Raw genomic sequence first — 55,977 nt, 5'->3', positions numbered from 1 at the left:
GGTGACCTCCGCGATGAGGGCCGCCAGCGCGGACATGACGTCCGCACGCGGCGTGGGCCGGGTAGCGGAGCGCAACACGGAACCTTCCTCGTCCACCAGTGCGGCGGCGATCTTGGTCCCACCGATGTCGATGGCAAGTACGCAGGTCATCGGGCCTTCTTCGGGGATGCTCCGGCCTTCAGGCCAGACAGGAAACGAACTCCGCCGTGGCGGGACGGGGAAGGACGGGTGACGCGCAGCACCTGGTGCGGCTCGTCTCGGGGGCCCACGAACAGGTCGGTCGACTCGGCGGACAGCAGGCGGGAAAGCAAGGGGACCTCCGTGAACAGCATGTTGCCGGCGCCCGTAACACTAAGCCCTTCCAAGATCAATGACAACGATGTCAGCGATCGTCTGTGGATAACTCGGGCTTGCTGCCTGCGTTCTGTGGATAACTCGTGAGCCCTGCTCGCATAAGGCGGCCCCGCCGACCCTCAAGTGACCGCCAGTCAGTGGTGACCGTCCTTCGGAGGAGAGGGGAGGGGAGGTGGGTGTGCGAGGGGTGGGAGGAGGCATGGAAGGATTGCCGGCATGAGCGCAGTGAAACTCGATGGCAAGGCGACCGCCGCCAAGATCAAGGCAGACCTCACGATCCGAGTGGCCGCGCTCAAGGAACGCGGCATCACTCCCGGCCTGGGCACCGTGCTCGTGGGCGACGACCCGGGCAGCCAGATCTACGTGGCCGGCAAGCACCGCGACTGCGCCGAGGTGGGCATCGCCTCCATTCGCGTCGACCTGCCGGCCACCGCCACGCAGGCCGAGGTCGAGGCGGCCATCGACGAGCTCAATGCTTCCCCCGAGTGCACCGGCTACATCGTCCAGCTCCCCCTGCCCAAGCACCTGGACACGATGGCGCTGCTCGAGAGCATGGACCCGGCCAAGGACGCCGACGGCCTCCACCCGGTGAACCTCGGCCGCCTCGTCCACATGGTCGACGCGCCGCTCCCGTGCACCCCGCACGGCATCGTGCTGCTCCTGCAGGAGTACGGCGTCCCGATCAAGGGCGCGGAGGTGGCCGTGGTCGGCCGCGGCATCACGGTGGGCCGCTCGCTGGGCCTCCTGCTGACCCGCCGCAGCGAGAACGCCACCGTGACCCTCTGCCACACCGGCACCCACGACCTGGCCGCGCACGTGCGCAGGGCGGACATCGTGGTGGCGGCGGCCGGGGTGCCCGGCCTCATCAGGCGCGACATGGTCAAGCCGGGTGCGGCCGTGCTCGACGTGGGGGTCTCCCGGGTGGACGGCAAGATCGCCGGTGACGTGGCGCTGGACGTGGGGGAGGTCGCCGGGTTCCTCACGCCCAACCCGGGCGGTGTCGGGCCCATGACCCGTGCCCTGCTGCTGTCCAACGTGGTGGAGGCCGCCGAACGCCAGGCCCTCGCGCGCTGAGCCGCGCGAGCCGATTCCACGGTTCGGACAACCCGGTGGACCCTGGACGGCCACAGCGGAGATCGTCCGGCCGTCCAGACACCGAGCTCAGCACGCCGGAACACGGCCGACCGGGGTGTGAGACGCCGCGGACGACGGCGCCTCACCCGGGCCGTCAGAACGGGTACGCGGCCACGTCACCCTGCATCGTCACCCACTGCGTCTCGGTGAACGCGTCGATGTTCGCGCCGGTCCCGCCGAACCTCGTCCCGGTCCCCGACGCCCCCCGCCCGCCGAACGGCGCCACGGCCTCGTCGTCCACCGTCTGGTCGTTGATGTGCACGATCCCCGTCGGCACCAGGTCGGCCAGCGCCAGCCCCTTCATGACGTCGCGGGTGATGATGCCCAGCGACAGGCCGTACTCGGAGTCCGCGGCCAGCGCCGCCGCCTGCTCCAGCGAGGAGAACGTCATCACCGGCGCGACAGGCCCGAACACCTCCTCCGCGTACGCGGGAGCGGTGATCGGCACCCCGGCCAGCACGGTCGGCCGGTAGAACAGCCGGTCATAGGTGCCGCCGGCGGCGAGCCTGGCCCCGGCCGACACGCTCTCGGTGACCAGCCGGTGCACCCGGTCGCGCTGCCCGGCGTCGATGAGCGGGCCGAGCGCGACCTGGCCGGTGGCCGGGTCGCCGACCGGCAGGCCGTCGGCCTTGGCGGCGAGGCGCTCCACGTACTCCTCCGCCACCGCCTCGTGAACGAGGTGCCGGCCCGACGTCATGCAGATCTGCCCCTGGTGGAAGAACGACGCCCACGCGCCCGCCGACACGGCCGGCTCGAGGTCGGCGTCGTCGAGGACGACCAGCGCCGAGTTGCCGCCCAGCTCCAGGTGCACCCGCTTGAGCAGGCGCGCCCCCGCCTCCCCGACCTTGCGTCCGGCCGCCGTGGAACCGGTGAAGGAGATCACGGGGATGTTCGGGTCGGTCACCAGCGCCTGACCGGCCTCGGGGCCGCCGGGCAGCACGTGCAGCAGGCCACTGGGCAGCCCGGCCTCCTCGAAGACGCGCGCGATCGAGAACCCGCCGCAGACGGCGGTACGCTGATCCGGCTTGAACACGACCGCGTTCCCGAGCGCGAGCGCCGGAGCCACCGACCTGATGCCGAGGATCAGCGGGAAGTTGAACGGCGCGATCACCCCGACCACGCCCGCCGGCACCCGCCGCGCGAAGCTGAGCCGCTTGCGCGCCGTCGGCAGCACCTCGCCGAGCGGCTGCGAGGCCAGCGCCGCCGCCTCATAGCACTCCTGCGCCGCCACGTGCGTCTCGAACCCGGCCTTGCCCGGCACGCCGCCGGACTCGCGGACGACCCAGTCCTGGATCTCCTGCGCGTGCTCCTCGAAGAGCTGCCCGGCGCGGCGCAGCACGGCCGCCCGCTCCTCGTACGGAGTGGCCGCCCAGGCCCGCTGCTCCTGCCGGGCGCGTACGGCGGCCGCGGCCACGTCGTCGGCGCCGGCCGTGCCCGCGCGGCCGAGCTCGTTGCCCGTCGCCGGCTCGATGACCGGCGCGTCCCCGGCGCGCGACGCCGTCCAGCCGCCGTCGAAGATCGAACCGGTCCAGATCTTGGGGTCAAGGAATGTCATGGTGAGCCTCCTCAGGGCTGGAAATCTGGGTCCACGGCGACGGTCACGTCGAGGAGCAGGGGTTCCTCGCGGGCGGAGAGCGCGGGCAGCACCTCATCGAGGACGGCCGTCAGCTCGTCGTACGCCTCCACCCGCCTGGCGGGGCAGCCGAGCGACCTGGCCAGGCCGCCCATGTCCACCTCCGTGAACGGCGGCCACGGGGCCTTGCCTCCCTGCTGGTCGGCCAGCCGGTCCATGACCGCGTAGCGGCCGTTGGCGAGCACGACGAACAGCGCGCCCACCCGGTAGTGCGCGGCGCTCCAGAGCGCGTGCATGCCATAGAGCGCCGCCCCGTCGCCCACGACCGCGACCACGGGGCGGCCGGGCAGCGCCATCCGCAGCCCGACGGCGGCGGGAACGGCGAACCCGAGCCCGCCCATGGCCGCCGACAGGAAGCCCAGCGGGGTCCTGGCCGGGACGAGCCGATGAAGGTCGGGGCGGGAGGACGGCGTCTCCTCGATGAGCACGACGTCGGAGGGCAGTCGCCGGGCCAGCTCCCGCAGCACGTGTGCGGCCCGCAACGGCCGCCCTTCCGGCGGCAGCGGGGGAATGCCAGTGACGCTCGCCCCGACGGCCCGGCCGGTGGCGGCCGGGGTGGCGGGCTGGATGATGGCGGCCGGCGCGTGCTCGGCGGCGGCGGAGAGGAGGGCGGCCAGGCGGGTGCAGACGGCGGACGGTGCCGCCAGGTAGGCCAGCTCGGCCGGGCTGCGATGCGCCTCCGCCGGATCGTCCGTGATCACCGCGACCGCCGTCCCCGGTGCCACGAGCGGCCCCGGCGCGTACGGGTACTGCCGGAAGACCGGAGCCCCCACCGCCAGCACCACGTCGTGCCCCGCCAGCGTCTTCCGCAGCCGCACCCGGTCGGCGGGCAGCACCCCGGCGTACTGCGGATGGTCCTGCGGGAACCCCGCCCGCGCCCCGAACGACTCCTGGAACACCGGGCACCCCAGCCGCTCGGCCAGCGCCACCAGGGACCCCCAGTCCGCGCCCGCACCCGCGACGATCGCCGGCGACCGCGCCCCGGCCAGCAGCGACACCAGCGGCGCGAGGTCGGCGTCGGCCACGGCGACCGGCCGCACGACCTGCACAGGCGCTGCGGAGATCTCCTCGTCGAAAGAAGCACTCCAGTCGTCCATCGGCACCACCACCAGCGCCGGCCCCCGGAAGGTGACCGCCTCGTGGCAGGCCCGGGCCACCGCCCCCGGTACGTCCTGGGCCCGTACCGGCTGGTCGGCCCGCACCGGATAGTCCCCGGCCAGCCCGCCCAGCCGCCCCGCCAGGAACGGCTCCAGCGCCAGGTGCCGCCGGTCCTGCTGGCCGGCCAGGATCACCAGCGGCACCCGGTTGACCCGGGCCGTGGCGATGGCCCCGACGGCGTTCCCGAGCCCGGCGGTCGTGTGCAGCACGGCCAGCGCGGGCGCCTCGTGCCCGATCGCCCACCCCGTGGCCATCCCCACCACGGACCCTTCGTGCAGGGCGAGCACGAAACGCAGGTCGTCGGGCAGCCCGGTCAGCAGGGCGATCTCCGTGGAGCCGGGATTGCAGAAGATCGTGGTCAGCCCGTACCGCCTGAGGACCTCGAAGGTGGCGTCCCTGACCGTCCTCATCGCGCGCCCCTGGCCCGCTGGATCTGCCGGTAGACGTGCCCGCGCAGCTCGCCGAAGCGCGGCAGTGACCGCGTGGTCAGCTGGTCGCGTTCGGGCGGCAGGTCGATCTTCAGGTCCTCCAGGACCGTGGTGGGCGACGAGGACAGTACGATCACCCGCTGCCCCAGGTAGACGGCCTCGTCGATGTCGTGGGTGACGAACAGCGTGGTCACCCCGAGGTCCCGCCACAGCCGCAGGATCAGGTCCTCCAGATCGGCCCTGGTCTGCGCGTCCACGGCCGCGAATGGCTCGTCCATCAGCAGCACCTGAGGCTCGTACGCCACCGCCCTGGCGATGGCCACCCGCTGCTGCATGCCGCCGGACAACTGCCATGGATGGGCCTCGGCGGCGTCGCTCAGCCCGACCGCGTGCAGCGATTCCGCGATCAGCTCGCGGCGCCGTGCGGCCGGCAGGCGCTTCTCCTTCAGCGGTAACTCGACGTTCTGCCGCACGGTCATCCAGGGGAACAGGCTGCGCCCGTACTCCTGGAACACCACGGCCATCCGCGGCGGCGGCCCGGTGACGGGCACGTCCGCCACCCGTGCCTCGCCCCCGGTGACCGGCAGCAGCCCCGCCACGCAACGCAGCAGCGTGGTCTTGCCGCACCCCGACGGCCCCACGACGCACACCAGCTCGCCGGCGCCGACGCCGAAGGTGACCGAGCGGATCGCCTCGACCCGGCGGCCCGGACTCTCGTAGACCTTGTTCAACGAGGAGATCTCAAGCACGGGCGGCTCCACTGCCGTAGTACCAGGACAGCACCCACCGCTCCAGGCGGCGGAAGAGGACCGACAGCCCCAGGCCGAGCAGCCCGAGCAGCAGGATGCCGCTCCACATCTCGGCGATCTGGAACTGTCGCTGGAACAGCACGATCGTGAACCCCAGCCCGCTGGAGCTGGCGAACATCTCGCTGATGACCATGAGGATGATTCCGATGGACAGGGCCTGCCGCAGCCCGGTCATGATCTGCGGGGCGGCGCCGGGGAGCACGAATCGGCGCAGCCTGGAGGCGCCGTGGACGCCGTACATGCGGCAGGTGTCGGCGAGGACCTCGTCGAGCGCCCGCACACCCTCCACGGTGTTCAGCAGGATCGGCCAGAGGCAGCCGGACACGATGACCAGCACCTTCATCGGCGTGTCGATGCCGGCCAGCAGCATGATCAGCGGCACCAGCACGGGCGGCGGGATGGCTCGGAAGAACTCCAGCACCGGCTCCAGCGTGGCCCGCAGCCGCCGCGACAGCCCGATCGGCACGCCGAGGCCGACGCCGAGCAGCCCGGCCACCGCGTACCCGGCCAGGAGCCGCCCGACGCTCGGCAGCACGTCGTCGGCCAGCCGCTCGGAGAACCAGGTCTCGGCGAACGCCTGCCCCACCAGGATCGGGCTCGGCAGGTAGAACGAGCTCCCGCTGATCGCCCACCAGACCAGCACCAGCACGGCGGGCAGGGCCACCAGTCTGACGACTCTCATGCGGCGACCTCCGATCGCACGGCCGGGTGCCAGGCCAGCACTCTGCGCTCCAGCAGCCGCACGGCGGCGTTCACGCCGATGCCGACGAGCCCGGCCAGCACGATCAGCGCGTACACGGTGGGGACGGCCCCGCTGCTCTGCGCCACCTGGATCTCGGCCCCGAGCCCGGGGCTGCCGATCACCAGCTCCGCCGTCACGGCCAGGATGAACGCCACCGCCGCCGCCAGCCTGAGCCCGGTCATGACGTACGGCAGCGCGGTCGGCCACACCAGGTGCCGGACCCGCGACCAGGCCGACAGCCCGTACGACCTGGCGGTGTCGTACGCCACCGCGTCCACGGCCGCGACGCCGTAGAGGACCTGGATGAGCACCTGCCAGAACGACGCGTACACCACGAGCATGAGCGTCGAGCCGAGCGACGGCCCGAACAGCAGCGTGGCCAGCGGCACCAGCGCGACCGACGGGATCGGGCGGAGGAACTCGACAGTGGAGTTCGTCATGGCACGCAGGCCTGGGACGATCCCGATGACCACCCCGGCCACGCTCGCCGCGCAGAACGCCAGCGCCAGCCCCAGCGCCCAGCCGCGCATCGTCTCGCCGAGCGCGATCCACAGCCCCGGCGTGGCCAGCTCCGCGGCGAGCGTGCCGAGGATCCGCGAGGCGGGCGGCAGGAAGCGCTCGTCGACCAGGCCGAGCCGCGGCACCGCCTCCAGCAGCGCCACCAGTCCGCCCAGCCCGGCCAGGCCGTAGCCCAGTCTCGTCAACAAGGCGGAACGGATCACGGCACCAGCGCCGACACGTCGACCTTCTCCTTGAGCACTCCGTCGGCCAGCGCCAGGTCGGCCACGGTCTGCACGGACGCCTTGTTCACCTCGACCGGCCACTTCGGCAGGTTGATCTTCGCGATCACGTCGGGGGCGATCTTCGTGTACGTCTTGAGCACCTCTCTGACCTCGTCGGGATGCGAGTCGGCGTACTCCAGCGACTCGCGCATCGCCGCCGTGAACCGCTTGGTCAGGCCGGCGTCGGTCCGGCCCGTGGTGAAGTACATGGCCACGGTCAGATCGGGGGCCGCGTCGGCGAAGTTCCACGCCACGGCGCGCGCTCCCTGGCTGATCGCCTGGCTGACGAACGGCTCGACCACCCAGATGGCGTCCACCCGGCCGCTCTGCAGGGCGGCGGGCGCGTCGGGGAAGGCCAGCTCGACGAACTCGATGCCGGCGGGGTCGCCGCCGGCGTTGCGCACGGAGGCGCGTACCGTCGTGTCACCGATGTTCTTGAGCTGGTTGACCGAGATCTTCTTGCCCGCCAGATCCTTGGCCGTCTTGATCGGGCTGTCCGGCTTGACCAGCACCGCGCTGAAGTCCTTGCCCTGCTCGCCGGTCGAGGCGACGCCGTTGGCGACCACCTTCACGTCCAGGCCCTGCTGCTTGGCGGTGAGCAGCGACGTCGTGTTCGCGAAGGCGAACTGGAACTGCCCGCTCACCGCGCCCGAGATGCTGGCCGCGCCGCCCGCGACCGGGGTGATCGTGAGGTCGATGTTCTGCTCGGTGAAGAAGCCCTTGGCCTTGCCGAGGTGGATCGGAGCGGTGTCGACGATCGCGATCACTCCAGCGTTGACCTTGTCCATCCCGGCGGAGTTCTTCTGGGCGGGTGCCGCGGTCGTGCCGCCGCAGGCGGCGACGAGTAAGGCGGCGAGGACGATGAGAGCGCGACGCACGGCTACTCCAATTTGTTCGCGATGCGCACATGTATTCTCTTACCGAACACCCCCGTACGCGGAACCTACGCCTCTGGTGGCTCCTGTCAAGGGGATCATGATGGTCGATCATGTGCAGTCGCTGGCCAGGGGGCTCGCGGTGATCCGGGCGTTCAGCGCCGCAGAGCCCGAGCTCACGCTCAGCCAGGTGGCCCGGACGACCGGGCTCAGCCGGGCGGCGGCCCGGCGGTTCCTCATCACCCTCGCCGACCTCGGCTACGTGCGCAGCGACGGGCGGCTGTTCTCGCTCACGCCGCGGGTGCTCGAGCTCGGGTACGCCTACCTGTCCAGCCTGTCACTGCCCGAGGTGGCCGACCCGCACCTCGAACGCCTGGCCGCCGAGGTGCACGAGTCCGCCTCGGTGGCGGTGCTCGACGGGGAGGACGTCGTGTACGTGGCGCGGGTGGCCACGGCCCGGATCATGCGTGTGACCATCAACATCGGCACCAGGTTCCCGGCCTACTGCACGTCGATGGGGCGGGTGCTGCTCTCGGCGCTCCCGCCTGACGAGCTGGACGCCTATCTGGCGCGGACCGAGCTGCGGCGGCTCACGTCCCACACGATCGTGCTGCCCGCCGCGCTCCGGGCCGAGCTGGACCAGGTGCGCGGCCGCGGGTGGGCGATGGTGGACCAGGAGCTGGAGGAGGGGCTGCGGTCCATCGCCGCGCCGATCCGCGACCGCTCGGGCCGGACGGTGGCCGCGGTGAACGTCTCCACGCACGCCAGCCGCACGACCCTGCAACAGGCCGGCCGCGAGCTCCTCCCGCCGCTGCTGGCCACGGCCGCCAAGATCGAAGCCGACCTGGCGTCGCTGTCGGTCGCCCGCGCCTGATCCGCCCCCACCGCCCGGCCCTGTTGCGTGGCGACCTTCTCCTTTCCCCAAAGGCCTTTCTCCAAAGGACAGCAACCACTGACTGCGGTCACTCCGGGGTCGGCGGGTCACCGGTTTCGGTATCGGTCCGTCGCGTCACGAGTAGCCCGGATGGCCGCGTCCGCCGTGTCGTACGTCCGCTGCGCCAGCCCGACGAAAATGCAGTCCACGATCAGCAACTGGCTGATCCGGCTGGCCAGCGCCCCAGGCCGGAACGCCGTCTCCCGCCCGGCGGAAACCAGCGTATGGTCCGCCAGCCCGGCCAGCGACGACCGCGGGTTGTTCGTGATCCCCACGATCAACGCCCCCGCCTCGGCCGCCGTCCTGGCGGGCACCAGCACGTCGGGTGTCTCCCCGCTGCAGCTGATCGCCACCGCGACGTCGCCTTCCCGCAGTAATGCCGCACTGGTCAAGGCCAGATGGGCATCGCTGAACGGATGGCTGGACAGCCCGATGCGCAGCAGCTTCTGCGACATGTCCGCCGCGACCAGCCCCGAGGCCGCCACCCCGTACACGTCCACCCGCCGCGCCGCCGAGATCACCTGCACGACCTCACCGAGCTGATCGGGATCGAGCTGGGCAGCGGTGTCCGCCAGCGCCTCCGACTCGGCCCGCGCCACCTTGGCGATCACGTCCGTGAGCGGGTCGTCGGGCGCGAGGTCGCCGGGCACCAGGCGTTCGGGCTTCTGGGCCACGGCCGCCGCCAGCGCGAAGCGCATCTGCGAGTAGCCCGCGAACCCGAGCGCCCGCGCCGTCCGCACGATCGTGGCCTCGCTGGTGCCGGATACCCCGCTGAACTCGGTGATCGTGCTGCGGACCACCAGCCCGGGGTCGGCCAGGATGATGCGGGCGATGGACTGCGCCGCCGGGGTGAGGGAGGGCAGGACCGCGCGTACGGTGGCGACGGGATTGGCCTGCTCGGCGGTCACCTGGCCAGCCATTCCGCCGCGGCCTGCGCGGACACTCGGGAGATCCCGTGGGTGGCGACGTGGGCGGCCCCGGCGGGCGGGCCGGGGATGCCGGTGTCCACCACGATCACGTCGGGACGGGCCGCCACGGACTTGGCCACGACGTCGCGTACCCACGCGTGCCGGGCGGCGTCGTGGACGACCAGCACGACCGGCCGCTCGTCGAAGGGTGGCAGCTCGCCGCCGGGCTCCATCCGCACCATGGCCGTGCCCGGCAGCAGCGTGGCGAGCGCCGCCGTGATGCCGGTCGGCGTGCCCGGGTCCACCGCCTGGCTGTGACGCGTGTTGACCTCGACGACCAGCGGCCCGCGGTCGAGTGCGGCGGCTCCGGTCGTGGTCAGCGCCGCCCTGGCCGCCTCCAGGCCGACGCCCGCGTCGGCCTCGCCGCGGGCCTTCTCACGCAGCGCGGACTGGGCGGCGTACCACTCGGAGAGGGCGAGCACCCGTCCGGCGGCCTCGGCGAGCCGCTCCTCGGGCAGGACTCCGGCGCGGACGGCCGCGACGATCGCGTCGCGGATCTCGTGCAGGCTCTCCTCGGTCGCCAGCCCGACGCACACGGCGTCGGCGCCGGCGGTCAGCGCCCGCACCGCGATCTCGCCGGGGGCGAACATCGCGGCCACCGCCCGCATCTCGATCGCGTCGGTGACGAGCATCCCGTCGAAACCGAGCTCGCCCCTCAGGAGTTCGGTCAGGACGGTACGGCTCAGCGTCGCCGGCGCCGCTGGATCGAGGGCGGGGACCAGCAGGTGGCCGGTCATGATGGCGCGCACCCCGGCGCCGATCGCGGCCCGGAACGGCGGAAGGTCGCGCTCGAAGACTCTCTCGCGCGAGGCGTGCACGGTCGGGAGCGCCAGGTGGGAGTCGGTGACGGTGTCGCCGTGGCCGGGGAAGTGCTTGGCGCAGGCGGCCACGCCCGCGCCCTGCACCCCGTTGACGAAGGCGACGGTGTGGCGGGAGACGAGGTCCGGGGCCGGGCCGAAGGAGCGGACGCCGATCACCGGGTTGGCCGGGTTCGCGTTCACGTCGGCCGAGGGCGCGTAGTTCAGTGTGATGTCCAGCTCGGCGAGCGTCCTGCCGATCTGGCGGCCCACCCGCTCGGTAAGATCCACGTCATCGACCACGCCCAGCGCCCGGTTGCCGGGAAAGGAGCTGCCGGACAGGACCTCGAGCCGGGTGACCGTGCCGCCCTCCTCGTCGATCGAGACGACGGCGGCCGGGTTCTCGGCGCGGAAATGCCGTACGAGCTGCGCGTCGATGGCGTTGCGGGCGAACAGGACCACCCCGCCGAGACCCTCGCCCAGCGCGCGGCGCAGCCAGCCCGGGGCGGAGGTCCCCTCATACCCCGGATGCAGCACCGTCATCGCCAGTCTGTACAGGTCACCGCTCATCGGCATTTTCCTTCACGATTATTGATCTGAAGGTAATTTTCTGTCATCGTCGCCCTCAACACAACCACCTCCGAGAGGCACACCCCCCATGCCCAGCCGAAGGACTCTCCTGAAGGGTCTCGCCCTCGCCGTCGCCGCTTCCGCCGTTCCGCTGCCCGCCTTCGCCGCAGCCGGCTACGTGCCGCCGTTACGCCAGATGCGCGGCATGTGGATCGCCTCCGTGGTCAACATCAACTGGCCTTCGAAGCCCGGACTGACCGCCGACCAGCAGAAGGCCGAATATCTCGCCTGGCTGGACGTGGCGGTGCAGCGCAAGCTTAATTCGGTATTTGTGCAGATCAGGCCGACGGCGGATGCGTTCTGGCCGTCATCGTACGAGCCGTGGTCGCAATACCTGACCGGCACCCAGGGGCAGGACCCCGGTTACGACCCGCTCGGGTTCGCCGTCGAGGAGACGCACAAGCGCGGCCTGGCCTTCCACGCCTGGTTCAACCCGTACCGCGTGTCGATGCAGGCCGACCCGGCCAAGCTGCACCCCGACCACCCCGGGCGCAAGCACCCCGACTGGATCGTTCCGTTCGGCGGCAAGCTCTACTACAACCCGGGCATGCCGGAGGTACGCAAGTTCTGCCAGGACGCGATGATGGACGCGGTCACTCGCTATGACATCGACGGCCTGCACTTCGACGACTACTTCTACCCGGCCAACAGCACGGCATTCGACGACAGCGCCGCCTTCGCCCAGCACGGCGCCGGCTTCCCCGACCTGGCCTCCTGGCGGCGCAACAACGTCGACCTCATGGTCCAGGAGATGCAGCAGCGCGTGCTGCAGAGCAAGCCGGACATCGCCTGGGGCATCAGCCCGTCGGGCATCTGGCGTAACAAGGCGAGCGACCCGCTCGGCTCCGACACCAACGGCGGGCAGTCGTACGACAACCTGCACGCCGACACCCGCGGCTGGGTCAAGAAGGGCTGGCTGGACTACATCGCGCCGCAGCTCTACTGGTACATCGGGCAGCCGCCGGCCGACTACTCCAAGCTCGTCCCGTGGTGGTCCGATGTGGCGAGCGGCACCGGCACCCTGCTGTGGATCGGGCAGCCCGCCTACAAGGCAGGCGACCCCGCCCAGCCCGCGCCGGAGTGGAAGAACCCCGCCGAACTGTCCAACCACCTGACGCTCAACAGGAACCACCCCGAGATCAGCGGCGACATCTGGTACAACGCCAACGACGTCAAGGTCGACAGGATCGGCTCCATCACGATCGCCGTCAACGACCACTACCAGCGCCCGGCGCTCGCGCCCGTGCTGCCAAGGCTCGCGAACGGGGAGCCGCCCCGGCGGCCGGTGCTGGCGTACGCGTTGCGCCGCGCCGGCGGCGTCGAGGTACGGGCGGTGGCCATCGGCAAGGACGAGCCGTTCCTGTTCGCGATCTTCCGCTTCGACCGGCACGCGTCGTCAGGCGCCTTCGCCGACGCCCGCAACCTGGTCGCGGTCGTGCCCGGGGACCGGCAGGTTCGCTGGACGGACCCGGACGGCAAGCGCGGTGATCACTACTACGCGGTCGCGGTGGACCGGGCCAACCGGACCAGCAGGCCCAGCAATGGATTCAGGGTCGTCTGAAATCCGCCGGCAACGCGTTCGTGAGCATGCTTGGCTCACGCGCGTCGCCGGCCGTAGTCCTGACCTGCGACGAGCCCCGGCGGGCCGCCGTACACCGGAAGGTGCGCGGCCGTCCGCCGCCGCTCTGATCCGTGCCCGCGAACACGGTGATGTTCAGGTTCCGACGCTGCCGGAACCCCTCGCCGTAGCCCCGGTCGCGATCCGGTTCCCTTAAGAAGCCCTGCGCCCAGCCGCCGAAGGCTGCTCGGCCGTGGCTCCCGATGACCGCTGTGGTGGCACCACGGGGGTCGGACGCACCAGACCGAGCGCGACGACCTCGTTGGCCAGCCGCGTGCGCCGGTTGGTGCCCTCGGGAATCCTGAACTTCTGGTAGAGCCGCAGCAGATGCTGTTTCACCGCGGCCTCGGTCACGACCAGGTCATCGGCGATCTCGCGTGCGGTCGCCGGTGCGACGAACGCCTCATCCGACAGCGCCGGCCTGCAGAGCGAGGTCAGCACATCGACCTCGCGCCTGGTCAGCTCGGGCGCCGCGGCCCTGCGCAGCTCGACCTCGGGGGTGAAGTCCTCACGGGGGACTCCACCGATGCGACCCCGCGCCGCGCCGAAGGAGACGACGTCGCCGTCGTCAAGGACCCTCCGGGCGATCGGCCTGCCGTTCACCCGCGTGCCGTTCCTGGACAGTCCCAGGTCGACGACATACAGGTAGGGTCCTCGTCTGACGAACTCGGCATGGAGTCGAGACACACTCGGATCGGTGAGCCGGATGTCAACACCCCGGCCCCTTCCGACCGTCGTGATCTCGGGGCGCAACGGGACCACGTCGCCAGTGTCCTCGATGCGTATGAACGGCCCCTCCACGGCAGTTCCTCCCCAGGTAGCCCGCCGTAACTATTACTACAGCTCCGGCTTACCCAAACGAGGGGATGGGGAATCTCCTTTGCCGAAAGGAGAATCCCGCGTGAAATTGGTCTGGACCTCTGCGGACGGTTTTGCCTGCTCACAGGTAGACTTCGGGGGAAGATAAGCGGAGGAAGCACTCATGGCGGACAAGCCCACGAAAGGTCTGGCCGATGTCGTAGCCGCGTCCACAGCGCTGAGCGACATCGACGGAAAGGCCGGTCGCCTCTTCTATCGCGGATACGACATCCACGATCTGGCCGGCCGCGCGACGTTCGAAGAGACCGCACACCTGCTCCAACGCGGCAAGCTGCCCACCCGCTCCGAGTTGGACGACTATGGCGCGGAGCTGGTCCAGGGCCGGGAGCTCGGCGCCCTCGTCTCGGCGAACATCCCCGAGATCGCCGAGAAGCAGAAACCCATGGAGGCGCTGCGCTCGCTGGTCTCGCTGTCGGGCGCGGACGATCCGGACAAGGACTCCATCGCCCCCGACGCCAACCTGCGCAAGGCCGCCCGGCTGGTCGCACAGCAACCTCTGCTGGTCGCCCGATACCACGCCGCCCGCACCGGCGGCAGCGCCCCCGGGCCGGACCCGTCGGTGGGCATCGCGGCGAACTTCCTGCTCCAGGTCACCGGGCGCACGCCGGAGCCGCGCGAGGTCGAGATCTTCGACGAGTGCCTGGTGCTGCACGCCGACCACACCATGAACGCCTCCACGTTCGCCGCCCGCGTCTGCGCCGCGACCTTGTCGGACATGCACTCCGCCATCGTCGCCGCGATCGGCACCCTCAAGGGCCCGCTGCACGGCGGCGCGAACGAGCAGGTCATGAAGACGCTGGAGTCGCTGTCGCCGGGTCGCGTGGCCCAGGCCGTACGCGACAAACTCGCGGCCCACGAGAAGATCATGGGCTTCGGCCACCGGGTCTACAAGACCGAGGACCCGCGCGCCACCCACCTGCGCAGGATGTCCGCCGAGCTGGCAGAGTCCACCGGCGACGACACGTACTACCGGATGTCGAAGGAGATGGAGGAGGTCGTCTTCGAGGAGAAGGGCCTCTATCCGAACGTCGACTTCTACGCCGCCTCGGTCTACCACTACCTTGGCATCCCGACCGATCTGTTCACGCCGGTCTTCTCGATCAGCCGCATGTCGGGCTGGACGGCCCACGTCATCGAGCAGCACGCCGACAACCGGCTGATCCGCCCGGACAGTGAGTACATCGGCGAGACCGACCAGAAGTGGAAGCCGATCGAGGAGCGATGAGCCTGGGCCGGAGAGAGCGAGGGACGATGCCAACGCAGGCCCGCAGCGAATGCGACCATAAGCAGGCGCGTTGAGCGAGGGGACCGGACGCGAGAGCTGGGGACCGTACCCGCTGATTCTGGCGGGTGCGGCCATTGGCGTGCTCGCGATCTTCTTCGCGGACCCGCGCTGGGGTGGGTTCGCGCTGGGCGCCGTCGTCATGGTCGCCGCCGCGCTGCGTTTCGCCGGCTACGGCGGTCAGCTGTCCGTGCGGAGCAAGAGGACCGACGTCACCACGCTGGGCGTGTTCGGCTTCGTGCTGGTCCTGACCTCGCTCCTGCTGGGCAACAACGCGCTCAAGGTGTTCATCCTGTCCCTTTTCGCCCGTTGACCGGGCGGTCCGATAGCCTCAACGCATCAATTCATTGAAGGGGAACCATTCGCATGCCCAAGATCAAGGTGGAGGGTCCGGTCGTCGAGCTTGACGGCGACGAGATGACCCGGATCATCTGGCAGTTCATCAAGGACCAGCTGATCCTTCCCTACCTCGACGTCGACCTGAAGTACTACGACCTCGGCATCGAGCACCGCGACGCCACGGACGACCAGGTCACCATCGACGCCGCCAACGCCATCAAGAAGTACGGCGTCGGTGTGAAATGCGCCACCATCACCCCCGACGAGGCCCGGGTCGAGGAGTTCGGTCTCAAGAAGATGTGGAAGTCCCCCAACGGGACCATCCGCAACATCCTCGGCGGCGTCATCTTCCGCGAGCCGATCATCATGTCGAACGTGCCGCGGCTCGTCCCCGGCTGGACCAAGCCGATCGTCGTCGGCCGTCACGCCTTCGGCGACCAGTACCGCGCCACCGACCTGAAGGTCCCCGGCGAGGGCACGCTGACCCTGACGTTCACGCCGAAGGACGGCTCCGAGCCGATCGAGCTGGACGTGTACGACTTTCCCGGCAGCGGCGTCGCGATGGCGATGTACAACCTGGACGAGTCGATCCGCGACTTCGCCCGCGCGTCCATGCGTTACGGCCTGGCCCGCAACTACCCCGTCTACCTCTCCACGAAGAACACGATCCTCAAGGCGTACGACGGCCGCTTCAAGGACATCTTCGCCGAGGTCTTCGAGAGCGAGTTCAAGGCCGAGTTCGAGAAGGCCGGCATCACCTACGAGCACCGCCTCATCGACGACATGGTCGCCGCGGCGATGAAGTGGGAGGGCGGCTACGTCTGGGCGTGCAAGAACTACGACGGCGACGTCCAGTCCGACACGGTCGCGCAGGGCTTCGGCTCGCTGGGCCTGATGACCTCGGTGCTGATGACCCCCGACGGCAGGACCGTCGAGGCCGAGGCCGCGCACGGCACGGTGACCCGCCACTTCCGTGAGCACGAGAAGGGCAACCCCACCTCCACCAACCCGATCGCGTCGATCTTCGCGTGGACGCGTGGCCTGGCCCACCGGGGCAAGCTCGACAACACCCCTGCGGTGACCGACTTCGCCGAGAAGCTGGAGCAGGTCTGCGTCGAGACCGTCGAGGGCGGTCAGATGACCAAGGACCTCGCGCTGCTGGTCGGCGGCGACGCCAAGTGGCTCACCACCCAGGACTTCCTGGCCGCGCTGGACGAGAACCTCAAGAAGAAGATGGCCTGACTGTCGAATACGGCCTCTACCTGCGGTTACGCCGCACGGTAGGGGCCGTTTCGCATGCCTGGGCTGTCTTCGGGCCGTCACGGCTTCGGATCGGGCGCGAACAGGGCGGCGACGGCGTTCCGCGTCCGTTCCTGGCTGCTCGGCATGAGGTGGGTGTAGGTCCGCAGGATGAACCCCGGATCGTGGTGCCCGAGATACTCGCTGAGGGCCTTGATGTTCTCTCCGGCGTCCAGGAGCACTGACGCGTAGAAGTGCCGCAAGGCGTGCATGCCATGCGCGCGGGCGGCCGCGTGCGGCTCGCCGCGCTTGCGCTCCGGAATGACACCCGCTTGCACGAGCGCCGTCTTCCAATGGACGTTGTTGAAGCTTGGGCGGCGTACCACGTCGCCGTTCTCCTGCGTGAAGATCAGGCACCTCGTTACCAGTGGCCCGTTCGCGTTGCCCCAGGGAAGAGAGATCTCGACTGGCGCGATCTTCGCGGTGGACGTGGACGCGCTCGACTTCGAATCGGACACGCTTCACGTCGTCCAACAGCTCAAGTACAGCGAATACCGTCTCGTCTTCGCTCCTCCAAAGGGCGGCAAACTCCGGGACGCTCCCCTGCCAGGCCCCACGGCGACCTGGTAGCCACCTTCACCAGCAGCCTGCAGACGTCTGCCGCCTACGACCCGTGCGGTACCGTCACCGCCCAGACAGGCGCCAAGACCCAGCTCGGCTACCAGGGGGAATACACCGACCCGGACACCGGCAAGGTCAACATGCACTCCCGCTGGTATCAGCCCGGCAGCGGCACCTTCACCAGCCGCGACACCGCCACCCTCACCCCCAACCCGTCCGTCCAGGCCAACCGCTACACCTACGCCAACGCCTCACCCCTGACCGGCACCGACCCCACCGGCCATGCCACCGCCAGCATCGGCAGTTCCTCCGACACGCCAGGCGTCGACCACCAATCGGCCGACGACGTCTACGCCCAGTACGGCATCGTGCTTGGAGGATGCGGACTGTATATCGGGAGCTGCGGCTCCAGAGAAGAGGGAGGCGGAGCCATCGGCTGCACCACCTACGGCGACTGCGGTGCCGCCATCGTCGACCCGGAGTGGGCCCGGATGATCGAGCTGGAGAACGAAAAGAAATTCTGGCTCGGTGACGACGAAATCAAGAGGCTGGGCAAGAAGGTCATGCCGAACGGGCGGCCAGTAATCGAAGGCATGGATTTCTATGGTTCACCTAAGGATATTCAGCAGCAGTTCATGCTCGCATACGATCCAGCGCGATCCAATGACGAACTGCGTGATATGTGGATGATCACACTGCGGCGCAGGCCGTCGGGCGATCATCGCGCGACCGGGTCGGGCCGCCGTGCTTGCGTCGTCAAGGGTCCTGCGGCTCGGGGCCGTTGGTGCCACGTGTTGCTGCGATCACTCGCATCAGCGCCTGGTGCAGGTCTTGCAGCTCGTCGAGGTCCATGCCGAGACGGGCCACGATGGCGGGCGGGATCTTCTCTGCTTCCGCTCTGAGCTGCCGGCCGGTGGGAGTGAGGGTCACGGCCAGGGCCCGCTCGTCCTTGCTGTTGCGCTCGCGATGGATGTAGCCAAGGGCCTGCAGCCGCTTGAGCAGGGGGGACAAGGTGCCCGGGTCGAGCTGGAGCAGCTCGCCCAACTCCTTGACCGACAAGGGCTCGTGCTGCCAGAGCGCGAGCATGGCCAGGTATTGCGGGTGGGTCAGTCCCAGGGGCTGCAGCAGCGGCCGGTAGAGGCCGATCACGCTGCGGGAGGCGATGCTGAGGGCGAAGCAGACCTGCCGGTCCAGCGCCAGGAGATCTGTTGTCTCTATCACAGGCTCCATCTGCCTGCGCCTCCCTCTACCTCTGGTAAATTACTTGGTGTACAAACTAATAGCTCACAAACAGATGCCACGCAAATCATTCGTGTGCCGGCCCTGGAGGGACGTCCCGGTGTTTTACCGCAAGCCGCTGGAAGAGCGCATCGCCGAGCGCCAGGCGAAGTTGCCGCCCTTGAAGGAGGGTCAGCACTTCGAGCATGGGCCGGCCAAGTTCGTGTTCGTCGCGCTGATCACTGTGGTGGTGCTCATGCACGTCGTCGGGCTTGCCATCGTCATGCACTTCTACTCCTGATCACGCTGCGGCACCCGAGCACACCGAGCCGGCGCTGCGGAACCTCCGAGTCGAAGCGCTCGGCTGGGTGCCGGGCCGTCTCTGGGCCGTCCTAGGTGGCTCAACGATGACAGACGTTGATCGGCAATGACGGCTCCCGACCCACGTCGGCGCCGTCTTCAGCACGTGCCTTCCAAGTCGGCGAAGCGGTCTGACAGTCCCTCAAGAAGAAGATAGCCTGACTGTCGAATACGGCCTCTATTTGCGGTTACGCCGCAAGGTAGGGGCCGTTTCGCATGTGGATGCAACCAAGCACGGGCTGGACACCTACCGTAGGTAATCACCGCAGGAACGGAGAGCCCGTGGACATTGTCACCATCCTCGCCCTCATAGCCCTCCTCGCAGGTGCCGTCCTCGCCGCGACCCAGAAGGTCTGGCCCGTATCCCTGCTGTGCCTCGGCCTGTTCCTAGCCGTCCTTGCCGAGGCCGGCATCATCGCCGGCTAGCCAGAGCGGAGCCGCGGGCCAGAGGGTGCTCCGACCGCGTTGGTGTTCGTCCGCGCCGTCTCGGAGAACCCTCGGAACCCGCTGGACACCTTCACGCTCGAGGCTCTGGCAAACTCGTACGGCTCTCCCCAGATCTGGGGCGTCTTGGCCCAGACCATGGCCACGTCGCTGGCGTGCGGGGTCCTGGCCACGGCTCTGGGTGGCGCGCTGGCCTGGGTCCTGGCACGCACCGATGTGCCGATGAGGCGGCTGCTCTTGTCGTGATCGCGCCGCTGTTCCTCTCGCCGTTCATCGGTGCCCTGGCGTTCCTCGAGCTGGGCGCACCGCGTACCGGACTGCTGAATCAACTCGCGCGTGACATCGGTTTGCCGGCCTGGGTGTCGATCAACGTGATGACGTTCGAGTGGCTGATCATCATCTAGGCGCTCCACTATGTGCCGTAGCTGGTGTCCGGAAGCGTCTGCGATTCTCTGTGTTTGCCTGAGGGTTTCCGGCATTCCGGGCGGGCGTGGCGCGTGGCGGGCCGTCTCCGTACGCTCCGAGGGGGAGTACGGGGGTGGCTGTGACACGGTGGAAGCCGGTCCGGTGGCGAGGATCGCGTGCAGGCCCTGTACGGCCCGCCGGTGGGTGGGATGCCTGGGGTGCCTGGCCCGCCGGACGCTGTCCCGTCCCAGGTGCGTCGGGGGCGGGGGCGGGCACCGTGCGCCGGTCGGGCACACGGCTGGAGGTTGTGCGTGATGTCGTGGCGGGGCGGCTGGCAGGGCGGCTGACCTGCCGTCGTTTGGGGGTCGGCCGGGTCTTGTTGCGGGCCCGGGCCGGCGGGCGCGGATGCACATCGGTCCGGGTGCGCCGGGCCCGCCGTGCCGCCCGGGTGGGCCTTGTCCTGCGGCGCGCCCGGGCCACGTTGCCCTCTGCCACCACCGTGATGCTGCGCACGCCGGTGGCCGCCTCGGTGCGGGTGTGGCTTTGGGCGAGCAGGCCGCGGGCGGCGATCCGCTCGGCCGCCGCGTGATCCCGGTCGCACGACAGCCCACACGCCGGGCAATACGCCCACTTCCAGCCGCGCTCACCCAGCCGGTCGGGCGCCGGGACATGCCGCAGCACGCTGGTGCCGTCCCCGCAGCGGGGGCAGGAGTGGGAGGTGCCCCGGGCGGGCACGGTCACCACCGCGATGCCGTCTTTGGCGGCCAGGTGCCGGATCGCCTCGATCACCGTGCCGCGTACCTGCCCCGACAGCGCGGCGTTGCCGCGGCGGACCCCGCGCGCCTCCAGCGTGGCCAGATCCTCCAGGTAGATCACCCCGGCGCCGAGCGCGAGGGCCTGATCGACCGCCCACCGCGCCGCCGACCAGGACAGCGCATGATCAAGGCGCCGGATCCGGGCGCACACCCGCTCATGCTCGACTGCCAGCACCTGGTGCCTGCGCTCCAACGCCCCACGACGGGCATCACTGCCATCACAGACATCTGGGGCATCGCAGGCGTCGGCGGTACCCAGCCCGGACAACAGCGCCGCGCAGTGGTCGCGTTTGGCGGCCAGGTGTTCGCGCTGGCCGCGCAGTCGATGCAGCTTGGCCGAGATCACCGTGGCGTCGTAGCGCAGCATCCGCCCGTCGGCGCACACCCGGCCCTCGCGAAGCCGGGCGATGGTACCGGTGAAGAGTGTGTTTACGCCCCAGTCCAGGCCCAGGGCCACGGTGTGGCCGCTGGCCGGGGCAGAAGGGATCGGCGTCTGGAACGGCAGATCGATGCGCACTTTGCCGTCGGTGATGCGCACCGTGGGGGTGCAGAGTTTGGCCTCATCCGAGACGGTGGGCGGCAGCGTGAACGTGATGGCATGCCACGCCCAATCCTCGCGGGAGGCGGGCGAGGCGTTCAGCGGCAACTGTACCCGCAACAGTGCGCCGGTGTCGCCGGTGCGGGTCAGGGTGACCAGTTGCTTGTCGGCCGCCGCCAGCACCGCCTGGGCGGCGACCCGCGGCGGCTCCTCCACCTCGGTGATGTCACCCGGCAACGCGCCCTCGCGCTCCAGCGCGGCGCGGATCTGCCGGGTGCGGTTACGGATCTCCGCGGCGGTGACCCCCTGCGGCAGCGCCGCGCGCAACGCCTTCCACTCCACCTCGCTACGCCGCCGCGGATCGGCCGGCCAGGCGGCCAGGATCGCCGCCACGACCCCCCGCCGGTGCAGCGCCGCCCGCAACATGCGGGCCGCCTGCTCCTCCGCGCACCGCCGCACCCGATCCGACACATACACCCCGCCGCCGCTCACCCCGCCACCGATTATTCCGCCACCGGGTATTCCGGCAGCACACCCCCAGCCCAGCCTGCGGATCGCCATCCACCCCTTGACCGGCAACACCCGCTCGTCCACCCCGACCCCGGCGGCCAGAAGATCCAGATCCCGCGCATTCCACCGCTCCGCAACGATCCCGGCGGTCAGGGCCTGGGCCAGCGCGGTCAGCCAGGCCACCCGCTCAGCCAGCACCGGCCCGGCCACCACCTCCCCGGTCGCCTCCACCACGGCCCGATGCCCGGTACAGGTCGCGGTCGCCAGCCATGCGCACCCGCCCCTCCCCCCGGCGCCGAACCCCGCACATCAACGTGCGCACGCGACGCTACACACCGCCACCGACAATTTCCGGGCGCCACCCACCTGAAAAGGTGATGCCCAGCTCCATCCGTTGAGCTCGTCACGTTCAACGCACGTGGGGTGAAGCTGGACGACGGTCTGCTGGCCACGGCCAAGCAATTGACGAATGTCGGCAGCACGGTGAAGGAGGGCGCTCGATCAGGTCATCGTGGCAGTGATGCAGGCTCACAAGGCGCGGCAGGCCGCAGGCGGCTGAGCGGCTGGCCTGGGGTGCGTGGGTGAATACGGGCCGCATCTTCACGAAAAAGATCGCCGCGTAGGCTCGCGGAGCCTGATCCGACTGGCATTACGGCCATCGGGCTCGGCTGGGTGCCGGGCCGCCTCTGGGCCGTCCGAGGTGACTCAACGATGACAGACGTTGATCGACAATGACGGCTGGAACCCATGTCGGCGCCGTCTTCGGCACGTGCCCTCCAAGTTGGCGAAGCGGTCAGACAGTCCCTCAAGAAGAAGATGGCTTGATCGTTCCTGCTTGGAGGGCTGCCCGCGGGCGGGCCTTTCGGCTTTTCAAGACCATGTCTTGACGGTGTGGCGGCGTGGCGTAGTTGATCAGTGGGGTAGGAGCTCTCTCGTAACAGTCGTACGCGTCTCGGGGGGTTCGGATGCGACTGCGTGTTTTGAGTGGGACGGGGGTGCTGGCGGCCGCGGCCGTCCTGGCCGGGTGCGGCTCGCAGCCCGACACCGCCAAGGTGGTGGACACCAAGGCCAACGCCGCCGCCAAGGCCAAGGCCAGCAAGGCCGCCAAGATCCAGCGCGCCGCCAAGGTCAAGGCCAACGAGCTGGGCCAGATCCCGGTGCTGATGTTTCACCGGATCATCGACAAGCCGGCCACGACCGACGACAGGACGCCCAAGCAGTTCCGCGCGGACCTGGAGCGGCTGGTCAAGGAGGACTACGTGCCGATCACGGCCGCCGAGATGGTGTCCGGCAAGATCGCCATCCCGGCCGGCAAGCATCCGGTGGTCCTGACCTTCGATGATTCCTCCCCCTCGCAGCTCACGCTGAACGAGATGGGCGTCCCGCAGAAGGACACGGCGGTCGCGATCCTGAAGGAGGTGGCCGCCAAGCACCCGGGCTTCCGCCCGGTCGCCACGCTCTACGTGACCCGCGACATGTTCGGCAAGACCGTACGCGAGGAGCAGTCCCAGGCGCTGATCTGGCTGAAAGACAACGGGTTCGACATCGGCAACCACACCCGCGACCACCTCAACCTGCGCGGCCGCTCGCAGAAGGAGGTCGAGGAGCAGATCGGCACGATCGCCCAGCAGATCAACGCCCTGTCGTACATCAAGCCGTCCACGATCGCCCTGCCGTACGGCAACCAGCCGAGCAAGAAGAACTGGGCCATGCACGGTAAGCACTACCACCACCAGGGCGCGTTCCTGGCGGGCTATACGCCTGCTCCGGCGCCGTTCAGCAAGGCGTTCGACCCGGCCGGCATCCCGCGGATCAAGGTCATGGAGAAGAAGGGCGACTGCGCCCAGTTCTGCTCGCATGCCTGGCTGGACTGGCTGAAGAGCAACCCGGACATGCGCTACACCTCTGACGGGGACATCAGCACGGTGGCGTACCCGAAGTTCAAGACCCCGTACCTGCGCAAGTCTTTCGCCACCTGGAGCCTGCCCTACTAGCGCACGTTCGCCACGACCACCCCGAGACCGGCCGGTTGCAGGGGCAGGTCCGCCACGTCCGACATGTCGGCGCCGATCGGCCGCATGCCGCCCGTGGCGAGGTCAAGGACGTGGTGCCCGGTCTCGTTGTACGGGCCACTGCTCTTGACGACGAGGGCGTCCTCGCCGTCCCAGCGCACGATCTCCCTGATCCGCCATCCGGCGGGCAGTCCCGGGACGATCGTGCGCACGGGCCTGCCCGACGACGTGTCGATCAGGGTGACGCCGAAGTCGGCGACGCCGTACGGGGTGATCTCGTGTACGGGCGAGGCCAGTGTGCGACCGGAAGGGGACGGGACGGTGGCGTACGTGAGGTTGCCCGGCAGCGTGAACGTCCTGACCGCCTTGCCCTGGGGCGAGTACACGGTGAACTTCGCCTTCGTGACGTGCCCGGGCAGGCCGGCGGTGCGCTTGCTCGTCACCACGAGGAGGCCGCCGTCGGTCCAGCCCACCACCCGGTCGGTGGCGGGCAGGCGGTGGACGGCGCCGCGGTCGATGTCGACGATCATCGGGCGCTCCAGCACCGTCTCGTCGTCCTTGTCCAGGCGGTCGAGCTGGATGAGCAGGTGTCGGCCGTCGAGGGAGAAGAGCGGGGGCTGGGCTCCGAAGATCTCGCCGACCGAGCCGCCCTTCTGCCGTACGGGGAGGGGCGTGAGTGTGCCCGTCCTCAGGTCGGCCACGACGTACCGCTCGTCCTTGCCGCGCAGGTAGGCCGCGCGGGTGCCGTCCTGGCTGAGCGCGAGGGATCCCGCGGCGTCGGCGCCGGGCAGCCAGCCGCGCTCGCCGCCCGCGGTGACCAGGTTCCAGTTCGCGCACGGGCCGGATCCGTCCTGGCAGGCCGGCACGTACGCGTAGCGGACGGGCGAGGCGTACTTGGAGAGCTTCTGAGGTTTGGGAGCACTCGCCGCCCGGGGAAGTTCGGGGCGGAGGAACTGGATGGGCCGCTCGCCGGGGAGAGCCAGGGGATCGATCACCCACACGACGGCCACGGCCACCGCCACCGCGGCGAGAGCGGACCGCCATGGGAGCCGCCTCACTGGAACCTCCCGAACACCGCGGCGTCGAGCCCGTCCGGCATGTCCGCCACCGGGCGGGCCTTGCCCGTCCGCCGATCGACCAGGTGATAGGCGTCCTTCTCCTCGTCCATCGGGATGATCCTGACCAGGAGTCGCCCGTCCTCGGCCCAGCTCAGCGCCTCCGGCGCGCCATAGTGTCCGGGGAGGCGGAGCTTCGCCCGCCCGCGGATCTTCCCGGTGCCGGGATCCATGGTCAGCACCTCGTCGCCGGTGACCACGGCCAGCTCCTGGCCGTCGGGCGTGGACAGCGCCTCCAGCGTGGGGTCGTACGGCACCCGCGTCCGCACGGTGCCTTGGAGGTCGATCGTGAGCAGCTCGGTGTCGGGGGCGCCGGGCAGCGCGCGGCGGCCGGTGGTGGCGACCACGCCGCCGGGCCCGAGGCCGAGCACGCGCCCGACGCCGGAAAGGCGAAGGCGGGCGCCAGTGGCGGTGTCGATCATCTCCGCGCCGACGCTCACATAGCGGCCGTCCCGCGACAGCGTCACTTCGGGGGCCGCGCCGGACAGTGGCCCGGTGAGCTCGCGTGGGTCGTCGCGCTTCGACAGATCGTGGAGGACCAGGTGATGGGTCTCCTCATCGAGGTAGACGATGCGCCGGCCGTCGCCGCTGATGGCGAAGGGCGCCCGCCGATCGTCGCCGGGGAGTCGCGTGGCGGCCCGGTCCACCAGGAGCCGCTCGCCCTGGCCCAGCAGCACCCACGTGCGCGACTGCGGGTCCATCCGCGCGTACCGGAAGGGCTGGGCGGTGGAACCGATGCGTTCAGGCTGGACGGCACGGTGGTCGCCGTCCGGCTCCGGCGCCTCGACGGACAAGCCGAAGCACAGCGTCGCACCGGCCAGCGCCATGCTCACGGCGGACCGGCCCCAAATCCGCCTTTTTCCTGATGTGGAGACCTGCCAGGGATCGCCGCCCTTGAACCATGCCAGGATCGGCAGGCCGAAGACGATCGGTAGGCCGACCACATTGAGGTCGCTTGTGACCTGCTCGGGCAGGGCGTTCATCGAAGTCCACAGCGCCACTGCCGCGCCCGCCGCCGTCAGCGAGCGCGCGGAGCGGGACCGCGTGGCCAGTTCCGCCCCGACCAGGTCCGCGGGTCCCGCGGGCAGCGCCCGCCGGTGTAATTCACCCACCATGGTCAGCACGACCGCCACCGCCGCGAGCGTGGCGACGGCGCCGAGGCGCTGCCCGATCCCGACCTCCTGCGAATAGGAACGCGCCACCGTGCTCAAGGCCATTCCGCACGAGATGGCGGCGCAGATCACCCAGACGGTCATGAGCGCCGGCGGAACCAGCCGCATGCCCAGCGGACGGCGTATCCGGCCTATTGCGCGGCCGAATGCGATTTCCCCGGCCACGGCCCCGAGCAGCCAGCCGGTAACCGGAAAGTAGGGGCTGACGCTAAACGAGCTCGTGGTCATGGTGAGTGGCATGGCGGTCACTCCCGCGGCCGTTCCCATCCACCGCCACCGCTGGGTGACCTGGAGATATCGCAGAATGTGACGACCGTTGAACGCCGTGACATCCAGCATTTGGCGGCGTGCGAACCGCTCGACGTTCATGCGGTGCATTGGCGAGTTGGCCGCGGCCCCGACGATAGGAATCACAACGGACGCAAGAACCACCAGTCCGATTAACACCAGAAACCGTCTTTCGCCACGCCGGAAAAAGTAGCAGAATGCCGAATCGCCAAACAGAGGGGCTGGAGTGATTTCCGACGAAATCTGGGTGCGGCTCGATCCCGGGGCGGGAATGGTGAGCGGGATCGGCTACAGGCGCTGGTTCATGGCCGGGATCGCGGCGATGCTCGTCGCGGCGGGCTGGCTGAGCGGTGCGATCAGCCCTCACCTGTCCTCCGGAGACAACGACAGTGGGCAGATATATGTGCGTAAGGACGAGATCGGCCGGCCGCAGCGCACCGAGACCACCATCCAGCAGACCTTCGTCAACGACGGCTGGCTGCCCGTCACCATCACCGGGGTCGGCGTGCCGGCCCATGACGATTACCGGCTCCTGGCGGCGGAGCCCAGGGACCACGGCGGTTTCCCCCGCACAGTCCCGTCCGGCGGGTCGATTTCGCTCACCTTGGTGATGTCCGTCGGGGACTGCGCGGCCGTCATGGAGGAGGTCGTTCCCGTCGTGTTCGAGGTGGAGCGCTGGTGGGGACGCTCGGCTGCCGACGTGGTGTCGGAGGACGGCGAGCCGCCCTGGTTCTCGTCCTTCAGCGCCGAGGAGTGCCAATGACCGGGATCAGGATTTCGCGGCGAATGTGATGCCCGCGCGCCGCAGGCGGTCGATGAGTGGGCGGCCCATGGCCGAGGCCGTAGTGAGCTGGCCCGACCGGTCCGGGACCGTGTCGAAGGCCAGGCACAGGGCCGCCTCGCCGAGCATCTTGGCGGTCTCGTCGTACCCGGGGTCGCCGCCCGCGACCTCCGTGACCACGCGCTCGCCCCCGCCCTCGCCCAGGAACGTGACCTTGAACCAGCTCCTGGAGCGCCGCTCGGGCGACGGGCCCTCGCCCGGCTTCAGCCGGCTCTGCATCCAGCCCCGGGCGGGCGGGATCATCGCGAGCGCGGCGAACGCACCCGCGCCCGCCGCCGTCGCCAGCGCCGCCGGGAGGGTCCTGACGGCGTAGTACTGGCGGTAGGTGAAGTCCGGGCCGTAGCGGTCGAGCAGGCGGGCCGAGTAGCCGACGATGTACGGATCGACGGAGGGCAACGGCAGCGCCCACCCGCCCACGTACCGCAGGACGCCGGGCGCCGAGCTCACCTTGCGTCCCTTCGGGCGGGGCTCGGCGGAGCGGCGCTGCGTGCCGGCCTCGACCATCTGACGGGCCCGGCCGAACATGGTCATCGCAGTGGCCAGGGTGCCGCCCGACGGGCGCATTCTCGTCCGCAGGAAGCCGCTGACCCTTAGCGGGACGCCCTCGGGGAGCCGGCTGACCGTGTAGAGGACGCCGAGGTCCCACGGGATGGAGTCGAAGCCGCAGGCGTGCACGATCTTGGCGCCGCTTCTGGCGGCCCGGTCGTGGTAGCGCACGTAGACGCGGTCCACGAACTCGGGCTCGCCCGTCAGGTCCAGGTAGTGGGTGCCGGCCTCGGCACACGCGGCGACGAGCGGCTCGCCGTACCGGATGTACGGGCCGACCGTGGTGGCAAGGACGCGCGTCTGGCGGGCGAGCTCCGCCACCGAGCCCGGGTCGGTGGCGTCGGCGATCAGGATCGGCACGTCGAGCCCGAGCCGCTCCAGCTTGGCCCGGTCGCGCCCGGCCAGCGCCCACCGGGTGCCGGGCGGGGCGGCCCCGGCGAGGTAGGCGGCCGTGAGCGCGCCGGTGAAACCGCTCGCGCCGAAGAGCACGATGTCGTAGGGACGATCCATGATCCAGAGCCTCCTCGTGGTAACCGGTACGTGCAAGAGGGTTTCCCCTGACTCGGCGGTTTGACCGCTTTCAATACCGGTAAAGCGAACCGTGACGTCACGAACGGTTAACGGATCCCTGAGAACATGCCGAGCGTCGTAAAGTTTGCCTCGTTGGAGTTCGGTAAAACGTGGGGAAAGACGAATGCCGCAGATCTCGCCGCTGATGGCCGGCGATCCCACTCAGCTGGGGTCATTCCGGCTGTCCGGACGGATCGGGGAGGGCGGTCAGGGCATCGTCTACCTGGGCGTCGACGAAGCGGGCGAGCGGGCGGCGATCAAGCTGCTGCACGTGAAGTTCACCGGCGACACCATCGCCAGGTCGCGCTTCGCCAGGGAGCTGAAGGCGGCGCAGCGGGTGGCGTCGTTCTGCACGGCCAGGGTGATAGAGGCCGATCTCGACGGCGACACGCCGTACATCGCCAGCGAATACATCGACGGGCGGCCGCTCAGGGAGATCATCGATACGGATGGGCCGCTCACCGGCACGGCCCTCGACCGGCTCGCGATCGGCACCGCCACCGCGCTCACTGCCATCCACCACGCCCACATCGTGCATCGGGACTTCAAACCGGACAACGTGCTGATCGCCGCCGACGGGCCGCGCGTGGTGGACTTCGGGATCGCCCGGATCATCGACTCCACCGGCACGATCACCAGCCGGGCCATCGGCACGCCCGCCTACATGGCGCCCGAGCAGATCGCCGGGGACGAGATCGGCCCCTACACCGACGTGTTCTCCTGGGGCGCGACCATCGCGTTCGCGGCGACCGGGAAGACCGCCTTCGAGGGCAAGTCCATCGCGGTGGTGCTCAACCGGATCCTCAACCACGAGGTCGACGTCGAGATGATGCCGGAGCCGTTACGTAGCGTGGTGCGCTCCGCGCTGGCCAAGGCGGCCGCCGAGCGGCCCTCCGCCGACCAGATCCTGCTGCGGCTGCTCGGGCAGTCGTCCACGGTGGGGGCGTCCACGGCCGTGCTCACCCGGGGTGTGCAGGTGGCCAGCGACGACACCACGCCGTTCACCAGAGTGTCGGCCGGGTCGATCACCGACAAGCCCGCGCACCAGGGCTCCCTGGCGCCGTCGTCCCAGGAGGGCTTAGCGGGCTCCCAGGAGCACCGGACGGGACACGGGGCCGTGACAGGGCAGGGGCAGAGGCCCGCGACAGGGCAGGGGCCTGTGACGGGGCAGGGGTCCGTGGCGGGGCCGCCCGGCGGTTCCGGGGACGTGACCCTGATGCCCGGCGGGTCAGGAGCGATGACCCGGCAGCCCGGTGGGACGGAGCGCCAGGAGCCGGTACCGCCGGAGACGGACGGGGCGCCGTACCCGATGACCGAGCCCGCCGCGCCCGCGCGGCGCGGCCGCGTGAAGCTGTGGGCGGCGTTCGGCACCGTGCTCGTCATGGTCGCCGCCGCGGCGCTCGCGCTGGCGATGAACGGCTGGCCGCCCCTGGCGTTCCAGGAGGAGCGCGATCCGGTCGAGACGCCCGGTGAGGACCCCTCGCGCTCGTTCGCCTCGGTGGTGGACAAGGTTGCCCAGACCGGGAAGATCGTGATCGGTGTGAAGGGCGACCTGCCCGGCGTGGGACTGCAGAACGGCGACGACTTCCAGGGCTTCGACATCGAGATCGCCAAGCGCATCGCCGAAGGGCTGGGGGCCAGGGAGACGACGTTCGTCAGGGTCGGCAGGGATGACCGGGGGCGCGCGCTGGCCGAGGGCAGGATGGACCTCGTCATCGCGACCTACGCCGTCGAGAAGGGCGAGACCCAGTTCGCGGGTCCCTACTACCTGGCGCACCGCGACGTCCTGGTGCGGGCGGGCAGCGGCATCGACTCGATCGACGACCTCGAGGACAAGGAGATCTGCGCCCCCAACAGTCCGTCCGTCGGCGACGTGCAGGACAAGGTGAAGGTCAAGCCCGTGCTGGCCAGCGACCTCGCCGTCTGCATGGAACTGCTCAAGAGCAACAAGGTAGACGCGATCCCCGGCGAAGACCTGATCCTGGCCGGGTTCGCCAACCGCGAAAACCTGCGCTACAAGATCCTCGGCGCCAAGCTGAGCAACGAGCGCTACGCCGTCGGCATCAAGAACGGCGACGCGAAGACCTGCAGGGCGGTGAACGGCGTCATCGCCAACCTCTACAGCACGGGCGTCCTCGCGGAGCTCATGAGCAGGCATTTCGGCAAGGTCGACTTCGAACCGGAGCTGAAACAGCCCGCGATGGAAACCTGCCGATGACGAGCGGGTAACATCCTGACGTCAAAGATTCCTGCCGCGAGTTAGGGGAAGGCCATGGCGTCGTCAGCCACTGCGCCCGTCAAGGTCACCGTCACCGGAGCCGCCGGCCAGATCGGCTACGCATTGCTGTTCCGCATCGCGTCGGGGCAGTTGCTCGGCGCCGACGTGCCGGTCAAGCTCAGCCTGCTGGAGATCCCGGCGGCACTGAAGGCCGCCGAGGGCACCGCGATGGAGCTGGACGACTGCGCGTTCCCGCTGCTGTCCGGCATCGAGATCACCGATGACCCCAACGTCGCCTTCAACGGGGCCAACGTAGCCCTGCTGGTCGGCGCCATGCCGCGTAAGGCCGGCATGGAGCGCGGCGACCTGCTCGGCGCCAACGGCGGCATCTTCGGCCCGCAGGGCAAGGCGATCAACGACCACGCCGCGGGCGACATCAGGGTCCTGGTCGTGGGCAACCCGGCCAACACCAACGCGCTCATCGCCCAGCAGCACGCACCCGACGTGCCCGCCGACCGCTTCACCGCGATGACCAGGCTCGACCACAACCGCGCGCTGTCGCAGCTCGCGGCCAAGCTGCAGGTTCCGGTCACCGAGATCAAGAAGATGACGATCTGGGGCAACCACTCCGCCACCCAATACCCCGACCTGTTCCACGCCGAGGTCGGCGGCAAGGTCGCGGCCGAGCAGGTCGACGGCGAGTGGCTGCGGGAGACGTTCATCCCGACGGTGGCCAAGCGCGGCGCCGCCATCATCGAGGCCCGCGGCGCCTCCTCGGCCGCCTCGGCCGCCAACGCCGCGATCGACCACGTCCACGACTGGGTCAACGGCACCGACTGGACCTCGGCGGCGGTCGTCTCCGACGGCTCCTACGGGGTGCCCGAGGGGCTCATCTCGTCGTTCCCGGTGCGTGCGGCGAACGGCAAGTTCGAGATCATCCAGGGCCTCGAGATCGACGCCTTCTCCCGCGAGCGGATCGACATCAGCGTCCGCGAGCTGGAGGAGGAGCGCACCGCGGTGAAGGACCTCGGCCTCATCTGATCGCACCACCCACGTGACGCGCGTCCCCTCGAACGGGGGCGCGCGTTCGTGTTCAGGCGGGTTGCGCTCCGGAAACGGCGTTCAGGCGGGTTGCGCTCCCGGAAACGGCGTTCAGGCGGGTCGCGCTTCCCGAAACGGCGTTCAGGTGGGGTGCCCTCCCAGCCCGATCTCCGCTTCCGAGAGCCCCACGGACAGCTCGCTCGGCGTGTGGCCGTGCGCCGGCTGCACGGCCGGAGCGGGCTGCGTGGTCGCGAAGATCACGCCCGCGGCGGCGATGAGGCTGCCCACCACGAGGAGGGCGCCAAAGATCAGTTTTGTAACCCTTGGTGAAAAGCTCCTCACGTTTCGGTATCACACCACATATCCACCGCCGCATCACTCATTTGGCAGAAAGCGCGTTCCAGGCATCGGAGACGATGTCGCGCAGCGCCGGCCGCTCGGCCTTCCAGCCCAGCTCACGCTGGATCTTCGCGGAGGAGGCGACCAGCACGGCGGGGTCGCCGGCGCGCCGCTCGCCCACGACGGCGGGGATCGCGTGGCCGGTGACCTCGCGGCAGACCGAGATCACCTCCTGCACGGTGAACCCGGTGCCGCTGCCCAGGTTGTAGATCTTGTGCTCGCCCGGCGTGATCGCCTCCAGCGCCAGCAGGTGCGCCCGCGACAGGTCGGACACGTGGATGTAGTCACGCACGCAGGTCCCGTCGGTCGTCGGGTAGTCGGTGCCGAACACGCTCACCGACGCGCGGTCGCCGGTCGCGACCTTCAGCACGTTCGGGATGAGATGCGTCTCGACGGTGTGCCGCTCGCGGTAGCGGCCGTAGGCGCCGGCCACGTTGAAGTACCGCAGGCTCACCGCCCCCAGTCCGCGGATGCGCGCGTACGCGCTCAGCGCGGTGTCCACGGCCAGCTTCGACGCGCCGTACGGGTTGGTCGGGCGCGTCGGGTCGCTCTCCTGGATGGGGGAGCGCTCGGGCTCCCCGTACGTGGCCGCCGTCGAGGAGAACACGATCCTGCCCACGCCCTTGTCCCGCATGGCGTCGAGCAGGGCCAGCGTGCCGCCGAGGTTGTTGGCCCAGTAGAGCCCCGGCTTCTCCACCGACTCGCCCACCAGCGACTTCGCCGCGAAGTGCAGCACCGCGTCCACGCCGTCGAGCGCGTCGCCGGCCGCGGCGATGTCCGCCCGGACAAATCGGGCACCGTCCGGCACCGCGTCCTGATGCCCGGTCGACAGGTCGTCGAGTACGGTCACGTCGTGTCCCGCCTCGATGAGCTGCGCCGCGACGACGCTGCCCACGTATCCGGCCCCCCCGGTGACCAGCAACCTCATGTTTACTCCTGTTAAAATATGTTTGATTTTGTAGGGCTTGCCCATCAGCATACGCGGGAAAGCCCACGAGTACGCTGCCAAACACCATGTTCGACACCGTCGCGGCCAACATCGCCCTGGTCCTGATCTTCATTCTGATCGGAGGCTTCTTCGCCGCTGCCGAGATGGCGCTGGTCTCCCTCAGGGACGGCCAGGTGCGGAAGCTCGCCCTGCGGGGCCGCCGGGGCGATCGCGTGGCCAAGCTCGCCCGCGACCCCAACCGCTTCCTGTCCGCCGTGCAGATCGGCGTGACCGTGGCGACCATGCTGTCGGCCGCGTTCGGCGCCGACCGGCTCGCCCAGCAGCTCGTGCCCGTGCTCGAAGGGTGGCGGGTGCCCGAGGCCGTGTCCCCTGTGCTCGCGCTGGTGCTGGTGACGCTGGCCATCTCGTACGTGTCGCTCGTGCTCGGCGAGCTCGCCCCCAAGCGCCTGGCCCGGCAGCGGGCGGAGGGGCTCTCCCTGTTCGTGGCCCCCTTCCTGGACTGGATCGCCGCCCTGTCGCGCCCGGTCATCTGGACGCTGTCGAAGTCCACCGACGGCGTGGTCAGGCTGCTCGGCGGTAATCCGGCGGCCGACCGGGAGGAGGTCACCACCGAGGAGCTGCGCGACATGGTCGTCGGCCACACCGACCTGACCGCCGACGAGCGCAAGCTGATCGTCGAGGTGTTCGCCGCCGGGAAACGGCAGCTCAGAGAGGTGATGCTGCCGCGTACGGAGGTGGAGTTCATGGACGCCGACACGCCGCTGGACGAGGCGGCGCGGCTGGCCGCGGCGCTCCCGCACTCCCGCTTCCCCGTCTACCGCGAGTCGTACGACGAGGTCGTCGGCTTCGTCCACGTACGCGACCTGCTCGACCCCGAGCTCATCGGCCGCACCGAGCCCATCAGCACCGTCGTGCCGATCCGCGCCGCGAAGTTCGTGCCCGCCTCCAAACGCCTGCTCACCACGCTGAACGAGATGCGCGATGAGGGCCAGCACCTGGCGATCGTGGTGGACGAGTACGGCGGCACGGCCGGCATCGTCACTATGGAGGACCTGGTCGAGGAGCTGATCGGGGACATCAGAGACGAGTACGACGTCGAGGAGGATGTCGTGGTCCTGCCCGCAGGCGAGATCGAGATCGACGGCCTGACGAACCTCAACGACTTCGCCACCGAGACCGGCATCAGGCTGCCGGACGGCCCTTACGAGACGCTGGGCGGGTTCGTGATGGCCATGCTGGGCCACGTGCCGGTCATCGGGGAACGGGTGGAGATCCCGGGATTCGAGCTGACCGTCACCGAGCTCGACGGACGCCGTATCGCCAGGGTGAGGGTGAAACGCCGACCGGTCGCCGAGTCGCCGCCCGACGAGGATTCCTGACACAATTGCCTGCTATGGCCAGACCTCGTGTACTCTCCGGCATCCAGCCCACCGCGGACTCCTTCCACCTGGGCAATTACCTGGGTGCGGTCCGCCAGTGGGTCACTCTGCAGGAGACCCACGACGCGTTCTACTGTGTGGTCGATCTTCACGCGATCACCGTGCCGACCGAGCCCGCCGCCCTGCGCCGCCGCAGCCGCGTGGCCGCCGCGCAGCTCTTCGCCGCCGGTCTCGACCCGGAGCGCTCCACCGTCTTCGTGCAGTCGCACGTACGCGAGCACACCGAGCTCGCCTGGGTCCTGATCTGCCTCACCGGCATGGGCGAGGCGGGCAGGATGACGCAGTTCAAGGACAAGTCGGCCAAGTTCGGGGAGAGCGCCGCCAGCGTCGGCCTGTTCACCTACCCGATCCTGCAGGCCGCCGACATCCTGCTCTACCAGGCCAACCGGGTCCCGGTCGGAGCCGACCAGAAGCAGCACCTTGAGCTGACGCGCGACCTCGGCCAGCGCTTCAACCACCGCTTCGGCGACACGTTCACGCTGCCCGAGCCGTACATCCTCAAGGAGGTCGAGAAGATCACCGACCTGCAGGACCCGACGGCGAAGATGTCGAAGTCGTCGTCGAGCCCGGCCGGGATCCTGGACGTCCTTGAGCAGCCGGGGCCGCTGCGCAAGAAGATCATGCGGGCGGTCACGGACACGGGCTCGGAGGTCCTGTTCGACGAGGAGAACAAGCCCGGCATCTCCAACCTGCTGCGCATCCAGTCCGCGCTGACCGCCACGCCCATCCCCGACCTGGTCGCCCGCTATGCGGGGCAGGGCTACGGCACGTTCAAGAAGGACGTGGCGGAGGCCGTGGTGGACGCGTTCGCGCCGATCCGCGAGCGCACGGAGAAGCTGCTGTCGGACGAGAAGGAGCTGGACCGGCTGCTGGCCATCGGCGCGGAGCGCGCGTCGGCGGTGGCCAAGCAGACCATGGCGGAGGTCCGCGACAGGATCGGCTTCCTCCCCAAGCACTGACAACGCCCCGGACTTTCCGCACGCCGCCCACCTGCCGCGGGCACCGGCACGATGGTGACGCCGCCGTTCGGGCGGAAGCTGGGTGCGTGGTCAGGAGAGGTGGCCGGGAGTGGGGCCGGCGGTCAGCGGTGCAGGTCGGCGGTCAGTTCGGTGGCGGTGGCGAGGTCGGTGGTGAGCGCCTCGCGCTCGGCCGGGGCCAGCTCCATCGCCTCGACCTCGGCCAGCAGCGCCGCCGCCCCATCACGATCACCGGTACGCAGCCGCAGCTCGGCCAGGTAGACCAGCGCGGGCAACCGCTGGGCGGGCGGCGCATCGGCGTGCCGGGCGAGCCCGTTCTCCAGCACCCGGATCCCGGCCGCCTCGTCGCCGTGGGAGTCCCCCTGGCGCGCGGCAGCGGCGACCACCCGTGCCAGCCTGCCCTCCGACGGGTCGGGCTCGTCGGCGTCGTCCTTGTACCTGCTGATCCGCAGCCAGTTCCCGCCGGGATCGACCACCATGAACCCGCCCGCGGCGCCCTGCATGCGCCGCGGCCGGGTCATCCGGGGATTCCGGACACCGGGATCTTGCCGAACGCCGCATGCAGCCCGGCGGCGAACGACTTGTGCAGCGCCTCCGTGTCCTCGACCTGCACGATCACGCTCCCCATGGAGTCGGCGGGGTCGAACTCGGGGACGCCGAAGAAGTGCAGGTCGATCCCGCCGCGGTGGACGCAGGCGTACGGGTTGGGGCGCTCCTGGCGGTAGGTCACGTCGAACCCGAGCGCCGTGTAGAAGGGCAGGACGTCGTCGAGATAGCGACACGTCGCGGATCGTCGACGCCGCCATCGCCGAGGCCGACCGCGCCGGGCCGGCCGCCCTGTCGATGCGGGCGCTGGCCCAGGCGCTCGGCATCGGGACGGCCTCGCTGTACACGTACGTGCCGGGCAAGGCCGAACTGCTCGAGTTGATGGTCGAACGGGTCGTGGGTGGCCGGCCCCTTCCCGACGCCGATGGCGGGTGGCGGGCCGGGCTGCGTGACCTGGCCGCGTCCGACCTGGCCGCCTACCGCGCCCATCCCTGGCTGCTGCAGGTGGCCACCTCGCGGACCGTGTTCGGCCCGAACGTCATCGCCCGCTACGACGCCGCACTGGGCCTGCTCGACGGGGTCGGCCTGGCGGCCATCGACGTGGCCGGATGCGTCGCGGCGGTGGAGTCGTACACGCGGGGTGCGGCGTCGGCGGTCGTCGAGGCCGAGCTGGCGCCCGTGCAGACCGGGAGCAGCGACGACGAGTGGTGGGAGCGGCGGGCTCCGCTCCTGGGCGAGCGCATGAACGGGCGCTTCCCGCGGCTTGCCGCGCTGGAGGAGGCGGGGGCGTTCGCCGTGTCGGACACCGTGCTGCCGTACACGCTGCAACGGGCGCTCGATCGCTTCCACTTCGGTCTTGATCTCGTCCTCGACTCCATCGGAGGCCGGATCGCGGCTGCTCGGGGATGACCCGTCCGATGCGGGGTTGTCGAGGCTCCTTAGCACTGCTAAATTCGACTTAGCGTCGCTAAGGAGATGAGCCATGATCACGACGACAGCGGCCGACGGGACCGAGGCGCGGGCCATCGACGAAGGACGGGGGCCGGTCATCCTCGTCCTCCATCCGGGGCTGGACGATGGCACGTCCTGGAGGCAGGTGGCCGCCCGGCTGACGCCGCGCTATCGGGTGGTGCGCCCGCACCGCCGCCGGTACCGGCTGGATCTCACCGGAAGGCCGTGCACGGTCGAGGAGGAGGTGGAGCACGTTCTCGCGGTGGCGGAGGCCGTCGGCGGCGGGCCGATGCTGATCGTCGGGCACTCGTCGGGCGCCGTGATCGCCCTGGAGGCGATGGTGGCCGCGCCGTCCGTGTTCGCCGGCGCGGTCATCTACGAGCCGCCGATCGTGGTCGGCGCGCCGCTCGGTGGCCCGGACGGCGAGATCCACAGGCTGACGCAGGCGGCGATCGCGGCGGGCCGGCCGGGGAAGGCGATGAGGATCTTCACACGCGAGACCGTGGGGCTGCCCGCGTGGGCGTCGTTCCTGGTGGGTGTGTTCGTGTCGGTCGTGCCGAGGATGCGGGCGTTCGTTCCCCGGCAGATCGAGGACAACGTAGGCATGGATTCTCTCGGGGTCCGGCTGGAGGCCTACGCGGGGATCAAGGCGCCGGTCGTGCTGCTCGGCGGCGACCGCAGCCCGGCGCATCTAGGCGAGCGGCTCGACGCCCTGGAGCGAGTGCTGCCGCAGGCGGAGAGGGTAGTGCTGCGCGGGCAGGGGCACTCCGCCCACGCCAAGGCCCCCGGCCGGGTCGCCGCCGCCATCGAAGCCCTCGCCGCCAAGGTCCTGCCCCAGGTCCCCGGCTGACCGGCGGTGCGTGCTGGGCGAAGCCCGGCCGCGATCGGTCCAGATGCTGCGGATGGCGGCCGGGCGCATGAGCGGGAGAGGGGCCGTCGAGGTGGTCAGCCGGGCCAGGCCTCGACCCGCTCGTTGTGGATCAGGGACGCCTGGTGGGCCAGCGTGGACGCAAGCGTGACCGCGTCCGGGCTGCCGATGCGCTGCCGGATCCCGGCCGCGCTCATCCGGACCGTGATCGGCCGCCGCAGCTCGGCCGTCCACCTGGCCGCATCCGGCGCGTCAACGAGGTAGTGGATCTCCCACGCCGGATACGTGGTCCGCAGGACGTCGAGCTGGCGCCCCGTGAGATGTGCGTCGCCCTCGGCGGGCGAACCGGCGGCCCTGCCCTCAGAGGGCATCTCGAATCACCTCCTCCGCGTAGCCCGGTGGAGGCGCAGGATGGCCCGCAGAGCGGCCAGGGTCGGCCTGGTGAACCGGATGTCGCCGTGAATGGCGGTCCACCCGGATTGATCTCGCTCGAACGCCCACCCCGGGAACTCTCGCACGGCCTCTTGCAGTAGTCGTTCCATGACGAAATCGGCACCCGGCGCTGTGGTCATTAACGCAGCGTGTCACTGATACGCCTGTCCGTGACGAACTCGGGCGACAGAACTCCCTGTTCGCACCGTCCGAACTCATAGTTCGCGGGTCAGCTCAGGATGCCGTGGCGTTCGGCGAGATAGCGGACCTCCGGCGCCCACGACGGCCGCGCGCGCCGCGCCAGCGACCGGACCATCTCCCTCAGCAGCAGCTTGTGGTCCAGCTCCTCAGGGGACTCCCGCTCGATTCTGAGCAGGTGGAGCAGGCTCGCGGCGTCGTCGCCCAGGTCCTCGCAGGCGCGGGCGACGTGGCCGAGGTGCGTGGTCCGCCGCTCGATGGACGGGGTCTGGCGCAGGTCGATGTCGTCGGCGATCCGCAGCACGTCCTCGGGATGGCCGGTGTCGTTCTCGATGCTGGCCATGTGGATGGCGACGTTCGTGGGCCCGAAGAAGGCCAGGTCGTAGACGTCCGACGTGTCGCGCACACGTTCGGCGAGCTGCGCCGCGGGCCCGCGTACCCGCTCTCTCGCCTGGTCGTCGTCGCCCGACCGGGCCTCGCCGATCGCGGCGAGCAGGTGCAGCGCGCCGAGCGCCTTGAGGTGACGCTGGTCGCCGTCCGTGACGTGCGGCTCGAGGAGCTCGATGCCGCGCCGCGCGACGTCGTACGCGATCTGGTGCATGTCGTCCGACAGCATCGACTGCCCGAGGCTCCAGTACGCCCACGCGATCATCAGCGGATCCTCGGACTCTTCGGCGAAGCGCATGGCCCGGTCCGCCGCGAGATGCGCGAGGTCCACCCGGCGAAGGTGCTTGAGCACGCCCCTGGCCAGCATGTACGCGTCCGTCGCGACGCTGTGGGCCCGCGGCGTGCGCTCCAGCGCGAGGCTCTCGGCGTCGCTGACCAGGGACGGCAGCGCCGCCATCAGGATCGAGTAGCGGCGCGTCGAGGTGAACCAGGCGTTGCGCGCCGCCGCCACCCGCTCCGCGAGCTGCTCGGCGTCGGGCGGCTCGATGTCGGGCGCCAGAGAGCGGCAGGTGAACAGGGCGCGCTCGATGTCGCCGATCTGCGGCCGGCTGGGCTCGTGCGAGTCGCGCGGGGTCTCTCCTAGCAGGACGGCGGTGCGTACGCCCAGCACTTTGGCGATCTCCCGCAGGAGGGGCAGCGACGGTGTCCGCTTGCCGTGCTCGATCAGCTCGATGTGCCGGGTGGTGCAGCCGGACTGGGTCGCCAGCGCGGTGGTGCTCATGCCCCTTCGCTCGCGCTGGAGTCTGACCATCTGCCCGGTGCTGATTTCGGTCATAGGCTCTGGGCCTCCTGGCTCGGTCCAACCACCCACAGGCTAGGGCCACCGAACCCGGCCTGCCATGGTTTCGGCCCAGCTCAGGAGCCACCACGACGCGAGTGATTCTCAAGAAAGACGGGCCACAGCCTGCGCTAGCGGAAGCGGCGGCGGCCCATGGGGGAAAGGATCTCGCGGAGCGCGTCCGCGGCGTGCCGCACCGTCTCCTCCGGGATCCCAGCCGTCACCTCCGCGTACGCCCGGGTCGAGGCCTCCAGCCCCGCCGCGGCCACGCGCCGCCCCTCGTCCGTCAGCTGGACCCAGCGGCTGCGCGCGTCGCCCGCGTTGGCCTCCCGCTCCACATATCCCGCCGCCGTCAGCCGCAGCAGCACGTTGCTGATGCCCCCCGAGGTGAGGAGCAGCGCCTTGGACAGTTCGCTGGGCTTCATCCGGTAGGGCGGCGCCGCCCGGCTCAGCGACATCAGCACGTCGAACTCGGCGTAGGTCAGCCCCAGCTCCGCCATCTCGGCCTTGACCACCTGCTCGAACAGCAGGTGGAGCCGGGTGATCCGCTTGCCGAGCTCGAGTGTGGCGATGAGCGACGACGACATGCCGGCCTCTTGCCACCGGGGAACCATCGCGTCGATCTCATCCGGTTTCACGTCATCGAGGATACCCAGGAGAAGATTGCTTTCTAAAAAGCTTCTGATTAAGCTTTCGCGTATGACATCGACTGTGCTGATCAAGAACGGCGTCGTCATCGACACCGAGCCCGCGCCTGTCGTGCTGGGCCGGGCCGACGTGCGCATCGAGAACGGCGCGATCGCCGAGGTGGGCCCCGGCCTGCCCGACGTTCCGGGAGCGGAGGTGATCGACGCGACCGGGCGGATCGTGCTTCCGGGTTTCGTCGACACCCACCGGCACACCTGGCAGACGGCCATCAGGGCGGCCATCCCCGACACCACTCTCGACGGCTACATGCGGCGCATCCTCGGGGAGATCGCCCCCAACTACCGCCCGCGCGACATCTACGCGGGCAACCTCGCCGGCGCGCTGGAGTGCCTGGACGTGGGCGTCACCACGCTGCTGGACTGGTCGCACGCCCAGTTCAGCCCCGCCCACACGGACTCCGCCGTCCAGGCGCTGCGAGAGTCCGGCATCAGGGCCGTGTTCGGTTACTGCCACGGCGGCGACCCCGGGGGGCTCACGAGCGAGGGCCGGCGGGTCCGCGAGCGGCTGTTCGACACGCCCGGCCTGGTGACGATGGCCATCGCGGCCATGGGACCGGAGATCGCGGGCGAGGAGCGCGCGCTGGATGAGTGGCGGCTCGCCGCGGAGCTCGGCCTGCCGGTCACCGTGCACATGGGCGGGGGAGGCCCGGACGGCGCCACGAGCGGGCTGACGTTCCTGGAGTCGAACGGGCTGCTCGCCACCCCCACCACGTTCGTGCACGCGCTCCACTACACCGACGAGGAGTTCAAGCGCATCGCCGGCAGCGGCGGCACCATCTCGCTCGCGCCGGTGGACGAGATGAACCTGGGCATGGGCTACCCGGCCACCGGGCGGGCCAGGGCGGCCGGGATCCCGACCGGGCTCGGCGCCGACACCGTGGTGTGCGCCCCCGGCGACATGTTCTCCCTGATGCGCACCATCCACCTGCTCGAACGCGGCCGCCCCGACGGCGCCGGGCTCGGCTTCACCACCCGAGACGCGCTGCGCATGGCCACCATCGAGGGCGCCGAGGTGCTCGGCCTGGCCGACGTCGTCGGGTCGCTGCGGCCGGGCAAGCAGGCGGACCTGGTGCTGCTGCGCACGGACACGCTCGGCATGGCCGCCGCGCACGACCCGATCGGCGCCGTCGTGCTGAACGCCGACACCAGCTGCGTGGACACCGTCCTCGTCGGAGGGCGTGTGGTCAAGCGGGACGGCCGGCTGCTCCACCACGACCTGGCGGCGGTCCTCACGGCCCTGACGGAATCGGCGAGCGCTGTCGTGAGGGCATGATCATCGGGTAGTAGAGGGTGATGGCGAGCCTGGCGGAGCGGATCGCGGAGGCCAAGGCCTGGGGCCGCGGCAAGGTGGATGACTGGCGGGTCCGCAGGTTGTCGATCGACCATCTCATCAGGGCGGTGCAGCGCTACCAGCTGCAGTTCGGCGACCGGCTGGCGGGCGCGGTCACGTACTTCGCGTTCCTGTCGTTCTTCCCGCTGGTGGCGCTGTCGTACGCGGTGCTCGGATTCGTGGTGGCGACCAGCGAGACCACCAGGGATGCCCTGGAGGCGGCGATCGTCGAGCGGCTGCCGGGGATCGCCACGCAGCTCGACCTCGACGCCATCGCCAAGGCCAAGGCGGCGGCCGGGATCATCGGCCTGCTCGGCCTCCTCTACGCCGGGCTCGGCGCGCTGGACGCGCTGCGCGGGGCGCTGCGCGAGATGTCCATGACCACCGAGCCGCCGCTCGGCTTCCTCGCCGGCAAGCTCCGCGACCTGGCCTCGCTGGTCATGCTCGGGGTGACGATGATCACCTCCGTGCTGGTGGCGGGGTTCGCCACCACGGCCACGGACAACGTCATGAACTTCCTCTTCGGCAGCGAATCCGCGCTGGCCACCGTCGGGCTGCGAGTGGCCGGGGTGGCGGCGAGCGTGGGGGCCGACTGGCTGCTGTTCCTGATCCTGCTCGGGTGGGTGGCCAGGCCGACCCAGCCGTTCCGGGTGATCGCCAAGGGGGCGCTGCTGGGCGCGATCGGGTTCGGGCTGCTCAAGCAGGTGGCCACGCTGCTGCTGGGGCAGACGCTCGCCAATCCGGTCTACGGCACGTTCGCCGTCATCGTCGGCCTGCTGATCTGGATGAACTTCTCCGCCAGGCTCGTGCTCTACGTCGCCGCGTGGACGGCCACCGCGGGGTTCTGCCCGCCGCCGTCCCCGTCGCCGGTGCCGCCGGCGACGTCAGAAGCGTGACCTGGCGCGCCGGCGGCGGATCCCGTACCCGAGGTAGATCAGCCCGAACAGCAGCCCGCCGCCGATCACCACCGAACCGACCGTCTTGGTGGAGTCGGTCTGCTTCTGGGCGGCCGTGTCGAGCAGCGGCGGCTGCGCGGCCGGCGTGACCTGCGTGGCGGGCGCGGATGCCTGCTGCTGCGGGGCGGGCAGCCCTGCGGGCAGCGGGTTCACGAGCTCGCCGACCGGGGTGACCTTGCCCTTGACCGAGAAGCCCCAGTCGAGCAGCTTGGCCACCTCCTCCCAGAAGTAGCCCTCGTGCCGCATGATGCTCACCAGGACCGTGTGCCCGCCGCGGGTGGCCGCGCCGACGAAGCTGCCCTGGGCCTTCGAGGTCCAGCCGTTCTTGACGCCGATCGTGCCCTGGTAGCGCCAGAGCAGCTTGTTGTGGTTGCTGATCTGGTAGTGCTTCCCCTTGGGCGCCGGGAAGTTCGCCGTCTTCGTGCTGGTGTAGCGCCGGAACTCCGGGTTGGCCAGGCCGGCCCGGGCGATGAGCGCCAGGTCGTAGGCCGAGCTGCTCTGCCCGGGCTTGTCCAGGCCGCTCGGCGTCTTGGCCACGGTGTCGTACGCCTGCAGCCGCTTGGCCTCGGCGTTCATGTCCAGCATGGTCTTGGCGACGCCGCCGTTCGTCTCGGCAAGGGCCATGGCCGCGTCGTTGCCCGACGACATCATCAGGCCCTTGAACAGGTCCTCGACCTTGTACGTCCCCTTGGGCGTCAGGCCGACCGCGGTGCCCTCTTGGTTGCAGGCGTTGTGGCTGGGCCGGATCTTGCGGTTCTTGTCGAGCTTGGGTATGAGCGTGAGCGCGGTCAGCGTCTTGATCGTGCTGGCCGGCAGGTAGCGCCCGTGGGCGTCCTTCGCCGCGAGGACCTGGCCCGTGTCAGCGTCCGCGATGACGTACGAAGTAGCCTTGGTCTTGGGCGGCTTCTTGACGCCTTCGGGTGCTACCATGCCGCGGCTGCCCAGCGCCTCGCCGCCGACCGGCGTCGTGGGTTCGGCATAGGCGGTCCCGCCGGTGAGCGAGACTGCGGCGATGAGTGCCGTGACAGGCACGATTTTCGTCCACATGGCGGTCTCAGAGTAGCTTCGTGTGAATGCCCATGTGGCGACACATCCCCCGAGATCCACCTTCAATACCGGAGAGATGGCCATGTCACGAAAGATCGCCGGTTTCCTCATCATTGTCGGCGCATTCATGATCTTCGAATGGGTGAACCTGGGGTTTAACTTGGCCGATGGGCATCCGACCAGCTTCTACGTCGTGCACGGCATTCTGATAGCGGTGAACATCATCCTCGCTGTCGTGTTGGGGACCATCGGCTGGAGGGCCCTCAAGGGCCGCAAAGGAGGCGCCGGGTGAGCGCATGCAGCTCGTCGGCCTCCTCACGTGAGTCGCCTATCGAGGTGAAGCCCAGCTTCCCGTGCTCGGGGACGGCCCCGAGCAGGTGGAACACGTTCCCGGTACGCCGCTCCGCGTCGAACCCGATCCCGAGCCGGTCCGCCGTCCGCATGACCTCGCCGGGCGTGCGTCCGCGCAGGCAGGACGAGGCGCAGTTGTCGGTCGCGGTATAGTACTTCGGCTGGTCCCCGGCCATGAGCAGGCCGGTGCCGGGATCGTACGTGGCCCCGGTCGTCAGCACGGCCGCGCCGAAGGGATGCGTGGTGCCGCCGATCCGCAGGTTGATCTCGCACAGCAGCGCCGCGTACCCGGCGTCGGCCTTGAGCGCGAAGAAGTCCATCCCGAACAGCCCTACCACGCCCCGCTCGGCCAGCGCGCGCGCGATCCGGCCGGCGGAGGCGCCCACCTCGGCGCGGTACTCGGGCGCCGCCGGGAACGTGCAGCCCTGGTAGACGTGGCCGTTGGCGCCGCCGAGCACCTGGTCGTGCGTGGCCAGCACCCGCGCCTCGCTGCCCGGTGTGATGCAGGCCAGCGCGCTCGGGTAGTAGAGCGGCCGGTGCTCGATGTACTCCTCGACCACCGCGCCCCGGTCCCTGATCTTCGCCGCGAACGCCTCCCAGGTCTCGTCCGCCATCGAGAAGCTGGTCAGCGACCTGTCGGCCTTGGTGACGATCGCGTTGCCCAGGCCGGAGTAGGCGTCGTTCAGCTTGACGATCACCCGTTCGCCCGGTAGCCCCTCGATCGCCTCCTCGATCTCGAGCGACGTCCGCACGTCGCCGAAGCCGCGCGCCATCGGCACGCCCGCCTCGTGTCCCACCTCGCGGGCGCCGCTCTTGGAGCCGTAATAGGAGAGGGACGTGGCAGGTCCGTAGAGGGGCACGTTGAGTAACGACGCGAGCTCTTCCTCGAGCTCGCTCAGCACGAACGGCACCAGCCAGGCGTCACCGTCGATCGCCGACCGTAGCTGCTCCATCACGTCGGGGCGGGAGAGCAGCGTCCTGGTCAACGGCTGAGACCAGGGATCGTCGAGCGTGATCAGCGTGAGCCGCTTGGCGGCGTCATCCGGATCGGGCAGGAACGCGAAGTAATAATCGATGATGTCGGGATCGATGGGCGCGGAGGAGAGGTAGATCACCTTTACCCCGGGCTCGCGGAGGGTCAGGAGGAGGAAGAGCAGACGTTCCTCGTACGACCTGGCTGCCGTGATGCGGCGGAGCTCATCCTGCGGAAGGGAGAGCGAGGGCACGACCACCAGGGTCCCCTCACTCGGCTCGAAGATGCTCAACCCAGCATTCTTCTCCCCGAACGGGATATTAGTGATCATATTGCGAGTGAAACACGCATTCTTCTCAGATGCAGCCATCGCCGAAGTGTGATGACCATGACAGAAGGTGACAGGATTCGGAATCGCTGACCACGTTTGGAACTGGTGTCAACGGGTCACCATCTAATGATCCCTTGTGACTATTTCCTGATCAGGTGAGCGTTCACACAACGTGACCACCTGCGGTTTCGGGCGTGCCGTCGGCTAACTTTTGGGGTATCTGTCGGCGAGAACCAGCGCGGGAGCGATAAAGTCGAAGCATCGCCATCGGGCTCACGGCCGACCGCTGTGCTCCCGGGCTGCAGCGGCACGCGCGACCGACGAACGCAAAGCCCATGCTGACGATCTCACGCGCCCGAACCAGCGGGTGTGTTTTTTGATCCGCCTAGCGGCCGCTCAACCGGGTGGCCACGGCGGGATGGACGAGTGTTCACAGCGCATGAGCCGTGGTGGTCAGAGATATTTTGGCGCGCGGCATTGGGACGGGACGGTGACATATGCGGGGACGTGAGCTTCGGGGGGAACTCGACGCGTTCCTGGCGGAGACCGAGCAGGATCTCGTGGCGTTCCGCCGCGATCTGCACATGCATCCTGAGCTGGCCTTCGCCGAATATCGCACGACACAGCGGATCGCCGAGCGGCTCACCGCCGCCGGGCTGACCCCTTCGGTGCTCCCCCGGGGCACCGGTCTCATCTGCGACGTGGGCAGCGGCGACGGGCCGACCGTCGCGCTGCGCGCCGACATCGACGCGCTGCCGCTGCAGGACGAGAAGGACGTGCCCTACCGCTCGACGGTGGCCGGGGCCTGCCACGCCTGCGGCCACGACGTGCACACCACGGTCCTGCTCGGCACCTCGCTCTTCCTCGCCCAGCAGGCCGCCGCCGGCCTGCTGCCCGGCCGGGTCCGGCTGATCTTCCAGCCGGCCGAGGAGCTGCCGGGCGGCGCCCTGGAGGTCATGGCGCACGGCGGCATCAGCGGCGTCGACCGCATCTTCGGCCTGCACTGCGACCCGCGCGTGGACGTCGGCCAGGTCGGGCTCAGGCCCGGCCCGATCACCTCGGCCTGCGACAAGCTGACCGTCCGGGTCTCGGGGCCCGGCGGCCACACCGCCCGTCCCCACCTGACCGCCGACCTGGTCTTCGCCCTGGCCAAGATCCTCACCGAGCTGCCCGCGGCCCTGTCGCGCCGCGTCGACCCGCGCTCCTCGCTCAGCCTCGTCTGGGGCCGGGTCGAGGCCGGCACCGCGGCCAACGCGATCCCCGACGACGGCATCGCCGAGGGCACCGTGCGCTGCCTCGACGAGAACGCCTGGCACGCCGCCCCCGACCTGATCAAGTCACTGCTGGAGTCGGTGGCCGGCGCCTACGGCGTCGAGGCCACGATGGACTACACACGCGGCGTGCCGCCGGTGGTCAACGACGAGGTCAGCGTCGAGATGCTGGCCGAGGCCACCGAGCGGGTGCTGGGCGCGGGCGCGGTGATCCCGACCCAGCAGTCGCTCGGCGGCGAGGACTTCGCGTGGTACCTCGAGTCGATCCCCGGCGCGTTCGGGCGCCTGGGCACCCGGTCGCCGGACGGCATGACGTACGACATCCACCAGGGCACCTTCGACGTGGACGAGAAGGCGATCTCGATGGGTGTGCGGGTCATGGCCGCCACCGCGCTGACCGCCCTCTGGGAGGTCGGCCCGCTCGACTCGATCACCACCGCGCTGGCCTAGAGGAGCTTGCCGAAGACCACGGGCAGCCGCAGGGACGAGTGCCCCGGCGAGACCGTGATCTTGGTGCCCGGCGGATAGCGCAGGGTGTAGTCGTAGTCGGTCGAGATGATCATCAGCCCCAGCCGGTGGCCCTTCTTGAACAGGTAGTCCGTCGGCTGGAAGTCCCAGGTGAAGGTGTAGTCCTTGCCCGGGCGCAGCGGCTCCGTCCGGTCCGGGCGGTGCCGGTTGCGGACGTCCAGCCAGCCCCTGGTGACGATCTTGTACGGGGTCGTGGCGGTGCCGAGCACTCTGAGCGTGGTGCAGCCCGTGTCACCCGGGATGCCCTGGCCGTAGCAGTAGGTCTGGCCGGTCGAGAGCAGGGTGCCGTTCGGGCGGACGTCCGTGCCGTAGTCCACCAGCAGCGCCGTCAGGTACGGCGACGCCCCGTCCTTCAGCGAGGCCCGCACCGACACCGCCGGCGTGCCGGAGATCCGCACGTCGGCGGGGAGCTCACCGGTCAGGTACGCCAGCCGGTTCGGATCCGCCCCCGTGGCCTCGACCAGCTGCTCGGCGGTCCTGACCTTCTGGTCGAGGAAGGACTCCTTGGCCGACGGCGGGCGGGGGAGCAGGCTGAGGCGCTGCCCTGAGCCCAGGTGGAGCGGGACGGTGGCGGCGCCGGGCAGTGGCCACGACTTGTGCTGGGCCCACTGGCCGGCCGCGATCTCCACGTCGGCCTGCGGCTCGCGCATGATGCCGGAGTCGATGCCGTACAGCCAATGGTCGAACCAGCCGTGCAGCTGGCGCAGCCACTCGACGGTGCGCAAGCTGAACGGGTTCATGTGGGTGCCCTGGTGCAGCCAGATCTTGCGCGGCACGTTCTGCTTGGCCAGGGCGTACCACCACTGCGCGAACTGCTTGGTCTTGACGTTCCAGTCGTTGAGCCCGTGCACCACGAAGACGCTGGCCTTGACCTTGCCGACGTCGTTCAGGTAGTTGCGGGAGTCCCAGACCGGGCTGTAGTCGCCGGTGATCCGGTCCTGCGTGGCCGCGATCCGGTCGATGACGGGACCGCAGACCTCCTGGCCGTTCTCCCTGGTCAGTACGTACTTGGCGAGCACGTCCAGGTCCTCGCCCTGGAAGCCGCCGGGAGCCAGGACGCCGCCGTTGGCGCGGTAGTAGTCGTACCAGCTGGAGATCGCCGCGATCGGCACGATCGTCTCAAGGCCCTCGACGCCGGTCGCGGCGACCGCGTTCGGCAGCGTGCCGTTGTAGGAGACGCCGATCATGCCGACCTTGCCGGTCGACCACGTGGCCTCGACCGGGTTGCCGCCGGCGTCGAAGCCCTTGGCGCGGCCGTTCAGCCAGTCGATGGCGGCCTTCGGGCCCTCCGTCTCGTTGCGGTCGCCGGAGGTCGGGCAGCCGGTGGCGCGGCCACTGCCGAGGTTCTCCACCAGCGCGATGGCGTAGCCGCGCGGCACGAAGTAGTTGTCGTAGTAGCCGTCGAAGGGTTCGGCGGCCAGCTTGTTCGCCAGTGAGCGAAGGGTGGGCAGCGGGTTGCCGTTCTCGTCCACGTCCACGGGGTGGTTGGCGACGTCGTTGCCGCCGGCGTAGTACGGGCTGGCCTCCATGATCACCGGGACCTTCAGCCCCTGGTCGGTCTCCTTGGGCCGCAGGATGTCCACCGCGACGCGGTCCGGCTTACCGTCGTTGTCGCTGTCGGTCCCCGCGACCTCGACGAACACCGTCTGCATGATGGCGTCCGCGCGGGAGAAGACCGGCTGGGTGGCGTTGTTCTCGATCTTGATGGCCGGGGTTTCGGCCGTGGCGGGGGCGGTGCCGGTCAGGGTCGCGATGAGTAACGCGACCAGCGGCACGGCCAATGCCTTCCTAGGGTGCATACGGGGCTCCAATGTGAGAATTCCACCGTCGCACGGAATCTCCGCCATGATCGGGCCATGAGCAAGAGGTGATTCGACCCCAAAGTTGGGCAAATCTTGTCCCGCACCCGACCGGCCCCTGATGCTGGATTCAGGTCACAGACGCGACTGATGTCGATAACGGAGCGGTTGCGACCCTGTGTCCCGGTTTGGTCTGCCCTGGTCAAGCAACTATCTTCCGTGCAGGTGCCGTACGTTTCTTCGCGCCTGCGATGAAGTTCGGCGGCGGGGAAATGGAAGGGAGTCGCCTTGCTCGGCAAGCGATTCAACAGGATGGCGCTCGGCTCTGCGGCCGGAGTCATGCTCATGGCAGCGGCCGCCTGTGGCGGCAGTGGTGGGGGCACCACGGCCAGCGAGGCGCCGACGACCGCCGGCGCCAGCAGTGAGGCGCCCAAGAGCGCGCTCAAGGTCGGACTGGCGTTCGACATCGGCGGACGTGGTGACAAGTCCTTCAACGACGCGGCGTACGCGGGCCTGGAGCAGGCCAAGACGGAGCTCAGCGCGGAGATCAAGGAGCTGAGCCCGGCCGCCGACGGCTCCAACCGCGGTGACCTGCTGCGCCAGCTCGCCGACGCGGGCTACAACCCGATCATCGGTGTCGGCTTCGCCTACGGCGAGGACATCAAGAAGGCCGCCACGGAATACCCGGACATCCAGTTCGCGGTCGTCGACTCCGCCTCCAACGCGCCGAACGTGACCGGCCTGCTGTTCGCCGAGGAGCAGGGCTCCTATCTGGCGGGCGTCGCGGCCGCGACCAAGTCGGAGAGCGGCCACGTCGGATTCGTCGGCGGCGTCGAGAACGATCTGATCAAGAAGTTCGAGGCCGGCTACGTGGCCGGTGTGAAGTCGGTCAAGGCGGACGCCAAGATCGACATCAATTACCTCACCCCCGACGGTGACTTCTCCGGCTTCAAGGCCCCCGACAAGGGCAAGGTCGCGGCCGAGAAGATGTACCAGGACGGTGCGGACATCGTCTACCACGCCTCCGGCGACTCCGGCCTCGGCGTGTTCCAGGCGGCGGCCGCGGCCAAGAAGAAGGCCATCGGCGTCGACTCCGACCAGCGCCAGACGGTCAAGGAGACCGACCTGCAGTCGGTCATCATGACGTCGATGCTCAAGCGCGTCGACGTGGGCGTGTTCGAGTTCATCAAGGCCTTCCAGGGCGGCGCCAAGGGCGGCAGCAACGTCATCTACGACCTCAAGGTCGACGGCGTGGGCCTGGCCACCACCGGCGGCGAGATCGACGACATCAAGGACAAGCTCGACGCTGCCAAGCAGGGCATCGTCGACGGCAAGATCACGGTTCCGGCCAAGCCGTAACCTGGGTAGGAGACCATCGGCTGAGGGCCCGGAGTCCGGTTACTTCGGGCCTTCCGTCTATCCCGCCCTGCTCCTAGGAGAGGCGACATGAGTGCTGACACCTTGGCCGCGGCGAAACCTGCCGTAGAGCTGGAGGGCATCACCAAGCGTTTCCCGGGTGTCGTCGCGAACCACGACATCCGCATCACCGTCGAACCAGGCACGGTGCACGCCATCGTCGGGGAGAACGGCGCGGGCAAGTCCACGTTGATGAAGATCCTTTACGGCATGCAGAAGCCGGACGAGGGCACCATCAAGGTCAACGGCGCGGAGGTCGCCTTCCGTACGCCGAGCGACGCGATCGCGGTCGGCATCGGCATGGTCCACCAGCACTTCATGCTGGCCGACAACTTCACCGTGCTGGAGAACATCGTCCTCGGCGCCGAGCCGAAGAAGGGCGGCATGCTCGACGCGGCCGCGGCCCGCAAGCGCATCAACGACCTGGCCGCCGGACACGGCCTGCGGGTCGATCCCGACAAGCTCGTTGAGCACCTCGGCGTCGGCGACCGCCAGCGCGTGGAGATCCTCAAGGTCCTCTACCGCGGCGCCCGCATCCTGATCCTCGACGAGCCGACCGCGGTGCTGGTCCCGCAGGAGGTCGAGGAGCTCTTCCAGAACCTGCGCGAGCTCAAGGCCGAGGGCCTGACGGTCATCTTCATCTCGCACAAGCTCGACGAGGTGCTCGACATCGCCGACGCGATCACCGTGATCCGGCGCGGCACCACGGTCGCGAGCCTGACCAGGAGCGAGGTCACCAGCGCCCGCGAGCTCGCCGAGCTCATGGTGGGCACCGAGCTGCCCACGCCGGAGACCCGCGAGTCCACGGTGACCGACCGCGTGGCGATCGAGGTCGCGAACCTCACCATGGAGGCCGACGGCCACCGCCCGGCGCCGAAGGGCACCCAGTTCAGTGCGTACATGGCCAAGCTCCGCGAAGAGGGCAGGCGGCTGCTCCTGGACGACGTGTCGTTCGAGATCCACGAGGGCGAGATCCTCGGCATCGCCGGCGTCGAGGGCAACGGCCAGTCCGAGCTGATCGAAGCGATCATGGGCATCCGCCCCGCGCACGGCCGCATCGCCCTGGGCGGCCGGGACATCAGCGACTGGTCCACGCTGAGGCGCAGGGAGTCCGGCATCGGCTACATCCCCGAGGACCGGCACCGCCAGGGCCTGCTGCTGGAAGCCTCCCTGTGGGAGAACCGGGTGCTCGGCCACCAGACCAGGCCGCCCGCGCGCAGCGGCATCTGGATCAACAGAAGAGCCTCGAAGGCCGACACCGAGCGCATCGTCAAGGACTACGACGTACGCACGCCGAGCGTCGACACCCTGGCCCTGGCGCTGTCCGGCGGCAACCAGCAGAAGCTGATCGTGGGCCGCGAGATGAGCGGGCAGCCCAAGTTCCTCATCGCCGCGCACCCGACCCGAGGGGTGGACGTCGGCGCGCAGGCCGCCATCTGGGACCATCTGCGCAACGCCCGAGCGGCCGGTCTCGCCGTGCTGCTCCTCTCCGCCGACCTCGATGAGCTGATCGGCCTGTCCGACACGCTCCGGGTGATCTACCGGGGACGCCTCGTCGCCGCGCTCGACCCTTCCGACATCACGCCCGAGCGGCTGGGCGGCTACATGACCGGCGCCATCGCCGGAACCGAGGAGACGTGATGCCCGCGGGGCTCAACCGGGCGCTGCTCACCGTGGCGGGCGCCGTCATCGCGATCGTGCTGGCCATCGCGATCTCCAGCGTGGCGATCATCGCCGCGGGCGCCAGCCCGCTGGACGCGTTCGCCGCGTTCTTCGACTTCGGCGCGACCGAGCGGGCGCAGTCCAACGCGATCGCGACCTTCCTCAACCGGGCCGTGCCGCTGTTCATCGCCGGTCTGGCGGTGGCCGTCGGCTTCCGCATGAACCTCTTCAACATCGGCGTGGAGGGCCAGTACCGGCTGGCGGCCATCTGCGCGGCCTACGTCGGCTCGACGTTCACGGCACCCAAGCCGGTCCAGATCGCGGTGATCATCCTGGTCGCGGCGGTCGTCGGCGGCCTCTACGCGCTGATCCCCGCGGTCATGAAGGTGACCAGGGGCGTGAACGAGGTGATCGCCACGATCATGCTGAACTACATCGCGATCAACATCACTGCCTACCTCGTACGCGGCCCGTTCGCGGGACAGCGCGCCGCGGGACAGCTCACCACGACGACGCCCGAACTGCCCGAGTCGGCCATGTTCCCCAACCTCAACTTCGTCTTCGACTGGTTCGGGCTGCTCCCGCCCACCCGCGGCGGGGGCGTGCAGGGCTTCCTGCTGGTGGCGATCGTGCTCGGCCTGGTGATCTGGGTCGTGCTCGGACGCACCCGTTTCGGCTTCAACGTCATGGCCAGCGGCCTCAACGGCCCGGCCGCGCTCGCCTCGGGCGTCGACCCGAAGAAGATGATCATCGCGGCGATGGTGCTGTCCGGCTCGATCGCCGGGCTCATCGGCCTGCCCGAGATCCTCGGCGACAGGGGCGCGTTCAACTCCAACTTCACCGCCGGCCTGGGCTTCCTGGGCATCGCGGTGGCGCTGCTCGGCAGGAACAAGCCGGTCGGCATCGCGATCGCCGCGCTGCTGTTCGCCTTCCTCGACCGGGCGCAGGGCGCACTGCAGATCGCGAACGTGCCGCCGTCCGTCATCGTGATCATGCAGGGTGTGATCGTCCTGCTGGTCGTCGTGGCCAACGAGGTGACGAACCGGCTGGCGCTCAGATTCGAGGAACGGCGGGCCGCCCAGCAGCTCGGCAGGAACACTCCGGTTGAGGTGGCAGCATGAGCAGGTTCACCAAATACCACATGGTGCTCGTCGGCGTCGCCGCGCTCATCCTGCTGATGTCGCTGGTGCGCATCGTGTCGGGCCAGAACGACATCACCTCCTCCGGCACCTTCGCCGCCGCGCTGCTGCTGGCGGTGCCGATCGGCCTGGCCGGTCTGGGCGGGCTGTGGGCCGAGCGGGCCGGCGTGGTCAACATCGGCCTCGAAGGCATGATGGTGCTCGGCACCTGGTTCGCCGGATGGGCCGGATACCAGTGGGGCGCCGTGGCCGCTCTCATCGCAGGGCTGCTCGGCGGCGCGCTCGGCGGCCTCATCCACGCGATCGCCACCGTGTCGTTCGGCGTGGACCACATCATCAGCGGCGTCGCCATCAACCTGCTCGGCCCCGGTGTCACCCGCTTCCTGTCCGAAGTGTTCTTCAAGGAGGGCACGCCCGCGGCCGAGGCCGGCGCCGGCATCACCACCTCACCCGCAATCACCTCGCCCGCTCCGGAGGTCAGCCTGCCGGTGCTGTCCGACGGGCCGGACGTGCTCGGCTGGCTGGAAAACACCCACTGGTTCCTGCTCTCCGACGTCGCCGGCATCCTGCGCGGCCTCACCCACAACGTGAACATCCTGGCGATCCTGGCGGTCCTGCTGCTGCCACTGACGTTCTTCGTGCTCTGGCGCACGGCCTTCGGCCTGCGGCTGCGCTCGGCGGGCGAGAACCCGTGGGCGGCCGAGTCGCTGGGCGTCAACGTCTACCTGATCAAGTACGTCGCGGTCGTCATCTCCGGCGCGTTCGCCGGGCTCGGCGGCGTGTTCCTGGTCTTCTTCTCCACCAAATACGTCGAGGGCCAGACGCAAGGGCGCGGCTTCATCGGCCTCGCCGCCATGATCTTCGGCAACTGGCGGCCCGGCGGGCTCGCCGCCGGCGCCTCGCTGTTCGGCTACGCCGAGGGCCTGCGCCTGCGCAGCACCGGGGCGATCACCTCGTTCTTCCTCGTCGGCGCGGTGCTGCTGCTCGTCTACCTCGCGATCCAGCTCCGCCGGATGCTGTCGCCCAGCCGGCCCGCCGAGCTGGCGACCGTGGGCGCGAAGGAGTATGCCCTGATGGGCGGCGCCGTCGTCGGTACGGCCGTGCTGTTCTGGTTGTGGCTGACCGTGGACCAGCTGCCGAGAGAGTTCGTCTTCATCACACCACACGTGCTCACGCTGCTCGTGCTCCTGGTGGCTTCGCAGCGACTGCGGATGCCCAAGGCCGACGGCGTGCGCTACCGCCGGGGGGAACAGCATTGAGCATCGACTGGGACGGCCTGCGGGCCGAGGCGGCCAACGCCATGCGCAACGCGTACGCGCCGTACTCGAAGTTTCCTGTGGGAGCGGCCGCGCTCGTCGACGACGGGCGGACCGTCACGGGTTGCAACGTCGAGAACGCCTCCTACGGGCTCGGCCTGTGCGCCGAATGCGGGCTCGTGTCGGCGCTGCAGCTGTCCGGCGGCGGCCGGCTGGTGGCCTTCACCTGCGTGGACGGCCATGGTGAGCTGCTGATGCCGTGCGGCCGCTGCCGCCAGCTCCTCTACGAGTTCGGCGGCGAGGACCTGCTGGTGGAGACCGTTGACGGGCCGAAGCGGATGGCCGAGATCCTGCCGTACGCGTTCGGCCCCGACGACCTCAGCAGGAGCGCCTGAATGGACGCCATCGAGGTCATCCGCGCCAAGCGCGACGGCGGCGAGCTGACCACGGCCCAGATCGACTGGGTGATCGCCGCGTACACCCGCGGCGACGTGGCCGACGAGCAGATGTCCGCGCTGGCCATGGCCATCCTGCTGAACGGCATGAACCGGCGCGAGATCGCCGGCTGGACGCAGGCCATGATCCGCTCGGGTGAGCGCATGGACTGGTCGATGCTCGACCGGCCGACCGCCGACAAGCACTCGACGGGTGGTGTCGGCGACAAGATCACGCTGCCGCTGGCGCCGCTGGTGGCGGCGTGCGGCGCGTACGTGCCGCAGCTGTCCGGCCGCGGCCTCGGCCACACCGGCGGCACCCTGGACAAGCTGGAGTCCATCCCGGGCTGGCGGGCCTCGCTCTCCAACGACGAGATGCTGCACGTCCTGCGCTCGGCGGGCGCCGTGGTCTGCGCCGCGGGCTCCGGCCTGGCCCCCGCCGACAAGAAGCTGTACGCCCTGCGCGACGTCACCGGCACCGTCGAGTCCATCCCGCTGATCGCCTCGTCGATCATGTCGAAGAAGATCGCGGAGGGCACCGGCTCGCTGGTCCTCGACGTCAAGGTGGGCTCCGGGGCGTTCATGAAGGACATCTCGACGGCCCGGGAGCTGGCCGAGACCATGGTCGCGCTCGGGACGGACGCCGGGGTGCGCACGGTCGCGCTGCTGACCGCGATGGACCGCCCGCTGGGGCGGGCCGTGGGCAACGCGCTGGAGGTCGAGGAGTCCGTCGAGGTCCTCGCCGGTGGTGGGCCTTCGGACGTGGTGGAGCTGACGGTACGGCTGGCGCGCGAGATGCTGGAGGCGGCCGGGATCTCCTCCGCCACGGACCCGGCGAAGGCGCTGCAGGACGGCTCGGCCATGGACGCGTGGCGGCGCATGATCGCCGCTCAGGGCGGTGACCCGGACGCCGTGCTGCCTCGCGCGGCTGAGACGATGACCGTCGAGGCGCCGTCGTCGGGCGTGCTGACGAGGCTGGACGCGTACGCGGTGGGCCTGGCGGCCTGGCGGCTCGGGGCCGGGCGGGCGCGCAAGGAGGACCCGGTGTCGTACGGGGCCGGGGTCACCTTGCACGCCAAGCCCGGGGATTTGGTGCGGGCCGGGCAGCCGCTGATGACGTTGCACGCCGACGAGACGGCCCGGTTCGAGCGGGCGCTGGAGGCGCTGGAGGGCGGCTACGCGGTGGGGATGGCGAGCGAGGAGCAGCTTCCGCTGGTCATCGACCGCATCACGGCGCCCTAGCGACCGTGCCGCCTTGGAACGAGGGCCGACCTGGGGCTACTTGCCCCAGACCTTCTGGTACGCCTCGCGGTACCGTTCCTAGGGACTGAGCATGAGTTGCTCATGCTCAGCCGAACGCTCCGAACGGTGTTGAGCGTTCTGGTCGCCCGTGTGCTCGCCGCATCCGGGCGGCACGCATCGGGTGCGTGGTCCGGGAATGCGGGGACGGGGTCCCTCACCCCCAGGAGCATCCGGTC

55 protein-coding genes and 1 pseudogene (1 of these 56 only partly in view) are annotated in these 55,977 nt (G+C 69.8%); 29 read left to right on the top strand and 27 right to left on the bottom strand.

Going from position 1 to position 55,977, the window contains the following annotated elements; all coding sequences use genetic code 11:
- Positions 1 to 150 carry the 5' end (the start) of an ROK family protein gene (locus EJK15_RS14750; protein WP_138710978.1) on the bottom strand. It extends 879 nt beyond the left edge of the window, so only the first 150 of its 1,029 coding nucleotides appear in the window; it begins with the start codon at positions 148 to 150; the stop codon falls past the left edge of the window.
- Entirely contained in the window at positions 147 to 332 is a 186-nt protein-coding gene (locus EJK15_RS70545) for a hypothetical protein (RefSeq protein WP_206060849.1), read from the bottom strand. Before EJK15_RS70545 ends, EJK15_RS14750 begins: the two co-directional genes overlap by 4 nt.
- A 238-nt stretch (positions 333 to 570) precedes the next feature.
- Here EJK15_RS70545 and EJK15_RS14745 point away from each other — a divergent pair, with 238 nt between their 5' ends.
- A complete protein-coding gene (locus EJK15_RS14745; protein WP_138710977.1) occupies positions 571 to 1,428 on the top strand; it encodes a bifunctional methylenetetrahydrofolate dehydrogenase/methenyltetrahydrofolate cyclohydrolase in 858 nt (285 codons plus the stop codon).
- A 154-nt stretch (positions 1,429 to 1,582) separates the two neighbouring features.
- On the opposite strand, the gene EJK15_RS14740 is transcribed toward EJK15_RS14745, so the two are convergent.
- From EJK15_RS14740 to EJK15_RS14715, 6 genes are read right to left on the bottom strand one after another with little or no spacing between them, the layout of a single operon-like run.
- The gene (locus tag EJK15_RS14740) at positions 1,583 to 3,043 is read right to left on the bottom strand and encodes a benzaldehyde dehydrogenase (RefSeq protein ID WP_138710976.1); all 1,461 of its coding nucleotides are present in this window, start codon (positions 3,041 to 3,043) and stop codon (positions 1,583 to 1,585) included.
- Between the two features lie 11 nt (positions 3,044 to 3,054).
- Positions 3,055 to 4,689, bottom strand: a complete 1,635-nt coding sequence (locus EJK15_RS14735) for a thiamine pyrophosphate-dependent enzyme (RefSeq protein ID WP_138710975.1) — start codon at positions 4,687 to 4,689, stop codon at positions 3,055 to 3,057.
- Entirely contained in the window at positions 4,686 to 5,456 is a 771-nt protein-coding gene (locus tag EJK15_RS14730) for an ABC transporter ATP-binding protein (protein ID WP_138710974.1), read from the bottom strand. The genes EJK15_RS14735 and EJK15_RS14730 overlap by 4 nt, the downstream gene beginning before the upstream one ends.
- Complete coding sequence (locus tag EJK15_RS14725; RefSeq protein WP_138710973.1) at positions 5,449 to 6,198, bottom strand: ABC transporter permease; 750 nt, start codon at positions 6,196 to 6,198, stop codon at positions 5,449 to 5,451. Before EJK15_RS14725 ends, EJK15_RS14730 begins: the two co-directional genes overlap by 8 nt.
- Complete coding sequence (locus tag EJK15_RS14720) at positions 6,195 to 6,965, bottom strand: ABC transporter permease (protein WP_138710972.1); 771 nt, start codon at positions 6,963 to 6,965, stop codon at positions 6,195 to 6,197. Before EJK15_RS14720 ends, EJK15_RS14725 begins: the two co-directional genes overlap by 4 nt.
- 11 nt (positions 6,966 to 6,976) lie before the next feature.
- Positions 6,977 to 7,918: an ABC transporter substrate-binding protein gene (locus tag EJK15_RS14715; RefSeq protein WP_240776979.1), complete on the bottom strand. Its 942-nt coding sequence runs from the start codon at positions 7,916 to 7,918 to the stop codon at positions 6,977 to 6,979.
- Between the two features lie 97 nt (positions 7,919 to 8,015).
- Between EJK15_RS14715 and EJK15_RS14710 the strand changes: the two genes are divergently transcribed.
- The gene (locus EJK15_RS14710) at positions 8,016 to 8,789 is read left to right on the top strand and encodes an IclR family transcriptional regulator (RefSeq protein ID WP_138710971.1); all 774 of its coding nucleotides are present in this window, start codon (positions 8,016 to 8,018) and stop codon (positions 8,787 to 8,789) included.
- Between the two features lie 107 nt (positions 8,790 to 8,896).
- Here EJK15_RS14710 and EJK15_RS14705 read toward each other — a convergent pair whose 3' ends face one another.
- Together EJK15_RS14705 and EJK15_RS14700 are read right to left on the bottom strand one after the other, a co-directional pair.
- Positions 8,897 to 9,769: a MurR/RpiR family transcriptional regulator gene (locus EJK15_RS14705; RefSeq protein ID WP_138710970.1), complete on the bottom strand. Its 873-nt coding sequence runs from the start codon at positions 9,767 to 9,769 to the stop codon at positions 8,897 to 8,899.
- Positions 9,754 to 11,184, bottom strand: coding sequence for a glycoside hydrolase family 3 N-terminal domain-containing protein (locus EJK15_RS14700; RefSeq protein ID WP_138710969.1), 1,431 nt, complete (start codon positions 11,182 to 11,184; stop codon positions 9,754 to 9,756). The genes EJK15_RS14705 and EJK15_RS14700 overlap by 16 nt, the downstream gene beginning before the upstream one ends.
- An 88-nt stretch (positions 11,185 to 11,272) precedes the next feature.
- On the opposite strand from EJK15_RS14700, the gene EJK15_RS14695 reads away from it, so the two are divergent.
- A complete protein-coding gene (locus EJK15_RS14695; protein WP_138710968.1) occupies positions 11,273 to 12,805 on the top strand; it encodes a glycoside hydrolase family 10-like protein in 1,533 nt (510 codons plus the stop codon).
- Positions 12,806 to 13,015: 210 nt separating this feature from the next.
- On the opposite strand, the gene EJK15_RS14690 is transcribed toward EJK15_RS14695, so the two are convergent.
- Positions 13,016 to 13,663: an FHA domain-containing protein gene (locus EJK15_RS14690; RefSeq protein ID WP_138710967.1), complete on the bottom strand. Its 648-nt coding sequence runs from the start codon at positions 13,661 to 13,663 to the stop codon at positions 13,016 to 13,018.
- A 181-nt stretch (positions 13,664 to 13,844) separates the two neighbouring features.
- On the opposite strand from EJK15_RS14690, the gene EJK15_RS14685 reads away from it, so the two are divergent.
- The 3 genes from EJK15_RS14685 (at position 13,845) to EJK15_RS14675 (ending at position 16,604) form a co-directional block, all read left to right on the top strand.
- A complete protein-coding gene (locus EJK15_RS14685; protein ID WP_138710966.1) occupies positions 13,845 to 14,966 on the top strand; it encodes a citrate/2-methylcitrate synthase in 1,122 nt (373 codons plus the stop codon).
- A gap of 70 nt (positions 14,967 to 15,036) precedes the next feature.
- Positions 15,037 to 15,336: a DUF3017 domain-containing protein gene (locus tag EJK15_RS14680; RefSeq protein WP_138710965.1), complete on the top strand. Its 300-nt coding sequence runs from the start codon at positions 15,037 to 15,039 to the stop codon at positions 15,334 to 15,336.
- Positions 15,337 to 15,389: 53 nt separating this feature from the next.
- Positions 15,390 to 16,604, top strand: coding sequence for an NADP-dependent isocitrate dehydrogenase (locus tag EJK15_RS14675; RefSeq protein WP_138710964.1), 1,215 nt, complete (start codon positions 15,390 to 15,392; stop codon positions 16,602 to 16,604).
- Between the two features lie 77 nt (positions 16,605 to 16,681).
- On the opposite strand, the gene EJK15_RS74495 is transcribed toward EJK15_RS14675, so the two are convergent.
- Positions 16,682 to 17,119, bottom strand: coding sequence for a site-specific integrase (locus tag EJK15_RS74495; protein WP_138710963.1), 438 nt, complete (start codon positions 17,117 to 17,119; stop codon positions 16,682 to 16,684).
- Between EJK15_RS74495 and EJK15_RS77540 the strand changes: the two are divergent.
- Positions 17,000 to 17,494 (top strand): annotated as a pseudogene (locus tag EJK15_RS77540) (RHS repeat-associated core domain-containing protein); the annotation flags it as partial. The gene EJK15_RS74495 and the pseudogene EJK15_RS77540 overlap by 120 nt on opposite strands.
- Before the next feature lie 484 nt (positions 17,495 to 17,978).
- Here EJK15_RS77540 and EJK15_RS14660 read toward each other — a convergent pair.
- The gene (locus tag EJK15_RS14660) at positions 17,979 to 18,452 is read right to left on the bottom strand and encodes a MarR family winged helix-turn-helix transcriptional regulator (RefSeq protein WP_138710962.1); all 474 of its coding nucleotides are present in this window, start codon (positions 18,450 to 18,452) and stop codon (positions 17,979 to 17,981) included.
- Positions 18,453 to 18,561: 109 nt separating this feature from the next.
- Here EJK15_RS14660 and EJK15_RS14655 point away from each other — a divergent pair, with 109 nt between their 5' ends.
- From EJK15_RS14655 to EJK15_RS70535, 4 genes are all read left to right on the top strand, one after another.
- Positions 18,562 to 18,741, top strand: coding sequence for a hypothetical protein (locus EJK15_RS14655; RefSeq protein WP_138710961.1), 180 nt, complete (start codon positions 18,562 to 18,564; stop codon positions 18,739 to 18,741).
- 341 nt (positions 18,742 to 19,082) lie between these two features.
- A complete protein-coding gene (locus tag EJK15_RS70540) occupies positions 19,083 to 19,226 on the top strand; it encodes a hypothetical protein (protein ID WP_171074303.1) in 144 nt (47 codons plus the stop codon).
- Between the two features lie 39 nt (positions 19,227 to 19,265).
- Complete coding sequence (locus EJK15_RS14650; protein WP_138710960.1) at positions 19,266 to 19,490, top strand: hypothetical protein; 225 nt, start codon at positions 19,266 to 19,268, stop codon at positions 19,488 to 19,490.
- Positions 19,487 to 19,648, top strand: a complete 162-nt coding sequence (locus tag EJK15_RS70535) for a hypothetical protein (RefSeq protein WP_171074301.1) — start codon at positions 19,487 to 19,489, stop codon at positions 19,646 to 19,648. Before EJK15_RS14650 ends, EJK15_RS70535 begins: the two co-directional genes overlap by 4 nt.
- On the opposite strand, the gene EJK15_RS14645 is transcribed toward EJK15_RS70535, so the two are convergent.
- Positions 19,641 to 21,746 (bottom strand): zinc ribbon domain-containing protein, encoded by a 2,106-nt coding sequence (locus EJK15_RS14645; protein WP_138710959.1) that lies wholly within the window; start codon positions 21,744 to 21,746, stop codon positions 19,641 to 19,643. The two genes, EJK15_RS70535 and EJK15_RS14645, sit on opposite strands and share 8 nt — an antisense overlap.
- Positions 21,747 to 22,477: 731 nt before the next feature.
- Between EJK15_RS14645 and EJK15_RS14640 the strand changes: the two genes are divergently transcribed.
- The gene (locus EJK15_RS14640) at positions 22,478 to 23,506 is read left to right on the top strand and encodes a polysaccharide deacetylase family protein (protein ID WP_240776978.1); all 1,029 of its coding nucleotides are present in this window, start codon (positions 22,478 to 22,480) and stop codon (positions 23,504 to 23,506) included.
- On the opposite strand, the gene EJK15_RS14635 is transcribed toward EJK15_RS14640, so the two are convergent.
- Together EJK15_RS14635 and EJK15_RS14630 are read right to left on the bottom strand one after the other, a co-directional pair.
- Positions 23,503 to 24,582 carry a WD40 repeat domain-containing protein gene (locus EJK15_RS14635; RefSeq protein ID WP_138710958.1) on the bottom strand — a complete coding sequence of 360 codons (1,080 nt, stop codon included), beginning with the start codon at positions 24,580 to 24,582 and terminating at the stop codon, positions 23,503 to 23,505. The two genes, EJK15_RS14640 and EJK15_RS14635, sit on opposite strands and share 4 nt — an antisense overlap.
- Positions 24,579 to 26,180, bottom strand: a complete 1,602-nt coding sequence (locus EJK15_RS14630; protein ID WP_138710957.1) for a hypothetical protein — start codon at positions 26,178 to 26,180, stop codon at positions 24,579 to 24,581. Before EJK15_RS14630 ends, EJK15_RS14635 begins: the two co-directional genes overlap by 4 nt.
- A 145-nt stretch (positions 26,181 to 26,325) precedes the next feature.
- Between EJK15_RS14630 and EJK15_RS14625 the strand changes: the two genes are divergently transcribed.
- A complete protein-coding gene (locus tag EJK15_RS14625; protein ID WP_138710956.1) occupies positions 26,326 to 26,862 on the top strand; it encodes a hypothetical protein in 537 nt (178 codons plus the stop codon).
- A 6-nt stretch (positions 26,863 to 26,868) separates the two neighbouring features.
- Here EJK15_RS14625 and EJK15_RS14620 read toward each other — a convergent pair whose 3' ends face one another.
- Positions 26,869 to 27,996, bottom strand: a complete 1,128-nt coding sequence (locus EJK15_RS14620) for a saccharopine dehydrogenase family protein (protein WP_138710955.1) — start codon at positions 27,994 to 27,996, stop codon at positions 26,869 to 26,871.
- Positions 27,997 to 28,180: 184 nt separating this feature from the next.
- On the opposite strand from EJK15_RS14620, the gene EJK15_RS14615 reads away from it, so the two are divergent.
- Together EJK15_RS14615 and EJK15_RS14610 are read left to right on the top strand one after the other, a co-directional pair.
- Positions 28,181 to 30,274, top strand: a complete 2,094-nt coding sequence (locus EJK15_RS14615) for a serine/threonine-protein kinase (RefSeq protein ID WP_138710954.1) — start codon at positions 28,181 to 28,183, stop codon at positions 30,272 to 30,274.
- Between the two features lie 54 nt (positions 30,275 to 30,328).
- A complete protein-coding gene (locus EJK15_RS14610; RefSeq protein WP_138710953.1) occupies positions 30,329 to 31,315 on the top strand; it encodes a malate dehydrogenase in 987 nt (328 codons plus the stop codon).
- Positions 31,316 to 31,456: 141 nt separating this feature from the next.
- On the opposite strand, the gene EJK15_RS70530 is transcribed toward EJK15_RS14610, so the two are convergent.
- Positions 31,457 to 31,603, bottom strand: coding sequence for a hypothetical protein (locus EJK15_RS70530; RefSeq protein WP_171074300.1), 147 nt, complete (start codon positions 31,601 to 31,603; stop codon positions 31,457 to 31,459).
- A 91-nt stretch (positions 31,604 to 31,694) separates the two neighbouring features.
- A complete protein-coding gene (galE, locus tag EJK15_RS14605; RefSeq protein WP_138710952.1) occupies positions 31,695 to 32,642 on the bottom strand; it encodes a UDP-glucose 4-epimerase GalE in 948 nt (315 codons plus the stop codon).
- Between the two features lie 86 nt (positions 32,643 to 32,728).
- Here galE and EJK15_RS14600 point away from each other — a divergent pair, with 86 nt between their 5' ends.
- Complete coding sequence (locus EJK15_RS14600) at positions 32,729 to 34,042, top strand: hemolysin family protein (RefSeq protein ID WP_138710951.1); 1,314 nt, start codon at positions 32,729 to 32,731, stop codon at positions 34,040 to 34,042.
- A gap of 14 nt (positions 34,043 to 34,056) precedes the next feature.
- Positions 34,057 to 35,061 (top strand): tryptophan--tRNA ligase, encoded by a 1,005-nt coding sequence (gene trpS / locus EJK15_RS14595; RefSeq protein WP_171074299.1) that lies wholly within the window; start codon positions 34,057 to 34,059, stop codon positions 35,059 to 35,061.
- Between the two features lie 122 nt (positions 35,062 to 35,183).
- Here trpS and EJK15_RS72750 read toward each other — a convergent pair whose 3' ends face one another.
- Both EJK15_RS72750 and EJK15_RS74490 read right to left on the bottom strand, forming a co-directional pair.
- Positions 35,184 to 35,600: a hypothetical protein gene (locus EJK15_RS72750; RefSeq protein WP_206060846.1), complete on the bottom strand. Its 417-nt coding sequence runs from the start codon at positions 35,598 to 35,600 to the stop codon at positions 35,184 to 35,186.
- Positions 35,597 to 35,809, bottom strand: a complete 213-nt coding sequence (locus EJK15_RS74490; protein WP_240776977.1) for a VOC family protein — start codon at positions 35,807 to 35,809, stop codon at positions 35,597 to 35,599. Before EJK15_RS74490 ends, EJK15_RS72750 begins: the two co-directional genes overlap by 4 nt.
- Positions 35,810 to 35,868: 59 nt before the next feature.
- On the opposite strand from EJK15_RS74490, the gene EJK15_RS74485 reads away from it, so the two are divergent.
- Together EJK15_RS74485 and EJK15_RS14580 are read left to right on the top strand one after the other, a co-directional pair.
- Positions 35,869 to 36,534: a TetR/AcrR family transcriptional regulator gene (locus EJK15_RS74485; RefSeq protein WP_276615393.1), complete on the top strand. Its 666-nt coding sequence runs from the start codon at positions 35,869 to 35,871 to the stop codon at positions 36,532 to 36,534.
- Between the two features lie 73 nt (positions 36,535 to 36,607).
- Complete coding sequence (locus tag EJK15_RS14580) at positions 36,608 to 37,426, top strand: alpha/beta fold hydrolase (RefSeq protein WP_138710948.1); 819 nt, start codon at positions 36,608 to 36,610, stop codon at positions 37,424 to 37,426.
- A 95-nt stretch (positions 37,427 to 37,521) separates the two neighbouring features.
- Here the strand turns inward: EJK15_RS14580 and EJK15_RS14575 are convergent, their stop codons facing one another.
- The 3 genes from EJK15_RS14575 to EJK15_RS76280 all read right to left on the bottom strand — a co-directional run bounded on the left by EJK15_RS14575 (position 37,522) and on the right by EJK15_RS76280 (position 39,937).
- A complete protein-coding gene (locus EJK15_RS14575) occupies positions 37,522 to 37,815 on the bottom strand; it encodes a hypothetical protein (RefSeq protein ID WP_138710947.1) in 294 nt (97 codons plus the stop codon).
- A gap of 290 nt (positions 37,816 to 38,105) precedes the next feature.
- The gene (locus EJK15_RS14570) at positions 38,106 to 39,296 is read right to left on the bottom strand and encodes a helix-turn-helix domain-containing protein (RefSeq protein ID WP_138710946.1); all 1,191 of its coding nucleotides are present in this window, start codon (positions 39,294 to 39,296) and stop codon (positions 38,106 to 38,108) included.
- 134 nt (positions 39,297 to 39,430) lie between these two features.
- The gene (locus EJK15_RS76280) at positions 39,431 to 39,937 is read right to left on the bottom strand and encodes a MarR family winged helix-turn-helix transcriptional regulator (RefSeq protein ID WP_171074298.1); all 507 of its coding nucleotides are present in this window, start codon (positions 39,935 to 39,937) and stop codon (positions 39,431 to 39,433) included.
- A gap of 61 nt (positions 39,938 to 39,998) precedes the next feature.
- On the opposite strand from EJK15_RS76280, the gene EJK15_RS14560 reads away from it, so the two are divergent.
- Positions 39,999 to 41,279, top strand: a complete 1,281-nt coding sequence (locus EJK15_RS14560) for an amidohydrolase family protein (RefSeq protein ID WP_138710944.1) — start codon at positions 39,999 to 40,001, stop codon at positions 41,277 to 41,279.
- A gap of 20 nt (positions 41,280 to 41,299) precedes the next feature.
- The gene (locus EJK15_RS14555; protein ID WP_138710943.1) at positions 41,300 to 42,232 is read left to right on the top strand and encodes a YihY/virulence factor BrkB family protein; all 933 of its coding nucleotides are present in this window, start codon (positions 41,300 to 41,302) and stop codon (positions 42,230 to 42,232) included.
- On the opposite strand, the gene EJK15_RS14550 is transcribed toward EJK15_RS14555, so the two are convergent.
- Positions 42,221 to 43,324: a D-alanyl-D-alanine carboxypeptidase family protein gene (locus EJK15_RS14550; protein ID WP_240776976.1), complete on the bottom strand. Its 1,104-nt coding sequence runs from the start codon at positions 43,322 to 43,324 to the stop codon at positions 42,221 to 42,223. The genes EJK15_RS14555 and EJK15_RS14550 overlap by 12 nt on opposite strands.
- Before the next feature lie 37 nt (positions 43,325 to 43,361).
- Between EJK15_RS14550 and EJK15_RS14545 the strand changes: the two genes are divergently transcribed.
- The gene (locus EJK15_RS14545) at positions 43,362 to 43,631 is read left to right on the top strand and encodes an SCO4848 family membrane protein (RefSeq protein ID WP_240776975.1); all 270 of its coding nucleotides are present in this window, start codon (positions 43,362 to 43,364) and stop codon (positions 43,629 to 43,631) included.
- Here the strand turns inward: EJK15_RS14545 and EJK15_RS14540 are convergent.
- Positions 43,603 to 44,955, bottom strand: a complete 1,353-nt coding sequence (locus EJK15_RS14540) for a peptide ligase PGM1-related protein (protein WP_138710941.1) — start codon at positions 44,953 to 44,955, stop codon at positions 43,603 to 43,605. The two genes, EJK15_RS14545 and EJK15_RS14540, sit on opposite strands and share 29 nt — an antisense overlap.
- A gap of 536 nt (positions 44,956 to 45,491) precedes the next feature.
- Here EJK15_RS14540 and EJK15_RS14535 point away from each other — a divergent pair.
- Positions 45,492 to 46,715 (top strand): M20 family metallopeptidase, encoded by a 1,224-nt coding sequence (locus tag EJK15_RS14535; RefSeq protein ID WP_138710940.1) that lies wholly within the window; start codon positions 45,492 to 45,494, stop codon positions 46,713 to 46,715.
- Here EJK15_RS14535 and EJK15_RS14530 read toward each other — a convergent pair.
- A complete protein-coding gene (locus EJK15_RS14530; RefSeq protein WP_138710939.1) occupies positions 46,712 to 48,592 on the bottom strand; it encodes a Xaa-Pro dipeptidyl-peptidase in 1,881 nt (626 codons plus the stop codon). The genes EJK15_RS14535 and EJK15_RS14530 overlap by 4 nt on opposite strands.
- Positions 48,593 to 48,880: 288 nt before the next feature.
- Between EJK15_RS14530 and EJK15_RS14525 the strand changes: the two genes are divergently transcribed.
- From EJK15_RS14525 to EJK15_RS14500, 6 genes are all read left to right on the top strand, one after another.
- Positions 48,881 to 49,951, top strand: a complete 1,071-nt coding sequence (locus EJK15_RS14525; RefSeq protein ID WP_138710938.1) for a BMP family lipoprotein — start codon at positions 48,881 to 48,883, stop codon at positions 49,949 to 49,951.
- 87 nt (positions 49,952 to 50,038) lie between these two features.
- Positions 50,039 to 51,649: an ABC transporter ATP-binding protein gene (locus EJK15_RS14520; RefSeq protein ID WP_138710937.1), complete on the top strand. Its 1,611-nt coding sequence runs from the start codon at positions 50,039 to 50,041 to the stop codon at positions 51,647 to 51,649.
- The gene (locus EJK15_RS14515) at positions 51,649 to 52,791 is read left to right on the top strand and encodes an ABC transporter permease (protein ID WP_138710936.1); all 1,143 of its coding nucleotides are present in this window, start codon (positions 51,649 to 51,651) and stop codon (positions 52,789 to 52,791) included. Before EJK15_RS14520 ends, EJK15_RS14515 begins: the two co-directional genes overlap by 1 nt.
- A complete protein-coding gene (locus EJK15_RS14510) occupies positions 52,788 to 54,068 on the top strand; it encodes an ABC transporter permease (RefSeq protein ID WP_138710935.1) in 1,281 nt (426 codons plus the stop codon). The genes EJK15_RS14515 and EJK15_RS14510 overlap by 4 nt, the downstream gene beginning before the upstream one ends.
- On the top strand, positions 54,065 to 54,460 hold the full coding sequence (locus EJK15_RS14505) for a cytidine deaminase (protein WP_138710934.1): 396 nt from the start codon (positions 54,065 to 54,067) through the stop codon (positions 54,458 to 54,460). The genes EJK15_RS14510 and EJK15_RS14505 overlap by 4 nt, the downstream gene beginning before the upstream one ends.
- A complete protein-coding gene (locus EJK15_RS14500; RefSeq protein ID WP_138710933.1) occupies positions 54,461 to 55,741 on the top strand; it encodes a thymidine phosphorylase in 1,281 nt (426 codons plus the stop codon). It abuts the gene before it with no gap.
- The last annotated feature ends 236 nt before the right edge of the window (positions 55,742 to 55,977 follow it).

The sequence above is a fragment of the Nonomuraea basaltis genome, assembly GCF_005893125.1.
Lineage (GTDB): Bacteria > Actinomycetota > Actinomycetes > Streptosporangiales > Streptosporangiaceae > Nonomuraea > Nonomuraea basaltis.
The sequence above is the reverse complement of the archived record's forward strand: the minus strand, read 5'-3'. Positions and strand labels throughout refer to the sequence as shown.

Coding starts and splice junctions, on each gene's coding strand:
- EJK15_RS70545 (WP_206060849.1), bottom strand. CDS start 332: ATGCTGTTCACGGAGGTCCCCTTGCTTTCCCGCCTGCTGTCCGCCGAG.
- EJK15_RS14745 (WP_138710977.1), top strand. CDS start 571: ATGAGCGCAGTGAAACTCGATGGCAAGGCGACCGCCGCCAAGATCAAG.
- EJK15_RS14740 (WP_138710976.1), bottom strand. CDS start 3,043: ATGACATTCCTTGACCCCAAGATCTGGACCGGTTCGATCTTCGACGGC.
- EJK15_RS14735 (WP_138710975.1), bottom strand. CDS start 4,689: ATGAGGACGGTCAGGGACGCCACCTTCGAGGTCCTCAGGCGGTACGGG.
- EJK15_RS14725 (WP_138710973.1), bottom strand. CDS start 6,198: ATGAGAGTCGTCAGACTGGTGGCCCTGCCCGCCGTGCTGGTGCTGGTC.
- EJK15_RS14710 (WP_138710971.1), top strand. CDS start 8,016: ATGATGGTCGATCATGTGCAGTCGCTGGCCAGGGGGCTCGCGGTGATC.
- EJK15_RS14705 (WP_138710970.1), bottom strand. CDS start 9,769: ATGGCTGGCCAGGTGACCGCCGAGCAGGCCAATCCCGTCGCCACCGTA.
- EJK15_RS14700 (WP_138710969.1), bottom strand. CDS start 11,184: ATGAGCGGTGACCTGTACAGACTGGCGATGACGGTGCTGCATCCGGGG.
- EJK15_RS14695 (WP_138710968.1), top strand. CDS start 11,273: ATGCCCAGCCGAAGGACTCTCCTGAAGGGTCTCGCCCTCGCCGTCGCC.
- EJK15_RS14685 (WP_138710966.1), top strand. CDS start 13,845: ATGGCGGACAAGCCCACGAAAGGTCTGGCCGATGTCGTAGCCGCGTCC.
- EJK15_RS14675 (WP_138710964.1), top strand. CDS start 15,390: ATGCCCAAGATCAAGGTGGAGGGTCCGGTCGTCGAGCTTGACGGCGAC.
- EJK15_RS14660 (WP_138710962.1), bottom strand. CDS start 18,452: ATGGAGCCTGTGATAGAGACAACAGATCTCCTGGCGCTGGACCGGCAG.
- EJK15_RS14640 (WP_240776978.1), top strand. CDS start 22,478: ATGCGACTGCGTGTTTTGAGTGGGACGGGGGTGCTGGCGGCCGCGGCC.
- EJK15_RS14630 (WP_138710957.1), bottom strand. CDS start 26,180: ATGAACGTCGAGCGGTTCGCACGCCGCCAAATGCTGGATGTCACGGCG.
- EJK15_RS14620 (WP_138710955.1), bottom strand. CDS start 27,996: ATGGATCGTCCCTACGACATCGTGCTCTTCGGCGCGAGCGGTTTCACC.
- EJK15_RS14615 (WP_138710954.1), top strand. CDS start 28,181: ATGCCGCAGATCTCGCCGCTGATGGCCGGCGATCCCACTCAGCTGGGG.
- EJK15_RS14610 (WP_138710953.1), top strand. CDS start 30,329: ATGGCGTCGTCAGCCACTGCGCCCGTCAAGGTCACCGTCACCGGAGCC.
- galE (WP_138710952.1), bottom strand. CDS start 32,642: ATGAGGTTGCTGGTCACCGGGGGGGCCGGATACGTGGGCAGCGTCGTC.
- EJK15_RS14600 (WP_138710951.1), top strand. CDS start 32,729: ATGTTCGACACCGTCGCGGCCAACATCGCCCTGGTCCTGATCTTCATT.
- trpS (WP_171074299.1), top strand. CDS start 34,057: ATGGCCAGACCTCGTGTACTCTCCGGCATCCAGCCCACCGCGGACTCC.
- EJK15_RS72750 (WP_206060846.1), bottom strand. CDS start 35,600: ATGACCCGGCCGCGGCGCATGCAGGGCGCCGCGGGCGGGTTCATGGTG.
- EJK15_RS14580 (WP_138710948.1), top strand. CDS start 36,608: ATGATCACGACGACAGCGGCCGACGGGACCGAGGCGCGGGCCATCGAC.
- EJK15_RS14575 (WP_138710947.1), bottom strand. CDS start 37,815: ATGCCCTCTGAGGGCAGGGCCGCCGGTTCGCCCGCCGAGGGCGACGCA.
- EJK15_RS14570 (WP_138710946.1), bottom strand. CDS start 39,296: ATGACCGAAATCAGCACCGGGCAGATGGTCAGACTCCAGCGCGAGCGA.
- EJK15_RS14560 (WP_138710944.1), top strand. CDS start 39,999: ATGACATCGACTGTGCTGATCAAGAACGGCGTCGTCATCGACACCGAG.
- EJK15_RS14555 (WP_138710943.1), top strand. CDS start 41,300: ATGGCGAGCCTGGCGGAGCGGATCGCGGAGGCCAAGGCCTGGGGCCGC.
- EJK15_RS14535 (WP_138710940.1), top strand. CDS start 45,492: ATGCGGGGACGTGAGCTTCGGGGGGAACTCGACGCGTTCCTGGCGGAG.
- EJK15_RS14530 (WP_138710939.1), bottom strand. CDS start 48,592: ATGCACCCTAGGAAGGCATTGGCCGTGCCGCTGGTCGCGTTACTCATC.
- EJK15_RS14520 (WP_138710937.1), top strand. CDS start 50,039: ATGAGTGCTGACACCTTGGCCGCGGCGAAACCTGCCGTAGAGCTGGAG.
- EJK15_RS14515 (WP_138710936.1), top strand. CDS start 51,649: ATGCCCGCGGGGCTCAACCGGGCGCTGCTCACCGTGGCGGGCGCCGTC.
- EJK15_RS14510 (WP_138710935.1), top strand. CDS start 52,788: ATGAGCAGGTTCACCAAATACCACATGGTGCTCGTCGGCGTCGCCGCG.
- EJK15_RS14500 (WP_138710933.1), top strand. CDS start 54,461: ATGGACGCCATCGAGGTCATCCGCGCCAAGCGCGACGGCGGCGAGCTG.